The following is a 46410-nucleotide window of genomic DNA, read 5'->3' as shown; positions in this document are numbered from 1 at the left end:
GACAAAGCTGCCTGATCCAATCCATCCGCCCTCCGATAATTTTGGGGCGGTTCATACCGCGTTGGCGGCTACCGCATTATTGCCAGCATAGAGGACAAAATTATGCGCATTCTTGTCGTGCGTATCGGTAACCGGCGTGACGTATATCGCAAATAACCTCGTAAACCTGCCACAAGGAACCCCCATGACCCGACGCCTCCTCACCTACATCTGCATCGACACCTCCGGCTCCATGCGCGGCGAGCCCATCGAAGCCGTCAATACCGGGCTGCAAGCGCTGCTCGCATCATTACGGCAAAACCCCTACGCGCTGGAAAGCGTCCACCTCACCATCACCACTTTCGACTCGCAGATTAAGGACGTACTGCCGCTGACGCCGCTGGAGCAGGTCGTGCTGCCGGAAATCGTCTGCCCGGACAGCGGCGCGACCTTCCTCGGCGCGGCACTCGAACACATCGCCCACGCCGTACAACGCGACCGCATCACCAGCAGCGGCGAACAAAAAGGCGACTGGCGCCCCATCCTCATCATCTTGACCGACGGCAAACCGACCGACCTGCTCGCCTACAGCGAGGCCATCCCGCTCATCAAAAGCCTCGGCTTCGGCAACATCGTCGCCTGCGCTGCCGGGCCGAAGGCGGACGCCTCCTACCTCAAACAACTCACCGACACCGTCGCCTCGCTCGATACCATGGACGCCAGCGCCTTTGCCCAATTCTTCCAGTGGGTCTCGGCCGCGGTTGCCAGCAGCAGCGTCAGCGTTGGCGCACCAACGGCGGGCAACGACCTGCCACCGCCGCCACCGGAAATCAACATCGTGCTGTAACCCCCAAAAAACCGCCGCCGGAAGCGCCCCGCGGCGGTTTTTTCTGCTAGAGGGTGTTTGCAATTTGAAAAATCCCCCTCCCCTGCAGGGCGAAGCCCGCAGCGGAGGTGAGCGATACAGCTCATGAACTGAAATTGCTGTTTTTCAATGGTTTTGCTGCCCTCACCCCAGCCCTCTCTCTTACTTCGCGAGCAATGCTTGTCCCACAGGGAAAGAGGGTTTTCCCAAACTCCAAACAGGTTCTAAAAAGAGTAGGCGGTCATGACGGTCACATTATGAGTTTTTCGTCGCAAATCCTGCCGCGAGACGGGCGATGATTGCCGCAGCGCTGCCGGGGCGGGCAAGCGACGCGTTTTGTCCGGCCCAGAAGGGCGAGTATCCGTAGTTGCCCGCGCTTTCGGCGGCGCTTTTCAGGCGGAAGGCGGCAGCACCGGCGAGCGGGAAGGGCAGGGCGGCGGGGTGTATTGCCCCCAGTTCGCGCATGAGGTCATTGACGATGCCGCGCGCGCAGCCGCCGCTGAAGAGGTTGGTCAGCGCGGTGGTTTCGCCACGCGCGTCTTGCAGGGCGGCGCGGTGTGCCGCGCTGGTAGTGGCTTCGTCAGCGAGGAGGAAGGCGCTGCCAACCTGTACCGCGTCCGCGCCAAGCGCCATCGCCGCGCGCACTGTCGCCGCATCGCTGATGCCGCCCGCCGCGACAAGCGGCAGGGATACGGCGCGGCGGATGTTCGGCAGGAGCGCAAACAGCCCGCTTTGTCCGTCCGGGTCATGGTTGAGAAACCAGCCACGGTGTCCGCCCGCTTCCAGTCCCTGGGCGATGATGCCGTCCGCGCCGTGTTCTGCCAGCCAGCGCGCTTCGGCAACGCTGGTGGCGCTGGAAAGGATTTTTGCACCCGTTGCCTTGACCGCCGCCAATAGTGGCGCTTCCGGCAGGCCAAAATGGAAGCTGACCACCGGCGGGCGGTGTTTCTGCACCACGGCAAGGGCTGTCACATCAAAGGGTTGGCGGCCAGGGTCAGCGGGAATGTCGGCAGGTGTCAGGCCGAATTTGGCGAGATGCGGTGCGAGCAGGTCAAGCCAGGTTTTGCGCTGCGCCTCATTCACGGCAGGCGGCCGATGCGCGAAGAAATTGACGTTATACGGCGCATCGCCGACGGCAGCACGGATGGTGGTGAGCGCCGCATCAAGCTGTTCCGGGCGGTACATCGCGCAGGGGAGTGAACCGAGCGCGCCCGCATTACAGGCGGCAATGGTCAGCGCCTCGTTTTGTACGCCAAGCATCGGTGCCTGGATGAGCGGGTATGTCAGGCGGGAGAGGAGGTGTTGCATGGGGTGGCTCCGGTTGGGAAAACAGCGTTGCGGTGGGCGCTGGTTGCCGTGCAACTATGGGGTCAGGCGGCTGCCGGGCAGCGGCAGGGTGATGGTTGGCGCGGGGGTGTCCGCTTTTTCCGGATGCAGGCTGAAGCTGATGCCGTTGCGGTCGCGGGTATAGCCGGGCGGTAGCGGCGCTTCGGGGTGTTGCAGCAGTTCAAAGGCGCGCAGGTAGCGGTTGGCATTGAGCAGGCGTGCCTGGTAATTCGACCAGTCTGGCCCTTCTACTTTGCACACGGGGTTGAGCGGTGAGCAGTATTTTTTCCGCTGCTCCGGTGCGGGCACACGCACTTCGTCGTGGGCAACGGCAGCGAGGATTTCCGGCAGGCAATAGCGGCTGTTTTTATAGAGCCATTGCGCTTCGGTCTGGCGCATCAGGATGAAATAAAAGTTTTTGTCGGCATCACTGGCCTCCGGGTCAGCGGCAATTTTGGCGTCCTCCGCATGAGTGTTTTCGCTACCACCAAGCCACTCGCCATACATCAGCGGGCAAAGGGCGAGGGTTTCAGCGGGTTGGGGGTGCAGTGCATTGCAGTCGGCGGGCAGCGGCGTATCTGGTGGCAATTCGGCGCGCATTTGTGCAAGCAAGACGATATTGCGCTCCACCAGCGCAATGCCAACCATACTTTGTAGCATCAGCCCGTGGCTTTGGATGAAGCGCAGGCCGAGTTTGGCATCGCGACAGGCTCCATGCTGTGCCGCGTCGCGTTCACCGGCAGCGAAGCGGTAGGCGTGCAGGGTGTTTTCCAGTACCAGCGGGCGAAAGGGAGGCCAGTTGTCGCCGTATTGTCCCGGCTGCGGCCGGAAGTAGTCGTATTGGCGCAGGCGGTTGATGGTGTCGCCTTGCTGCTGCCATTGTGCGCGGGTTTCTGGCGTGGTGTTTTGCCAGGTGGCGAGATGTTCCCGTGCAAGCGCAAGGCAATCGGCGGTCTCGCGCCTGCATTCTGGCAGGTTTTTTGGCCAGTCTTTGCCCACATTCATGGGCAGGTTAAACAGCGCCGCATAGCCGTTTTCGCCGCTAATCACCGGGCGCGCCTGTTCCAGTTGGGCAATGAGTGCCGGGTCGGGCGGGAGGTTGGGATAAGCGAGCACAGCGAGATAGGCCGCGCCAATGGTTTGATAAAGAAGGTCAAAGGTGAGCATAACGGCCTCGCTTTAGCGATTGAGACGGCTGCCCGGTAGCGGCAGGGTGATGGTTTGCGCGGGCGCGTCCGCTTTTTCCGGATGCAGGCTGAAGGTGAGCCCGTTGCCATCGCGGCTATAACCGGGAGGTAGTGGCGCTTCGGGGTGTTGCAGCAGCTCAAAGGCGCGCAAGTAGCGGTTGGCATTGAGCAGGCGGGCTTGGTAGCCGGGATAGGTTTTGAAGTTGGCTTGCGCCATTTTGCAAAGGATATTGAGCGGTGAGCAGTAGCGCGGATTGGCATCTATGTCGGGCATGGCGATTTCATCGCGGGCGACGGCAGCGATGATTTCCGGCGCACAGTATTTGCGGCTTTCATACAGGCGCTGTCTGTCCGTCTGGTTTTTCATGATGGCGAACATTTTCTCGAGCAGGGCTTTTCCTTGGAGTTTTTCTGAATCGGGGGTGTGCAACCGGTTTGTCACATCGCTCATGGTTAGCCATTCGCTGTACATCAGCGGGCAGAGGGCGATGGTTTCCGCAGGTTGTGACCGCAGTGCATCGCAATCGGCGGGCAGCGGGTGATTCGGCGGCAATTCGGCGCGCATCCGCGCCAGCAGGTCAATATCACGTCTGAGTAGCCGGGCAGCAACTATGCTTTCCAGCAGTGAGCCGTGACTGTCGAGCATACGCAAGGCAAGGTTGGCATCGCGGCAGGTGCTTGGCAGCGCCTGCTCCCGCTCGCCCGCTGCAAAGCGGTAGGCGTGCAGGTCTTGTTGCATGAAAAGTAACTGATAAGGCGGTGTGGGGCTGTCTATCGCCAGTTGTTCCGCCGACGGACGGAAGTAGCTGTAACGCCGCAGGTTTTCCACCGCCTGTTCTTGCGCCTGCCACGTTTGCTGTATTTGCAGCGCGACTTCACGGTAAGTGGCGAGGTGTTCGCGGGCGAAGGCGAGGCAATCACGCGGTGTATCGGGTTTGCACCGCGGCAATTCCTCTGGCCAGTCTTTGTTTGTCAGCGGCAATTTGTGCAACGCTGCATAACCGTTTTCGCCGTCCACCGCAGGACGCACCTGATCCAGCTTGGTGATTTGCGTCGGGTCGGGTTCAGTCGTGCCGGGGTAAGACAAGACGGTGATGTATAGCCATCCACCGAAAGCCTCATACGGTGTTGCGTCGCCTCGCCGTACAAATGCGTACTGTCTTCGGCGACGCGCCTTGTCTGAAACTTTCGGTGGATGGCTATAAACCGCTGTAAAGAGGTTTTTCAGCGCGGTGTAGGGGAGCATCGTGGATTCCTGTAATAGCGGATAAAAATTATCGCCATGGGCATTGCTGCGCATGGCGATGGTTGTGGGTGCGGGCGGCGGGGTTAGTGTTTCGCGCGGCGGATGGCGGCGAGCTGCGCCATCGTTTGCGCCAGCTCTGCCTGCGCGCGCGCCAGTTCCAGTTTGGTGCTGGATTTGTCGCGCATTTTTTCTTCGGCGCGGCGGCGTGCTTCGCGTACCCGTTCTTCATCGAGGTGTTCGGCACGTTCGGCATCGTCGGCGAGGATGATGGTCTGTTCGTGCTGGACTTCGATGAAGCCGCCAGAGATGTAGATGACTTCTTCTTTGCCGCCTTCTTGTGTCAGGCGCACTTGTCCTGCCTTGAGAACGGCCAAGAGCGGCGCGTGTCCCGCGAGGATGCCCAGTTCGCCGTGGTCGGCGGTAGCGACGATGCGCTCCGCCTCGCCGCTAAAGAGTTGGCGGTCGGCGCTGACCATGTTGACGTGAAAGGTGTTCGCCATCGTGTTCCCCCTGCGGGTTTATTTGACGGTTTCGGCTTTCGCCAGCACTTCGTCAATGGTGCCAACCATGTAGAAGGCCTGTTCCGGGATGTGGTCGTATTCACCGTCAACGATGCCCTTGAAGCCACGGATGGTTTCTTTGAGCGGCACGTATTTGCCCGCTGAGCCGGTGAAGACTTCGGCAACGAAGAAGGGTTGCGAGAGGAAACGCTGGATTTTACGCGCGCGGTACACGACCTGTTTGTCTTCTTCGGAGAGTTCGTCCATCCCCAAAATGGCGATGATGTCGCGCAGCTCCTTGTAGCGTTGCAGCACGCCCTGTACGCGGCGGGCGGTGTCGTAGTGTTCGTCGCCGATAACAAGCGGGTCAAGCTGGCGCGAGGTGGAGTCGAGCGGATCCACTGCCGGATAGATACCGAGTTCGGCAATCTGGCGCGACAATACGACGGTCGCATCCAAGTGAGCGAAGGTGGTTGCCGGTGAGGGGTCGGTCAAGTCGTCCGCCGGAACGTACACCGCCTGGATAGAGGTGATGGAACCGGTTTTGGTCGAGGTGATGCGTTCTTGCAATTTGCCCATTTCTTCGGCAAGGGTCGGCTGGTAGCCTACCGCCGACGGCATACGTCCCAAGAGCGCCGATACTTCGGTACCGGCCAGGGTGTAGCGGTAGATGTTATCGACGAAGAAGAGGACATCGCGACCTTCGTCACGGAAGTATTCGGCCATGGTGAGTCCGGTCAGGGCGACGCGGAAACGGTTGCCCGCCGGTTCGTTCATTTGTCCATAGACCAGCGATACTTTGTCGAGGACGTTGGACTCTTTCATTTCGTAGTAGAAGTCGTTGCCTTCGCGCGTCCGTTCACCGACCCCGGCGAAGACGGAGTAACCGCTGTGCTCAATGGCGATATTACGGATGAGTTCCATCATGTTGACGGTTTTGCCGACACCGGCACCGCCGAAGAGTCCGACTTTACCGCCTTTGGCAAAGGGGCAGAGCAGGTCAATCACTTTGATGCCGGTTTCAAGCAGTTCGGTGGAGTTGGCAAGGTCATCGTAGGCGGGCGCCTGGCGGTGGATGCCCCAGTAGGCTTCCGCATCAATTTTCGGGCCGTGGTCAATTTCTTCACCCAGCACGTTCATGATGCGTCCCAGTGTCGCCTTGCCAACTGGTACGGTAATCGGCTTGCCGGTGTTTTTGACGTCCATGCCGCGCACCAAGCCTTCGGAGGAACCCATGGTGATGGTGCGCACGACGCCGTCGCCAAGTTGTTGCTGGACTTCAAAGACGGTGCCGCCTTGTTCGGCTACCAGTGCGTCGTTGATTTTCGGCACTGCGTCTTCGGGGAATTCGATATCGACGACCGCGCCGATGACCTGAACTATTTTACCGGTACTCATCTTTACCTCTTTTCAATTCAATCCGTTCTCGTCAGACGGCGGCTGCGCCGCTGACGATTTCCGTCAATTCTTGCGTAATTGCTGCCTGACGGGCTTTGTTGTATTGCAATTCAAGCTCGCCAATCAGGTTGGCGGCGTTGTCCGATGCGTTTTTCATCGCAATCATCCGTGCTGACATTTCGCAGGCGATGTTTTCTGCGACCGACTGTTTGACCAGCGATTCGAGATAGCGTACCGCCAGTTTGTCGAGTATCTGCTCGGCATCGGGTTCGTATTCGTATGTCCAGGCGTGGTCGGGCGCGTAATGGTCGTCGCTGATAATGGTGGCAGGCAGAAACTGCATGATCATCGGTTCTTGCGTCATAGTGTTGACGAAACGGTTGCCGACGAGATAGACCCGGTCAAGTTCGCCATTGCGGTAGGCATCTATCATTGCACCAATGCCGCCGATGAGGTCGCGCAGGGCGGGGTTGTCGCCGTAAGCATCAACGGTAGTGATGATGTTGCCGTTGATGCGGTTGACGAAGGCGATGCCTTTGCGTCCAAAGACGCTGAATTGCAGTTCGCGACCCTGTTTGCTTTGTTCTTCAACGTGCGCCAGCAGTTTTTTGAACAGGTTGATGTTTAGGCCACCGCAAAGACCACGATCGGTACTGACGACGATATAGCCGACTTTTTTTACCGGTTTGTCGCTTTCGCTGAAGAAGGGATGGGCGACTTCGGCACGGGTTTTCAGCAGGTGGGCGATGACGCGCAGGATGTTATCAACATAGGGCCGTCCTTCCAGCATGGCATCTTGTGAGCGCCGCATTTTTGAGGCCGCCACCATTTGCATGGCTTTGGTGATTTTCTGCGTGCTTTTGATGCTTTTGATTTGTGAGCGGATGTCCTTGGCATTAGACATGGCGGTTTCCTCACCAGGCGCCTTTGTCTTTGAAGGCGTTCAGGGCTGAGGCCAAACCTTGCTGGATTTCGTCGTCGTAAATGCCACGGCTGTTGATGGTATCCATCAGCGGCTGGTGGTCGCTGTGCATATATTGCAGCAGCGCCTGTTCGTAAGCCTGGATTTTTTCAACCGGGATTTCGTCAAGATAGCCGTTTTCTGCGGCGAAGAGCGAGACTACCATTTCGGCAACGCTCATCGGGTTGAACTGGCGCTGTTTCATCAGTTCGGTCACGCGCTGTCCGCGTTCAAGCTGTTTGCGCGTAGCTTCGTCAAGGTCGGAGGCAAACTGGGCAAATGCCGCCAGTTCGCGGTATTGCGCCAGTGCCAAACGCACGCCGCCGCCGAGTTTTTTGATGACTTTGGTTTGTGCCGCACCGCCGACGCGCGAGACGGAGAGACCGGAGTTGATGGCTGGACGGATACCTGCGTTGAACAGGTCGGTTTCGAGGAAGATTTGTCCGTCAGTAATGGAAATGACGTTGGTCGGAACGAAGGCGGAGACGTCCCCTGCCTGGGTTTCGATAATCGGCAGGGCGGTGAGCGAGCCGGTGGTGCCTTTTACGGCGCCGTTAGTGAGACGCTCGACTTCTTCTGCATTGATACGGGCGGCGCGTTCCAGCAGGCGGGAATGGAGGTAGAAGACGTCGCCCGGATAGGCTTCGCGTCCCGGCGGGCGTTTCAGCAGCAGCGAGATTTGACGGTATGCCCACGCCTGTTTGGTGAGATCGTCATAAACGATGAGTGCGTCTTCACCGCGGTCGCGGAAGTATTCGCCCATGGCGCAACCTGCGTAAGGAGCGATGTATTGCATCGCGGCAGAATCGGAGGCGGTCGCAGCGACGATAATGGTGTGTTTGAGAGCGTCGTGTTCTTCCAGTTTGCGCACCACGGCGGCAATGGAAGAGGCTTTTTGGCCGATGGCGACGTAGATACACTTCACCCCGGTGTCGCGCTGGTTGATGATGGCATCTACGGCGATGGCGGTTTTTCCGGTTTGGCGGTCGCCGATGATCAGTTCGCGTTGGCCGCGACCAATCGGCACCATTGAGTCAATGGATTTGAGGCCGGTTTGCAGCGGCTGGTCAACGGATTGGCGTTCGATAATGCCGGGAGCAATTTTTTCGATGGGCGAGGTTTCGCTGGTTTTGATGTCGCCCTTGCCGTCAATTGGCTGGCCGAGGGCATTGACGACACGACCAAGCAGTTCGCGTCCAATCGGGACTTCAAGGATACGTCCGGTACAGGTGACTTTGTCGCCTTCAGAGAGGTGGTCGTATTCACCGAGGATAACGACGCCGACGCTATCGCGTTCGAGGTTGAGCGCAAGGCCGTAAACGCCGCCGGGGAAGGCGATCATTTCTCCAAGCATCGCCTGCCGCAATCCCTGGATGCGGGCGACACCGTCGTAAAGACTGATAATCGTGCCTTCGGCTTTGCTTTCGACCTTGTTGTCGTAATCGGCTATTTTTTCCTGGATAAAGCCGCTGATTTCAGCAGGATTGAGTTGCATGATTCGTTTCCCTTAGTCATCGAGTTTCTGGGCGAATTCGGCGATTCTGCCCTTCAGCGTCTGGTCAATTACCAGTCCGTCGTATTCCAGCACTACCCCGGCGAGCAGGGCGGGGTCTTCATGGATTTCCAGCACGACTTCGCGCCCCGTCTTTTTCTGCATCAGGCGACGCAGGTTGTTTTCGTCAGCAGACGAGAGCGGCTTGGCGCTAGTGATACGCACCATGCAGGTGTCGCTTTGTGCGTAGAGCAGTTCGTCATAGACGTCAGCGATGTCTGGCAACACCGCGATGCGGTCGTGTTCTTCCAGGAGGCGCAACAGGTTGTGCTCTTCGTTGTTGATGCCCTGTTTGCGTTGTTTTTTTAGCAGTTGTTCCAGCCAGCCTTGCATTTGCGTGAGGAATCCGGGCAGTGCGAGGTGTTCTGGGACTTCCGGCGCCTGCATGATGGCTTTGGCGGTGTGCAGGAACTGTTGCCAGTATTGCTGCGCCTTGCCATCTTTCGCGTTGGCGAGGATGGCTTTGGCGTAGGGACGGGCGATGGTTTTTGACTCGGCCATGATTTACAGTTTCTCGCTCAGTTCGTTCAGCAGGCGCTTGTGGTCATCGGCTTTGACTTCGCGGCCAATGACTTTTTCTGCTCCCTGAACGACCAGATCGGCGATCTGGCTGCGCAGGGTTTCGCGCGCCTTGCGTTTTTCCTGTTCGAAGTTGTCGCGTACTGCCGCAATTTCGCGTTCACCGGCAGTTTTGGCTTCCACGCGGGCATCCACAACGAGTTGTTCGGCCTGTTTTTGTGCGCGCCCGACGATTTCAGTTGCCTGGGTTTTGGCCTGGGCGATGATGCGGGCGGTTTCTTCTTGTGCATCCGCGATGCTGTGCTTGGCCTTGTCTGCCATGCTCAGCCCTTCGGCGATTTTCTGGCGGCGTGCTTCTGCCACTTGCGAGAACAGCGGCCAGATGTATTTGTGGGTGAACCACCACAATACGAGGAATGTTCCGATCTGGCCAATCAGCGTCAGATTGAGATTCATAGTGACACCTTCGGCGGGTTCGCCGTGATTAGCCGTTCAGTGCGTTCAGCATCGGGTTGCCAAATACCATGATCAGGGCGATAACCACGCCAATCATGGCGACGGCATCAAGCAGACCGACGATAATGAAGAATTTGCCGAGGAGCGGGTTCATCATTTCCGGCTGACGGGCGCTGCTTTCGATGTATTTGCCACCGAGCAGGCCGAAACCGAGCGCCGTACCCAGCGCGGCAAGGCCGAGGATGATTGCGGCGGCAATCGCGGTGGAGCCTTGCAGTTGGGCAATGGCAGCTAATTTTTCCATGGGAACCTCCAGATTAAGTTAAAGGAAAAAGCGGGTATTTAGTGGTGCGGCTCGGTAGTCGAGAGGTAGACAACAGACAGCACCATGATGATATAGGCCTGAAGCGAGACGATCAGGATGTGGAAGATGGCCCATGCGCCGCCCGGTATGAACTGGAAGAACCACGGCAGGAAGGCAATCAGGATGAAGACGAGTTCCCCGGCAAAGAGGTTGCCGAAAAGACGCAGCGAGAGCGAGATCATTTTGGCGAAGTCTTCGATGAGTTTCAGCGCCAGGTTGATGGGGTAGAACAGGATTTTGCCGATGAGGGATTCGGATTCAAACGGATGGTTGCCCATGGCCTTGATGAAGCCGAACGGGCTGTTGTTTTTCAGCAGATAGATGTAGGTGAGGGCAATGATGGTGATGGAGATGGCAAAGGTGGCATTGGCATCGGTTGAGGGGACGATTTTCAGGTGATGAATGCCAAACTGGGCGGCAACGCCGGGCATGAAATCAACCGGGATCATGTCCATCACGTTCCAGAAAAATACCCAACAGAAGATGGTGAGCGCCAGCGAGCCGATGTCGGCGCGTGATTTGCCGAAGAAGTCCTTGACGACGCCATCCACGAAGTCAAAAGCCATTTCGGCGACGTTGACGGCGAAGGAAGGCGGTTCGTTGTTTTCGAGGTGTTGCAGGGCGCGCAGTCCCATTTTGCGCATCCACCAGCAGAACAGGCTGCCGAGCAGGATGGAAAAGAAGAGGGTGTCAATATGCAAAGACCAGAAACCTTCACCAATGCTGAGATTGGTCATGTGGTGGTTAATGATTTCTGCCGCATTTTGTTCTGCCATACGTTCCTCTTAGCGTTTCAGTAGTGCCCAGAAATAGGCGGTGCAGGTTACTGCGAAGCCGATCAGGATGCCCAGCGGGTTGCCGTGCCGGATGAACCAGGCGCCCAAAATCAGCACGCTGAGCCATTTCAGGATTTCTGCAAGACGGACGGCGCGGACAAATTGTCTTGCCGGTAATACTTGCGGTAATCGTCTGAATATCAGCATGGCCAGTACGGTGGGCAACAGGCAAAGCAATCCGCCCATGAGGACGGAGATACTGGTGTCGTGCCACGGACTTGCCCATGTGCAAAGTGTTATAACAGTCAGGATAACACTTTGTGTTTTCAGCAGATATTGCAGGGTTTCCTTCATTTGTGGTGCGCGGGATTATAAGAGCTTGACCGGGAGGGGTCAATAAAAATCCATATTCCGTTAATTTATCCAAAATTTTTATTTCGGCAAATGCGGCGGTTCAGGTTTCGGGTTTGAAGCCCCATTTGGCGAGGATGCCGTCCAGTTCGTCAAGGTTGTTGTATTTGAGGACGACGCGGCCACGGCCTTTGCCGTTGTCGCGGATGGCGACGGGGTAGCCAAGGTAGCTGCCGAGGCGTTCTTCCAGCGCGTCAATGTTGATGTCGCGCGGCGGCGGGGGAACACTCTGGTCAGGCGATTGCTGGATTTGTTTGACCCGTGCTTCTATCTGGCGCACGCTGTATTTGCGCGCCAGCGTCTCGGCGAGCAGGGTTTTCTGCTGGCTTTCGCTCAGGGTGAGCATGGCGCGCGCGTGTCCCATTTCGATGTCGTTGTTGTAGAGCGCGTCTTTGACCGGCTGGCTCAGTTCAAGCAGGCGCAGGATGTTGGTCACGGACGAGCGCGAGCGGCCGACGATTTGTGCCGCTTTTTCGTGGGTGAGGTTGAAGTCTTGTACCAATTGTTGCAGGGCGCTGGCGACTTCGAGGATGTTGAGGTCGCTGCGTTGCAGGTTTTCGATGAGGGCGACGGCGAGCGCCTGCTGGTCGTTGTAGTTTTTGACGACGCAGGGGATTTTCGTCAGCCCCGCAATCTGGCTGGCGCGGAAGCGGCGTTCACCAGCGATGATTTCGTACTGGCCGTCGGCGATAGGGCGGACGACCAGCGGTTGCAGGATGCCGTGTTCGGCGATGGATTGCGCCAGCTCTTGCAGGGTGTCGTCGTGGAAGATTTTGCGCGGTTGGTAGATGCCGGGGCGGATTTTGGCGGCGTCGATTTGTTTGAGCGCTTCAAATTCGGGCTGGGCGATGACGTCGCGCGCCGCTTCGCCGAGCAGTGATTCAAAGCCGCGTCCGAGGCCGCCGCGTTTGGTTTTCAGCATTTTGGTCTCTCCTTGTTATTGCCCCAGGCGCTGTTTCAGCTCTGCGGCGATTTCGCGGTAGGCGACAGCGCCTTTGGCGGTGCTGTCGTACTGGACGATGGGCAGGCCGTAGCTGGGCGCTTCGGCGAGGCGGACGTTGCGCGGTACGACGGTGGTGAACATCAGTCCTTTCAGATAGGCTTCGAGGCTGTCCGATACTTCGCGGGTGAGACGCGAGCGCGCATCGAACATGGTGCGGATGAATCCGGCGACGCGCAGGTCGGGATTGACGGTCTGGCGCAACTGGCCGACGGTATCAAGCAGGGCGCTGACGCCTTCGAGGGCGAAGTATTCGCACTGGATGGGGACGAGAACGTAGTTGGCGGCAACGAGCGCGTTGACGGTGAGCAGGTTGAGCGTCGGCGGGCAGTCAATCAGTACCCAGTCGAAGCGCTCCGCCCAGCCGTGGATGTGTTTTTTCAACAGCGCGTGGCGCATATTTTCCTGAAAGAGCGCTTCGTCCGAGCCGGTGAGGTCGGCATTGGCGGGCATCAGCCAGATGTGCGAGTTTTCGCAATAGATACAGGTGTCTTCGACGCTGCGCGTGCCGAGCATGACGTCCATCACGCCGTGCTCAACGCTGCGCCGCTCCACCCCGCAGGCGACGGTCGCATTTGCTTGCGGGTCCATGTCTATCAGCAGCACGTCGGCACCGCTTTCGGCGAGGACGGCGGCGAGGCTGACGGCGGTCGTCGTTTTGCCGACGCCGCCTTTCTGGTTGGTGATGGCGATGATGTGGCTCATGCGCGCTCCCGGCGGATGTCCAGCAGGATGCGTTCGCCATCCAGCAGCGGCACGGTGAGCGGGTACAGCGCGTGAATGGCGAAACCGGGGACGGTCAGCGTCTCCGCTTCGCGTCCTTTCATCAGCAGCCAGCGGCTGTTGTCGTCGCCCAAATGGGCGGTCAAGGCGATGAAGCGGTCGGCGGCGGCGAGTGCGCGGCTGATAATCACCGCTTGCGGCGGCGCCTGCCAGTCTTCGACCCGTTGCGCCACCACTTGTACATTGGCGAGCGCCAGCACGCGCACCGCTTCGCGGATGAACGCCGCTTTTTTGCCGTTGCTTTCCAGTGCGGTCACGGCCAGCGCGGGCTGCATGATGGCGAGCATCAGCGCGGGCAAACCCGCCCCGCTGCCGATATCGGCCAGCGTCGCCGCGTCCTTTATATAAGGCAGCACGGCGAGGCAATCGAGGATGTGGCGCGGGATTTGTTCTTCCACGTCGCGCACGGCGGTGAGGTTATGCACCTGGTTCCATTTGTTGAGCAGGTTCAGATAGGTGGCGAACTGCGCCCGCTGCGCCGCATGGACGGCGAACGGCAGTGCGTCCAGCCCGCGCTCCAGTTTTTCCTGCGCCCCGGCTGGCAGCATCAAGCCACCTGCGCGCGGAAGTATTCAAGCAACAGACCGACCGGCCGCCCGGTGCCGCCTTTCGGCGCGCTGCTCTTGAAGGCGCTGCCGGCGATGTCCAGATGCGCCCAGGGGTAATCGACAAATTCGGAGAGATAGGCGGCAGCCGTCACCGCGCCCGCATCGCGCACGCCGGAAATATTGGGAATGTCGGCGAACGGACTGCGCAACATCTCGCGGTATTCCGGGTCAAGCGGCATGCGCCAGGCGGGGTCGCGTGCCGCTTCCCCGGCGCGCAGCAGGGCGTCGGCAAGCGCGTCGTCATTACTAAAGAGACCGCTGCGCACGCCGCCGAGGGCGACGACAATCGCGCCGGTCAGCGTCGCCATATCAATCACCGCCTGCGGCTGGTAGCGCGTCGCATAGGTAAGCGCGTCGCAGAGGATGAGGCGGCCTTCGGCGTCGGTGTTCAGCACCTCAACCGTCTTGCCCGACATCGTTTTCAGAATGTCGCCGGGGCGAATGGCGTTGCCGTCCGGCATATTTTCGACCGAGGCGACGAGACCGACCAGATACAGCGGCAGTTGCGCTTCACACACCGCTTTCACTGCGCCGAACACCGCCGCCGCGCCGCCCATGTCGCCCTTCATCTCGTCCATCGCTCCGGCGGGTTTGATGGAAATGCCGCCGGTGTCAAACGTCACGCCCTTGCCGACCAGCACCTGCGGTTTCGCATTCACCGCGTTTTCCGGGTGATACTCAAAAATAATGAAGCGTGGCTCATTGACGCTACCCTGCGCTACGCCGAGCAGCGCGCCCATGCCGAGCGCCTCGATGTCCTTTTTCTTCAATACTTTGACGGTGAGCGCCTCATAATCCTTGGCCATCGCCTTTGCCTGCTCGCCGAGCCAGGCGGGGACGCAGACATTCGGTGGCGTATTGACCAAATCGCGGGTGAAATAACTGCCCGCCGCCCAGGCACGCGCCAAATCGAGTGCCGCCTGCGCCGCCTTCTTCTCCGCCTTGTCGCAGACGAAAACCCACTCATGCTTGCGCGCCTTGCCCGCATTGCTCTTGAAGGCATCGAAGCAGTAGGCATCGTGCGCGGCGGCGCGTGCCATCAGCGCAATCGCCTCCACGCCGCTGCCGAGCAACAGTGCGACCTTCGCCCAGCCGGACTCGTCCGCCAACTGCTGCACCGTCGCCGTCGCCCGTTGCAGCGCGCGGTCGTCGTCATCGCGGCATAACACCGCCACGCGCGGCGCGGCCAGCCCCGGCACATCAACAAACAAACGCAGCGCGCCTTTCGGCGGCAAATTCCCTTTCTCCGCCTGCGCCGTGAAAAAACCGCCGGACGCCGCATCCAGCACAGCCAGCGCGGGCGAAAAACTGCCATCGGATGCCAGCGACACCGCGACCACTTCGGCGGCGACTTCAGCCGGCGAACACGCCTTCAAAGAAAATTTCATAAAGCACACTCCAATCAGTTAAGCTGCGCAGCCAATAAAAAAACAGGCAATGCGCCCGTAAAAAACGGCGCTAGCATAGCACAAACTCACCCCGCCCATGCCCATCCTCTACCGCTACATCATCCGCGAAACGCTCGCCGTTTTCCTCGCTACCAACCTGATATTGCTGACAATCCTCTTGAGCTTCCGCCTCTCCTCGCTGCTCGCGGCGGCGGCGGCGGGCAACATGGCACTCTCGGCGGTGTGGATGCTCATCGGCCTGCAAGCGGTGCGCTTCCTCGTGATATTGATGCCGCTCGCCTTCGTCCTCGCCGCCGTGATGACCCTCGGCCGCCTCTACCGCGACCACGAAATCAGCGCCGCGCTCGCCTGCGGCATCGCCCCGCGCCACCAAACCCGCGCCCTGCTCACCTGCGCCGTCCCCGTCGTCCTGCTGCTGCTGGCGCTCAGCATGAGCATCCTGCCGCGCGTTTACCGCAGCCAGGACACCCTGCGCCAACAGGCGCAACAAGAAGCGGGCATGATCCTCTTTACCCCCAACACCTTCCGCCGCCTCGATGACGGCACCGTCGTCCACACCGGCGCCATCGAAGGCGGCCAACTGCGCGACTTCCTCATCGCCCGCGACGAGCCCGACGGCGGCCACAGCCTCATCCTTGCCGACTACGGCGAAATGCAGGGCGACGAACAACAGCGCCACCTGCTGCTGCACCACGGCCGCCGCCTCGCCTGGAACGCCAACCACGACCCGGCACACACCACCCTCTTCACCTACCAAAACGCCGACCTGCGCCTGCCCGGCGCCAACACCCTCGCCGCGAATGACAACCGCCTGCGCAACCTCGCCACCAGCGAACTCGGCACCAGCCCCGAACACCTTAGCGAATGGCAAAGCCGCAGCAACCCGGCGATAGCGCTACTCATCTACGCCCTCGCCCTGCCGCTGCTCGCGCGCAGCCAGCCGCGCCAGGGGCGCTACCAAAAAATCGTCCCCGCCTTCATCGCCTTCGCCCTCTACATCAACCTGCTTGACCTCATCACCATCGCCATCCGCAAACAACAAATCCCGCCGCTGCCCGGCAGCTACTGGCTGCACGGCGCCGTCCTCGCCACCATCCTCGCCCTGTGGCACAGAAGCCGGAGCCGCGCATGACCCGCTTCGACCGCTACCTGCTGCGCACCATCACCGCCACCAGCCTGATTGCACTTGCCTTCCTCCTCGCCGTCGATTACATCGTACAAATCTCGGTCGATGCCGACGACCTCGGCCAGGGCAGTTACACCCTCGCTGTGCTGCTGCTGCAACTGCTGCTCGTCCTGCCGCAAAAACTGCTGCTCTACGCCCCCGCCGCCATCCTCGTCGGCACCATCATGGGGCTCGGCCAACTCTCCGCGCAGAACGAAATCGCCGTCGTCCGCGCCGCCGGCATCTCGCGCCTGCGCCTCGCCCGCGCCGGTATCGCCTTCGCCCTCATCGTCGGCGTGCTGAACATTGTGAACGGCGAAACCATAGCGCCCCAACTCGCCGACCGCAGCCGCCTGCTGCGTAGCCAGGCGCTGGGCGAACCCGCCGACACCGGCCCGGCACAAGGCATCTGGCTCAAACAACAAAACACCATCATCCACATCGGCGCGCTCAACGCCGACGGCAGCCTCGCCCGGCTGCGCAGCTACCAGAGCGACGCCGACCACATCACCATCCAGGAAGCCGACCGCGCCACCTGGAACGCGCCCGACTGGCAACTGGAAAACCCGCGCGGCTGGCGCACCAGCGCGGAGAAAACCGAAAACACCGCCGCGCCCGCGCGCTGGCAAAACGGCGCGACCCCGCAGGCACTGCACGCACTCGCCGCCATCAACAGCGCCGAAACCCTGCGCGAACTCTACACCCTGACCCGCTTCATGGCGGCGAACGGCCTCAACCACGAACACGAAAGCCTCAAACTGTGGCAACGGCTGCTGACCCCGCTCACCACCGCTGCGATGGTACTGCTGGCGCTGCCGTTTGCCTTTGGCAACAACCGCAGCGGCCAACAGGGTACCCGCCTCGTCACCGGCATCCTGCTCGGCGTCGCTTATTACGTCGCAAGCGGCGTCATCGCCAACCTCGCCCTGCTGCTGCACTGGCCGCCGCTGCTCGGCGCGGCACTGCCCATCCTCATCTTCACCATTCCGCCGCTCATCCTGCTGGTGCGGCAGTAGCGCCGTAAACGCAGCCCCAATCGCCGTATTTCCCTACCGTGGGTCAAGCGCTCCGTATGGCACGGGCATTGCTTGCGCAGAGAACAAATATAGCCATCCACCGAAAGCCTCATACTGTGTTGCGCCGCTTCGCCGTACAACCGCGTACTGTCTTCAGCGGCGCGCCTTGTCTGAAACTTTCGGTGGATGGCTATATATCCATACACCAAACGAGGTTGCCATGCTCGCCTTTACCCTCTTCTATCAACTGTCCGCCATAGTCTTCTTCTCCGTCCTTACCTACCCCAATCTCCCGCCCGACCCGGCACTCATCGCCCAACTGGAGCAGTCGCGCCCGGCGGTCAGCGGCCAAAATGGCTATGCGGCGTTACGCGCCCTGCCCCTGCAAGCAAGCGATAATTTGCCCAAAGACCTGCCCCGGTGCGGGCGTGATACCCCCGATTGTCTCGCCCAGGCGCGTGAACACCTCGCCGGGTGGCGGGCGATTGCACCGGCATGGCGCGAAACCTGGCAGATGCAGGACGCCATGCTGGACGCGCTGCGGCAATACGATTACTTCCGTCCGCTGCCGGAGCAGTACAACGGCAAGACATGGCCGACATTTGTGCTGCCCCTGCTAGGCACCAGCCTGAACGCCTACCGCTTCGCCGCTGGTGAGCACGACGCGGCACTGCATGGCGCCTGTCGCGATGCCAAACTCGGCCTGCGCTTCATCCAGAGCCACGGGCTGGTGCTGCAAAGTCTGGTTGGCATTGCGCTGGTGGAGCGCAATATCGCCTTGCTCGCGCAAATGCGGGCGGAACTGCCGCCGGATGCGCCATTGCCCGCCGACTGCGACGCCTTGCAAGCGCAGCCCGCCGAAATCATCGCCCTTTGCCCGCTGATGTATGCCGACTGGCTGGGCTATAGCGAGGCGATGCGCGAGGCAGATGCTGAAGTCGCTACCAGCATGAAGGATGATGCAGAAAAATCCTTCTATTTCATTACAGCGCGTCAGATGCGCGCGCAAACCCTCTACGAAAACAGCCGCTATTGCGCGCCGGAAATCCTCGCTGCCATCGCCCGCGACGAAGTGCGCATACCCGCGCCGGAGCGCTGGCCGAAATACTGTTCGCCCATCAATACGCTTTGCCGTTTCGCCTGGCATGACCGTAGCAGAGACCAGGCAGGCCTGCTCAATGCCAATCGCTATCTGCGTGCCTTTGCGCTGTTGCGCCACCCGAACGCGCCGCTGCCGCCCGGCTATAGCCGCGATGGCGACACGCTCACCTTTACCCTGCACCCGGAACAACGCGACAAAAATATCGCCCGCACCGTCACCCTGCCGCTACCCGGCAGCCGCGTGCCGCAATGACAAGCGGCGGGCGGCTTATTCGCCCTAAGGGCTGTTTACAATTGAAAAATCCCCCTCCTCCGCAGGGCGAAACCCGCAGCGGGCGGGTTCCGTGCGTAGGGTGTGTGGCGGCGTAGCCGACACGCACGCGGGAATTTGACATCGGCAAACGCGTGCGTGCCTGCGGCACACACCCTACAAACCAATGGTGTAGCTCACAAAATCGTCGCCACGCAACCACATTGGTTTGGGCGCGTTTACGGCTGAATGATAAACAGGCCTTAACCAAACCGGCGAATGAAATCATCATGTTATGGCTAATTGTAAACAGCCTCTAGGGCAATGCGCTGTTGCCGCCGCTGCCGGGGTGTACCTGTAGCTGTTCCCAGGGGATGACGGTGCCGGCAGGATGGGCGTGGACGGCGGCGCGGGCGGGCAGCAGCGGGCCGATGTACGCGCCTTGCGGGGTCAGATAAAAATAGGGATAGAGGTAGTGGCGCGGCTGGTAGGGGTAATCGCGCATCGCCTCCGGGGCGAGCCGCTTCAGGGTGTCCAGCAGCCATTGCGCGCGCCGCTCGCGCGCTGTCTGGTCGGCGGGGTTGTCATCGTCCAGCGGGTGCGGCGGGCTGTCGCCGAGCCAAAGCAGGTCTTCCAGTTCGAGGCCGCGTCCGGCGGCGAGGCTGTAAGTGATGCCGCTGTCGGTGGCGTAGGGCGCGCCGCAGCTGTTTTCTTCGTGCAGGTGGAAGCTGGCGTAATGGTCGTCAAGCAGGGTCGGGGTGATGGTGACGCGGTATTGCAACGCGGCGCGTTTGTCGGCGGGCAGGGCGGCGAGACATTCGCGGCGCGCGGCGAGGGTGTTGAGCGCCTGCGCGCGCAGGTACTGGTTCAGCGCATCGCGTTCGGCATCGGGATAGCCGCTGGCAATAAGCGGGTGTTCGAGGCCGCTGTCGGGGTCGCGGTACCATTGCAGGGTTTTGCCGTGGTCGGTGCTGGTCGCGGTTTTTTGGAAGGCGACGTCGGCGAGCAGCGCGGCGGCAAAGGGCAGTTCGGCGGCGTAAAGGCGGTTTTCCGGGGCGGTCACAGGAGCAGGGTAGGGCGCAAGCGCGGTGCCGTTCCACCAGGCGTTGCCGTCGTGCAGGCGCAGGGTGTCGCCGTGGGCGTTGCGGTAGCAGGTGGCGCCGTCGTCGCAGGCGGGCGATGGCGTGAGCGGCTGCGGCAGGCGTTCGGCTTCGTCGTAGTATGCCAGCGTGTCATCGCTGGCGACGAGGGTATGGCCGCCCATGTCGCCGCGGTAAAGGGCGGCGTGGGCGGGGAGGAAGGCGGGGAGGAGAAAAAGGTATGGGCGCATGGCGGGTTCGGGGCGGCAAGGGGATTCACATAACAGGGGAGCGGTAATAGTTTGCGCTGGGACAAGTCCTGTCCTACGGCATCCCCGCCAAGGGCGGAGGAAACAGCACGGTTGTAGGTCGGGCATTTGTGCCCGTCATGAAGGTGTCGGCCATAAATGGCCGACCTACGGGTTTGTACTTTCTCCATCCCAAATTTTATTTCGGATGCATCATGTAGGCGGGCACGAACAGCGATGTAAGTTGGGCTGGCGCGCAAGCTAACCTCCTATTCTTTGTATCAGAATGATGGAGGTGGCGTTCGCCAGCGCCCATCTTCTTTATAGAAGAGCATTTCCTCTATCACGGCGGTTTCTTCTTTGCCATTATCGACAATCGTGACTTCAATATCGCAATAGGCAACTCTTTTATCCTCGTATTTTTCTTCTTTACATTTTTGCAGTGTCATTTTTTTTAACTCAATATTGGGTCTGGGCATTTTCATCGCATCAGCCATTGCTGCACCACCCAAAATAGCCTGGAACATAAATTCTTTCATTACCTGCTCCGCTTCCGCCTGTGTTGGCTCAAATTTTCCGCCGGTATTTTGGCATCCGGCAATGAGCAGAATGAGCGCGAGGGATAGTATTTTCATTGTTTACTCCTTAAATAAAAGCGCCGCATCGCGGCGCTTTCAGCATTCAAAAAATTATTTCGGATGCACCATGTCGGCAGGCACCACCAGCGCGTCAAATTCTTCGCCGGAAAGCAGGCCGAGTTCTATCGCCGTTTCGCGCAGCGATTTGTCGTTTTTGTAGGCGGTTTTGGCGACTTTCGCCGCGTTTTCGTAGCCGATTTTGCGGTTGAGCGCCGTTACCAGCATCAGCGAGTGATGGAGGAAGTAGTCGATTTTTTCCGGCACGGGCTCAATGCCGACGGCGCAGTGGTCGTTGAAGCTGTTGCAGGCGTCGCCCAAGAGGCGGATGGATTGCAGCAGGTTGTAGGCAATCACCGGCATGTAAACGTTCAGCTCGAAGTTGCCGGCAGCGCCCGCCATGTTGATGGTGACGTCGTTGCCGAAAACCTGGCAGCAGACCATGGACAGCGCTTCGCATTGGGTCGGGTTCACTTTGCCGGGCATGATGGAGGAGCCGGGCTCGTTTTCCGGGATTTTGATTTCGCCCAGACCGCAACGCGGGCCGGAGGCGAGCCAGCGCACGTCGTTGGCGATTTTGTTGAGGCTGGCGGCGAGGGTTTTCAGCGCGCCGGAGGCGAAGACGGCGGCGTCGCGTCCGCCGAGCGCTTCAAATTTGTTCGGCGCGGTGACAAACGGCAGGCCGGAGAGTTGCGCCAGTTCGGCGGCGGATTTGGCGGCAAAGTCGGGGTGGCTGTTGAGGCCGGTGCCGACGGCGGTACCGCCGAGCGGCAGTTCGTAGAGGTATTTGAGCGCGTCTTGCAGGCGGGCAAGGCCGTGGTCAAGCTGGGAAACGTAACCGGAAAATTCCTGACCGAGGGTAAGCGGGGTGGCGTCTTGCAGGTGGGTGCGGCCGATTTTGACGATGCCCGCGAAGGCTTTGGCCTTGGCGTCGAGGGTGTCGCGCAGTTTTTGTACCGCCGGAATGAGCAGGTGGTTGATTTGTTGCGCGGCGGCGACGTGGATGGCGGTGGGGAAGCTGTCGTTGGTGGACTGGGCGTGATTGACGTGGTCGTTCGGATGCACCGGCTTGTAGGCGGCGAGCCCGGTTCCGGCCAGCTCGTTGGCGCGGTTGGCGAGCACTTCGTTCATGTTCATGTTGGACTGCGTGCCGGAGCCGGTCTGCCAGACGACCAGCGGGAATTGTCCGTCCAGTTTGCCCGCCAGCACGTCATCGGCGGCGCGGACGATGAGGTCGGCCTGTTCCTGCTGGATGCGGCCCAGCCCGGCGTTGGTCAGCGCGGCAGCTTTTTTCACCAGCGCCATCGCGTAGATGAGCGGCTGCGGCAGGGTTTCGCCGCCGATTTTGAAGTTCTGGTAGCTGCGCTGCGTTTGCGCGCCCCAGTAGGCGTCAGACGGAACCTGGACTTCACCCATGGTGTCGTGTTCGGTGCGTGTGGTCATCGTGTTTACCTCGTGTTGAAATGTGTGGTGATTATACACCGCCGCCCCGTGCAAACCCGGCGGGATGCGCCTAAAATGCGGGCATCATCATTATTAAGGACAACCACCATGCTCATCATCACCGGCCTGGCCGGCGCGGGCAAAACCATCGCGCTGGATACCCTCGAAGACCTCGGCTACTACTGCATCGACAACCTGCCGAGCGCCCTGCTCGACAGCCTCGTGCGCGATTTCGCCAGCGAGCAGGCGCAACCGGTGGCGGTGGCGATGGATTCGCGCAATGCCGCCGACCTCGCCGCCCTGCCCGACAAAATCCGCGCACTGCGCCAATACGCCGACATCCAAATCCTGTTTCTCACCGCCGACACCGACGTCCTCGTGCGCCGCTACAGCGAAACACGCCGCCCGCACCCGCTGCACATCCGCGCCGAAAGCGCGCGCGCGCTGCCGGAAGCGATTGAATACGAACGCCATTTGCTGAACCCCTTGATGAATCTCGCCGACATCATCCTCGACACCAGCGGCTACAGCGTTTACCAACTGAAAGACCGTCTGCGCACCGTCCTCGGTGACGCCGCCCCGGCGCTCATCATCACCCTGCAATCCTTCGGCTTCAAACACGGCACGCCGGTCAATGCCGATTTCCTTTTCGACGTGCGCTTTTTGCCCAACCCCTACTGGGACCCGGCCATCCGCGCCTACAGCGGCAGCGATGCACCGGTCATCGCCTTTCTCGAACAATACGACGAACCGCGCCGCTTCGTTGCCGATACCGCCGCCTACCTCAAAACCTGGCTGCCCGCCTTCGTCCAGGGCAGCAACCGCGCCTACCTCACCATCGGCATCGGCTGCACCGGTGGCCAGCACCGCAGCGTGTACGTCACCGAACAACTCGCCGCCCGGCTCAAGCCGGATTTTCCGGGGCTGCACGTTGAGCACCGCGACCGCAAGAGCCATACCCCATAACCCCATTTACATACACCTTGAGCGCTCAAGTGTATGTAAATTCCCCACCCAACCGGAGACACCCATGAAACTCTACTACTACGACCACTGCCCCTTCTGCACCCGCGCCCGCATGATAATCGGCCTGCGCGGCCTTGACGTTGAACAGGTTGCGCTTGCGAACGACGACGAAGCGACCCCGATCGGCCTCGTCGGCAAAAAAATGGTGCCAATCCTCATCAAGGCAGACGGCACGGCGATGGGCGAAAGCCTCGACATCGTCCGCTATCTTGACGAATACGCGGGCGGCGAACGCCTCGACGACACCATCCGCCCCGCGCTGCAAGCGTGGCTGGACACGGTAAACGCCTACAGCAACCAACTGCTCTCGCCGCGCAGCACCCGCATCGGCCTGCCCGAATTTGCGACCGAATCGGCGCGCGCCTACTACACCGCGAAAAAAAGCGCGGCCTACGGCGACTTTGCCGAAAACCTTGCGCGCAGCGACGAACTGCTCGCCCGCCTGCACGCCGACCTACCCGCGCTGCTGCCGCTCATCACCGCGCCTGACCACCTCGGCGCGCGCCTGGGTTACGAAGACATCATCACCTTCCCGCTGCTGCGCAACCTCACCATGGTCAAGGGCGTGCAGTACCCGCCGGAAATCCACCGCTATGTGGAGACGATGAGCGCGAAGTGTCGCGTGCCGCTGTTTGACGACCGCGCTATTTGAGGGACCGTTTATATAGCCATCCACCGAAAGTTTCAGACAAGGCGCACCGCTGACCGTATGAGGCTTTCGGTGGATGGCCATGAAAAAAGCCGGAGCAAATCCGGCTTTTTTCATGGCTGTTGCTGCGCCGCTTCTTCTGTCGCGTGTGCGCGCAGCCAGTCGCGGTACGGCTGCCCGTCCAGCCACAGGCTTTCGGCAACGATGGTGCCATCCTTGACCCGCACGCCGAGACTCGCCGCCACTTGCGGGCGGCTGCCATCGCCACGCCAGCGCAGGGCGTCGTCAATGCTGGTGGCATCGTCTTCCGGCAGGTAGAAGCGGGTGAGCGGGATGTCAATGCGGATTTTTTCGCCCGGTTTGGCGCTCGCCGGGATTTTCCAGGCGAAGGCGCTTTCCTGCGGTTCACGGCTCAGGCGGGTAATGTGGGCGAGGCCGGTCGGGTCGGCACCGAGAACGGCGTAGAGGGTGTCGCCCGCGCCGAGGCCTTCCGGCAGGTTGTGTTCGCGTGCGCTTTCCGGGAAGGAGAGGGCGAGGTAGCGGCCACGCATGACGTCGTAGGGGTCAACGGGTTGCAGCGCGAGCCGCAGCGCCGTGCCGTCACGGAGGATGGTTTCGCCGCGCATGATTTGGCTGATGGGTACCGCCCATTGCAGCGCAAAGAGCGGGAGCAGCAGCAGAAGGAGGGCAAGGCGTTTCATGATTTTTCTCCCGGCGTGGTTGCGACCGCCTGCGGGCGGCGCGCCAGACGCAGGTTGAGGATAAAGAAGGCGGCACCGGCGCCGATAAAGACCGTGCCTTTCAGCCACAGCGGCAGTTCGTCGGCGACGAAGCGGGCAAAGAGCGCCATTAGTACCCAAATCAGCGCGGCATTGACGACAAACAGGCTGTGGTCCAGCGCCACCCGCGCCCGCCACAGACCGAGGACGACGACAAACAGCGTCGGCAGCCACGGCCACGCCTGGCCGAGCGTCTCGCGCTGTTCACCGAGGAAATAGAGCAGCACGCCACTCGTGGCAAAGGCGGCATCCCACCAGGTGAGCTGCTTCCAGCGGCACAGGGCGAAGATGAGCAGCGCGGCGTTGACGGCGGTAAGCGGCGTCAGGGCGAGAACAAGGCGTAGGCTGTCGTCGGTATGACCGTCGCTCAACCACTCCGGAAAGAGCAGGATAACGGCGGGAACCAGCTGAAAAATAATGGCCATCGCGTTGCGCCAGCCAAGCGTGCGCGCCGCCAGATACCATGAGGCAAGACAAATCCAGACCGGCAGAAAATAACCGTGCGCCGCGCCCTCCATACAGAGCGCCAGGGCAAACGCCAGCCCGTTCCCGGCAGCAAACGTGCGCCAGGCCAGGGACTGGCAGCGGTACGGCTCGCCGCGCTGGCGTTGCCACAACAACAGCGCCAGCAGTACCAGCATCGCGGCGGGATACTCCCACGGCGAAAAGCCGTCGTGGAAAAACAGTCCGCCGTCAAGCGTGGCAAAACCAAACACGTGCACAAGAAAGGCAACAAAAAACGCCGCCGCCCAACTGCGCGTCAAAAACGGCAGTGGCAGCGCCAGCAAAATCCAGGTGCGCCAAAAAACAGGCGGATTGGCTTCAATATGATACGTCTGCGCCACCAGCGCAATCGCCGCGCCCACCGCCAGCGCCAACACCAGCGCGCTACATTCACGCCAGGCAGCATTTAGCGGTCGCGCAAAAATCGCATACAGCAACGCCAACTGCGCCAGCGCCAGCGGCGTCAGCGACAGCACCACCCGCACCTCGCGCGACAACACCGCCCAGTTGGCGGCAAACAGCGCAATCACCCCGGCGCTGACGCAAAGCATGGCAAACAGCGACAGCACCAACTGCCACCACGCGCCCGACTGCGGCGTCGTCAGCGCATACTGCCCGCGCAACAGCGTCGCCTGCTCCGCTGAAACCCAGCCTTTCTGCTCCCATAGGGGCAATTCTGCCAACAAATCGCGGGAAAACGCCGCGCGACGGTTCATACAAACTCTCCGGTAACACTTTGCCGTGCATGATACGCAAAACCCGGCAGGCACAAAATAAAATTCCCGTAGCAACAGGCAAATCGCTTACAATTTGCCGCGTTCTCCGGCTGCGGAGAATGTTCCGTTTACACATAGCAAAAGGTGTCTCACATGAAAAAACTGATGCAAACCTCACTAGCTGCCCTGCTCCTCGCAGGCGTTACCCTCGCTGCAAGTGCACAAGACGTCGGCATGGGCAAAAAATCCCAGGAGCTTGGCCAAAAAATCGGACTGGAAGTCATGCAGGAAGTGATGAAAGACGGTGGCAAACCGACCCCGGAATCCGTTGGTAAAAAACTGGTCGAAAAACTGCGTGCCAACCAGGACGAAATGAAAAAAGCCGGTACCGAAGATTGCACCACCCTTTACGGTGCAGACAAAGCCAGCAATTGTCAGTGTGTTACCGACAAAACCGACTATGAAGCCGTATTCAACCTGATGGAAAAACAAATGGCTGACCCGCAAAACCAGCAAACCGAAGCCGTCAAGGCGCTGGAAGCCAAAGCCGAAGAAAATTACAAGGCTTGCGACCTTGACATCAAAGTCGCCAAAGAAGCCGCCGAAAAAGCCATGAAAGAAATGACTGGCAAAAAAGGTTGATTGCCCGCCGACAAAACCCCGCCCTGCGGGGTTTTGTTGTCTCTGCCGTCCTGCCATAACCCCTTCCCCTGATTGCCTTTTACCGGAGTACACATGAAAACCATCCTGAAACCCGCCCTTGCTGCCCTGATGCTCAGCAGTATCAACCTCACCGCTGCAGCAGCAAACAGCAACCCCAGTGCAGTTGATGCGCTGATTGAAAAAGTCGGTAACGAAATATTGCCGGAAGTCATTGCCGAAGCACAGGCCAGCGGCAAAAAACCGACCAAAGAAGCATTGGCCAAAAAATTCATGGCCAAACTGCGCCAACATCCGGAAGAATTAAAAACAGCCTTTATCGACGAATGCACCAGCAAAGAAGGCAAGGATAAAAAAGAAGCCTGCAAATGTGCCGTCGAAAAAATGGATATGGAAGCCAATCTTGCACTGATGGAAAAAGAAATTGGCAACCCGAATGCGGACCTCTCGGCAGAAAAAGCCAAATTGGACGAAAAGAACAATCAGGTAGAAATTGCTTGCGGATTGAGCAAAGCGCCGGAAAAAAACAAATAACCCGCTTTGCCGCAGTATCGCCTTGTACGGTGTTGCGAAACCATTGCCGAAACAGCGCAACCATGGAAACAGCTGCACGCAGTATGGGCAAAGAAAATTGAATCAAACATTGCCGTAGCAAAGGCCATTGAAAAAAGCCTGAAGCAACGGTCATTGCCCCGCCTCGCTCCGGCGGGGTTTTTTGTCGCTCGCAAAGCCGCCGCTGCGCTGGAGTGCGGCCGCGTTAGCGGTTAATATCGCGCCATCATCCATTGAAACTGTAAGGAGACTTTATGACAGCCGTAAAAAAATCCCCCGCCCGCAAGCCGCGCCAGGCCACCGCGCCCGTCATGGAAAAAATCATCGACGTCGAGCCGATTGGCAAACCCGGCTCGCCGCAGGTGGAAGCCCATGAAATCAGCACGAAAACCCAGCGCGCCGAAGACAGCCAGGCGGAAGCACTGCGCGACATCATCAGCCGCGACATCGCCGATGGCCGCATGGGCGAGCCGGGCAGCTATCTCGATACCGTCCTCGCCAGCTTCTCGCCCGACGATCTGGAAAAACTGCACCGGATGTTCCTCCGCCACAGCACGCCGGTGGCGGAAGACGGCGTGTTGCGCCCGGATGACGAACTGGTCGAAGGCTGGCGCGAAGGCGTTTACCCCTACAAAAACCGGATGAGCCGCAAAAACTACGAAAAGCAGAAATACCACCTGCAAGTCGAGCTGCTCAAGCTGCAAAAATGGGTGAAAGAAACCGGGCAGCGCATCGTCATCCTCTTTGAAGGGCGCGACGCGGCGGGCAAGGGCGGCACCATCAAGCGCTTCATGGAGCATCTGAACCCGCGTGGCGCGCGGGTGGTCGCGCTGGAAAAACCGACCGAATCGGAAGCGGGGCAATGGTATTTCCAGCGCTACATCAAACATTTGCCGACCCGTGGCGAAATCGTGCTGTTTGACCGCAGCTGGTACAACCGCGCCGGGGTCGAGCGCGTCATGGGCTTCTGCACCCCGGCTGAATACGACGAATTCATGCGCGAAGTGCCGGATTTCGAGCGCAACCTCGTCCGCAGCGGCATCATCCTCATCAAATTCTGGTTTTCCGTCAGCCAGGACGAACAGCGCCGCCGCTTCAAGGAGCGCGAGGCGCACCCGCTGAAACAATGGAAATTAAGCCCGATGGACAAGGCCTCGGTGGACAAATGGGACGACTACACCGCCGCCAAGGAAGCGATGTTCTTCCACACCGACACCGCCGAAAGCCCGTGGATTGTGGTCAAGTCCAACTGCAAAAAACGCGCGCGGCTGAACGCGATGCGCTACGTCCTGAGCCGCATCCCCTATCAGGAAAAAGACAACGCGCAAATTGGCGCAATTGACCCGCTGCTGGTGGTGCGCGCCGGGGCGCTGTACGAAACGGACAACGCCAAACTGCGCACGGCGATTGACCACGGCTGATGCGGCGAATCTTGCCATTTATAGCCATCCACCGAAAGCCTCATACGGTGTTGCGTTGCCTGACCGGGCACCCTAAAAAATGGCTCCGCCATTTTTTAGGGAAACTCGCGCCGTACAACCGCGTACTGTCTTCAGCGGCACGCCTTGTCTGAAACTTTCGGTGGATGGCTATACATACACCTTCCCCGCTATAGTGTATGTAAACGGGCAGGACGCGTCGCCAACCGGCGATTTTTGCTGAAAAAATCCCGTCGCCTATGGCAGGCGGACGGAAAAAGGATGATAATTTCTCGCGAGGGGCGACTGCCCCGCTTTCCTGTCCATCCAACAAAAAAAGGATTTATTAAATGAAGATATTACCCCAAACTCTTGCACTGGCACTGCTTCCCTGCCTGCTCGCCGCCTGTGGTGGTGGTGGCGGCGATGACAATAGTGTAAACAGCGCTGTAAACAGCCCGCGCGATGAGCTTTCCGCCCAGGAAAAACAGGCATTTGAGGCCAGTCAAGTGTCCTCTGATACGATGAATTGGTCAGGCGACCCTGAACCTTTCCGCCTTACCGTCGCGGGTAAAACGATCCAGGATGCAACTGCTGACGCCATGCGCATTGACGGACGCAGTCTGCCCGCCGGCTTTGCTTCTCTCCCCGGCAATTTCTATTTCGCGAATACTAATGACAACGACGCTGCGACAGTACGCAGCTATCGGGGCTTCCGTAGCGGTATTTTTACCGCCCGCACCCATGAAGAAGGCGTTTGGGCTTCCGCTGGACATTATGGTGTAGCGACCCGGGCGGAGCAGATACCGGCCTCCGGCAAGGCTACCTATAACGGTGTCGCCTTTGACATCAGTGACCGTGGCACGCTCACCTATCACGTTGATTTCGGTGCTAAACAGGGCGAAGGACAAATTCAAGGGTTGAGCCGCTACGGCAACATCACCTTGCATCCGGCCAAGATTGGCAATGGCAATAGTAATGGCGCCAAAATAGAAGGTAAAGCCAGTACGGTAGGAAAATCAATGGAATACGATGCCAGATTCTTTGGGTACGGCGCGGAAGAAATTCTTGGCACTGTCACTAATGATGACACCGTTGAATATATCGGCTTCCACGGCACGCGCGGCGACATTCAGTAACCGCTTAGTCAACAAAAAACGCCGGGTAACCGGCGTTTTTTACGAGCGGCATTTATAGCCATCCACCGAAAGCCTCATACGGTGTTGCGTCGCCTGGCCGGGCACCCTAAAAAATGGCAAAGCCATTTTTTAGGGAAACCCGCGCCGTACAACCGCGTACTGTCTTCGGCGACGCGCCTTGTCTGAAACTTTCGGTGGATGGCTATATGCAGATTGCACCACGGCTTGCCGTGGCTTTTTTATGGGCGCTATTTGCCGATGCAGAAAGAAGAAAAGATGTGGCCGAGCAGGTCGTCGCTGCTGACCGCGCCGGTGATGCTGCCCAATGCTTCGTGGGCAAGGCGCAGCTCTTCGGCGATGAGTTCGCCGTTTTGTGTGCTGCGCAGTTGGGCGAGGGCGTCGCGGTAGTGTGCTTCTGCCTGTTGCAGCGCGCGCAGGTGGCGTTCGCGGGCGATGTACGGGCTTTCTTCGCGTTCGTCACGTCCCACCCTGCGCGCGATTTCGTCGCGCAGGGCGTCGATGCCCGCGCCGGTTTTTGCCGAGAGCCAGAGGCCGTCCGTGTGTTGTGCCTGTACGGCGGGCGGGGTTTGGTCGGCCTTGTTGTAGGCGAGCAGCAGCGGGACGCTTGCGGGCAGGGCTTCGTCGCCGCTGGTGTCATCGAGCGCGCTGCCGTCGCGCAGCAGTAGGATGAGGTCGGCCTGGCTCAGCGCGTGGCGGGTGCGGCGGATGCCTTCTTGTTCGATGAGGTCGTCCGCTTCGCGCAGGCCGGCGGTGTCGAGGATGTTGACCGGCATCCCGTGTATCAGCACGGTTTCGCGCACGATGTCGCGCGTGGTGCCTGCTTGTGCGGTGACGATGGCGCGTTCTTCGCCGACGAGCGCGTTCAGCAGGCTGGATTTGCCCGCGTTCGGTTTGCCGGCGATGACGAGGTTGATGCCGTCGTTCATCAGCCGCCCTTGCCGGCTGCGCGCCAAGAGGGCGTGCAGACGCCCGCCCCACGCTTGCAGGCGGGCGGTGATGTCGCCTTCTTGTAGGTAGTCGATTTCTTCTTCGGGGAAGTCCAGCGCCGCTTCGATGTAGGTGCGCAGCGCGAGCAGCTCGGCGGCAAGAGCGTCGGTTTCGCGCGAGAAGTCGCCTTGCAGCGAGCGGTTCGCCGCTTTGACAGCCGCTTGTGAGCGGGCGTTGATGAGGTCGGCGATGGCTTCTGCCTGGGCAAGGTCGATTTTGCCGTTGTGGTAGGCGCGGCGGGTGTATTCGCCGGGTTCGGCGAGGCGCGCACCTGCATCGAGCACGGCGGCAAGCACCGCCTGGGTGACGGCGATGCCGCCGTGTCCCTGGATTTCGAGGGTGTCTTCGCCGGTGTAGGAGTGCGGCGCGGGGTAGTAGAGCAGTAGCGCCTGGTCGAGGGTGTCGCCGTGCGTGTCGCGGATGTGGGCGAGGGTGGCGCGGCGTGGCGCGGGGGTGATGCCGCTGAGGCATCCCGCGATGGCAAGCGCGTCGCGCCCGCTGATGCGGATTATGGAAACGCCGCCCGTTCCGGGCGGCGTTGCGATGGCGGCAATAGTGTCGCGGGCGTTCATCAGGCTTTGTTTCCTTTGGCGTGATGGTGGTGTTGTCCCGGTTGCCGTTCGCCGTAGCGTTTGTTCATGATGTATTGCTGGACGATGCCGAAGGCGTTGCTCACCGTCCAGTAGAGGACGAGGCCGGAGGGGAACCACATGAACATCACGCCGAAGACGAGCGGCAGCATCATCATCACTTTGGCCTGGGTTGGGTCCGGCGGCGGCGGGTTGAGTTTTTGCTGGAGGAACATCAGCGCGGCGTTGATGATCGGCAGGATGTAGTAGGGGTCCATCGCCGAGAGGTCTTGTATCCAGCCGAGCCACGGCGCGTGGCGCAGTTCGACGGATTCGACCAGCACCCAGTAGAAGGCGATGAAGAAGGGGATTTGCAGCAGCATCGGCAGGCAGCCGCTGGCCGGGTTCACTTTTTCGTCTTTGTAGAGTTTCATCATCGCCATGCTGGCGGCCTGGCGGTCGTCGCCGTAGCGCTCTTTGATGCGCTGCATTTCCGGGCCGAGGCGGCGCATTTTCGCCATGGATTTGTAGGCCCAGGCGGACGGGGCGAAGAAGAGCAGCTTGATGAGCAGGGTGGTGATGATGATGGCCCAGCCCCAGTTGTGGACGATGCCGTGGATGAAGTTGATGACGTAGAACATCGGCTGGCCGATCATGAAGAGGAAGCCGTAATCGACGGTTTTGTCGAGGTTCGGGGCGACGGCTTTCAGGTCGTGCTGGATTTTCGGGCCGATGTAGATTTTGCTGGTGAAGCTGGTGCTGGCGCCGGGGGCGACTTCGCTCGCGGCGCCGATGATACCGGCGTAGTGGTCGCTGCTGTTGTTGTAGTTTTTGCTGAAGAAAGTCTGCGGCTGGCCTTGCGGCGGCACGATGGCGCCGAGGAAGTAGTGCTGGATCATCGCCACCCAGCCGGTCTGGCTTTGGGTTTCAAAGGCGGTGCCGAGTTTGATTTTTTCGTAGGGGTCGTCGTCGTAGGACATCACCGCGCCGGTGAAGGTGGCGACTTGGCCGAGGCCTTTGGACGGTGCGGGCTGGCCGAAGACCCATTGTTGGTAGGCGTTGCCGCGCCAGGCTTTGTCGCTGTCGTTCTGGATTTTTTGTTCGAGGGCGAAGTCGTAGGCACCGCGCTTGAAGGTGTAGGTTTTGTTGACGGTGATGCCGTTTTCTTGCCAGCTGAGCGGTACGGCGAGGGTGTCCTCTCCGTCGGCGAGGGTGTAGCTGTTGGTGGTGCTGCTGAAGGTGTCAAGGTGGCTCGGCGCTTTGCTGTCGCTGGAGGTCAGCCCGCTTTGCAGAAGGAAGCGACCAGGGTTTTCGGTGTGCAGCAGGGCGAGCGGTTTGCCGCCGTTTTTGGTTTCAGGGTAGGCGGGCAGGTCGGCGCGGATGATGGTGCCGCCCTTGCTGGCGATGTCGAGTTCAAGGACGTCGGTTTTGACGTGGATGATGGCGCCGTTATCAGCGGCTTGCGGGTTGTCGCCGGGGACGTCGCTGCCACTACTGCTACTGGCTGCGGGTACGTCGGCACCGTTGTTGTTGCTGGCAGGAACGTCGGTCGCAGCGGGAACGCTGGCGCTGGCTGGAGGCGGTGCGGGTGGCAGGTGGGCAATTTGCCATTTCTGCCAGAGCAGGAAGGCGATGAAGGCGGCCGCGATGTACAAAAGCAGTTTAGGGTTGTTTTTCATGCTTCACCAGGAAGGTTTCGGGAACGGGATCGTAGCCGCCCTTGCACCAGGGGCCACATCGTAATATGCGCCACACGGTCAGGATGGAACCGCGCAGCGCGCCGTGTTTTTCGATGGCTTCTTCGCCGTAGTGTGAGCAGGTCGGCTCGAAGCGGCATTGTTGCCCGATAAATGGGCTCAAGGTTTTGCGGTAAAGGCGGATGGCGCCAATCAGCAGTTTTTTCATGGGAAAAGACGCTGCCAGTGGCGGGCGAGGAGGCGGGCAATGGCAGCGTTGTCGTGTGTTTCGGCGGCGTGGCGGGCGATGACGATGATGTCCAGCGCCTCTTTTTCACGGGCGGGCAGGTGGCGGAAACTTTCGCGGATGAGCCGCTTGATGCGGTTGCGCTCGTGCGCGCGGCGGATTTGCTTTTTCGCGATGACCAGCCCCAGCCGCGCCGCCCCGCCTTGCAGACGACAACGCCCCAGAACGGTAAAACAGCGGTCGCTGCTTTTGCGTTCAGGGGCTTGAAATACGTGGTCGAAGTCAGCGCGCTGCGTCAGTCTCGCCGTGCGGGGAAATGACGTGTTCACGCTGCACTGGCCGCGATTACACGGTCAGGCGGTGGCGTCCCTTGGCGCGGCGGCGCTTCAGAACCTGGCGGCCATTTTTGGTTGCCATGCGGGCGCGGAAGCCGTGGGTACGCTTGCGGGAGAGGTTGCTCGGCTGGAAAGTTCTTTTCGACATTTTTAATGCTCCTGGGGAAAATTCAAAGCGCGCAATCATACGGATAGCCCCCGGAAATGTCAATTTGCCGCTACCGCGCGGCGGCGGATTCGGTTAGAGTGTGCCGCTCATTCACCGGAGACCATGATGCGTTCCATCCTGTTGATTTTACTGATAACCGGCGTTGCGCACGCTGAGCCCGTCAACCATTGGCGCCAACTCTTCCCGCCCAAAGACGGCAAAAGCGCCGACGTCGTCTTGCAAACGCCGGAAGTGACCGTGGAAAAACCGCGCGAGCCCATCGTGGACGAACTGCCCGATCACATTCTGCGCAGCAACGAGCGTTTCTTCACCCTCAATATCGAAAACGACAAGTTCGGCAGCGGCTACGACCGCGACTACACCAACGGTCTGCGTCTCACCTGGTTCAACGTCGGTGCCGACCAGCCCTTTTATGTGGACTGGATTGACCGCCTCGTTCCCACCTTCGAGCGCAACAAAACCACCAGCACCTACTACAGCTTCGGCCACAATCTCTACACGCCAAGCGACATCGACCGCGACACCCTTGACCCGCGCGACCGCCCCTACGCCGCCTTCGTCTATGGCTCGGCGGGGCTGAGCACCATCACCGGGCGGCGCATGGACGACGTTGAGCTCACCCTCGGCTGGATTGGCCCGTCGGCGCAGGGCGAGTTTATTCAGGACAAATTTCACCGCCTCATCCACGCCGACTACCAGCCGCACGGCTGGAAATACCAACTGCGCGACGAACCGGCCGTCATGCTCTCGTGGGAGCGCTCCTGGCCGGGGCGCTACACCGCCGACTTCGGCAAAAGCCTGCACGCGCGCTTCGCGCCGCACGTCGGCGTCACCCTCGGCAACGTTTACACCTACGCCAACGCGGGCTTCACCATCGACCTCACCCCCGCCAACCTGCGCTGGCAGACGCAGCCAGTGCGCGTCCGCCCCGCCATTCCCGGCAGCGGCTACTTTGAATATACCGACGGCCACGGCTGGATGGCGTTTCTCGGCTACGACGCGCGGCTGATGGTGCGCAACATTTTCCTTGACGGCAACACCTGGAAAGACAGCCACCGCGTGGACAAACGCCCCTTTGTCCACGACATCGCCCTCGGCGCGGCCTACAACCACAAAAACTTTCGCATCAGCTACACCGTGAACTGGCGCAGCCGCGAATTTGAAGGCCCGCTGGCGAACAGCTCCAGCTTTGGTGCCATCGGCGTCAGTTACCGCTTCTGACAATATATAGCAATTCCTACAAAGCCCTGTCCGGTGTTGCGTCGCGCCTTGTACAGAACTTTGTCCGTATTGCTATAAAACCGCATCGCTGCGTTTCCCTCACTGCCGAATCAGCATTAACCATAACAGCATGAAAACCCTCTACCTCATCCGCCACGCCGAAAGCGAAGCCAACGCTGGCGGCATCAGCAAACCGGAGCGCGATATTGCCCTCTCGCCATGGGGACAAAAACAGGCTCAAGCGCTCGTTGCCCGGCTGCCGTCCAGCCACCACGTTTACGTCTCCGAGCTGCACCGTACCCAGCAAACCGCCGCGCCTTGGTGCAGTGCGCACGGCATCACCCCGCAGGTCTTGCCGCTGCTCAACGAATTTTCCTGCCTCGCGTTTGAGCGGATTCTCGGCATGAACGGCGCTGCGCGTCGTCCGCTGGCGGATGCCTACTGGCAGCGTGCCGACCCGCAGGAATGTACTGGCGCGGGCGCGGACAGCTTCGCCGCTTTCAACCGCCGCATCAGCGCTTTCCTCGCTCATTACCCGCAGCTTGAGGACGGCAGTCTGCTTTTTGGTCACGGCATCTGGATTGGTCTGCTCGCTTGGCGGCTGCTCGGTTTTGCTGCGGAAACGCCGGCGGACATGACCGCTTTCCGCCGTTTTCAAAGCGGCCTGCCGCTGGCAAATACTTCCGTCTGGATGCTACAAGGCGACACCGCCGACGACTTGCGCTTGCGTTTTCAGTCGTCGTGAGGGCGCCATACGCCGTAAACAGGGCAGGCGCGTCGCCCGGTTGCCGCCGTTTTCGACAAAATTTTTCCGCCTTTTCCGCCGCCTTCCGGCGGATTTTTTATGCCCGGCAAACATTAACGCCATTCGCCAGACTATTCCGAAAATCACCGCCGTTATTTTTATAGCCATCCACCGAAAGCCTCATACGGTGTTGCGCCGCTTCGCCGTACAACCGCGTACTGCCTTCAGCGGCGCGCCTTGTCTGAAACTTTCGGTGGATGGCTATAATTCCAATTAAGCCAAACACGATTCCCAAATAAGACTGACCTAGTCTTATTTCCAGTGATAACCGTAGGTTACGAAAAAAAATCTGTGCGTTGATGATTGTTAAGGCGATGGCGGAATGCTATCCTGATAACCCTTTCCGGGGATTAACCGGTATTTCCTTTTATATAAATGAATCCATGATGAGGTAATTCTGATGACTACGGATACTCCCTATAACTACCGCGTCGTCAAACAGTTCACCTGGGCAGCGATTGTCTTCGGCATCGTCGGGATGCTGGTCGGCGTCATTATCGCCGCGCAACTGCGCTGGCCGACGCTGTTCGGCGGCATTGATTTCCTGTCCTATGGTCGCTTGCGCCCGGTGCATACCAGCGGCGTCATCTTCGCCTTTGGCGGCAACGCGCTCTTTGCCACGTCTTATTACGTCGTGCAGCGCGTCTGTAGCGTCCGCCTCGTCTCCGACAAAATCGCCGCCTTCACCTTCTACGGCTACCAGACCGTGCTGGTACTCGGCGTGCTGAGTTACGTCCTCGGCTATTCGCAAAGCAAGGAATACGCGGAACTGCCGTGGCTGCTGGACGTCGCCCTCGCCGTGGTCTGGGTCGCCTATGGCTACGTCTTCTTCTTCACCATCGGCAAGCGCCGCGAAAAACACATTTACGTCGGCCTCTGGTTCTACGGCGCCTACATCATCGCCGTCGCCGTGCTGCACATTTTCAACAACCTCGCCCTGCCGATTGACTGGCTGCATTCCTACCCGGTGTACGCCGGGGCGGTCGATGCGATGGCGCAGTGGTGGTACGGCCACAACGCCGTCGGCTTCTTCCTCACCGCCGCCTTCCTCGGCATGATGTATTACTTCGTGCCGAAACAGGCCGGTCGCCCGATTTACTCCTACCGCCTTTCCATCGTCCACTTCTGGGCGCTGATTTCCATCTATATGTGGGCGGGGCCGCACCACCTGCACTACACCGCGCTGCCGGACTGGACGCAGTCGCTCGGCATGGCGTTTTCCGTCATCCTCTGGGTACCGTCCTGGGGCGGGATGATTAACGGCATGATGACCCTCTCCGGTGCCTGGAACAAACTCGTCACCGACCCCATCATCCGCTTCCTCTTCGTCGCACTCGCCTTCTACGGCATGAGTACCTTTGAAGGACCGATGATGGCCATCAAGGAAGTGAACGCGCTGTCGCACTACACCGAATGGACGGTCGGTCACGTCCACTCCGGCGCGCTCGGCTGGGTGGCGATGATAACGATGGGCTCGCTCTACCATATGCTGCCGCGCCTCTACGGCAAGACGGAAATGTACTCCACACGCCTGATTTTCGTGCATTTCTGGCTGGCGACCATCGGCATCGTCCTCTACGTCACCTCCATGTGGGTCGCTGGCATCATGGAAGGCCTCTTGTGGCGCGAAACCACCGCCGACGGCAGCCTCACCTACACCTTCATCGAAATCCTCGGCAAAAAATACATCTTCTACTTCGTCCGCTTCCTCGGTGGCTGCTTCTTCCTGAGCGGTATGTGCCTGATGGCGTACAACTGCTGGCGTACCGTCGCCAGCGGCAAACAGCCCGCTGCCCAACTGCAAGCGCAACCCGCCTGAGAACAAGGAGAACCGCATGAACCTCATGAGCCACGAACGCATCGAAAAAAGCGTCGTCATCCTCGGCATCCTCACCTTCTTCGCCGTCATCTGGGGCGGCCTCGTACAAATCGTGCCGCTGTTTTTCGACCAAAAACTGCGCCCGGAAGACGGCTACGTCAAACCCTACGACCCGCTGCGCCTCGCCGGATTCAACATCTACGTGCGCGAAGGTTGCTACGGCTGCCACTCGCAAATGATCCGCCCCTTCCGCTGGGAAACCGAGCGCTACGGTCACTACTCCGTCGCCGAAGAATCCATGTACGACCGCCCCTTCATGTGGGGCTCCAAACGCACCGGCCCGGACCTCGCCCGCGTCGGCGGCCGATACGGCGACGACTGGCACCACAAACACCTCACCGACCCGCGCAGCGTCGTTCCCGAATCCAATATGCCCGCCTACCCCTGGCTGAACAAAACCCCGGCAGACATCACCCTCACCGAAAACAGCATCCGTACCAAAATAAAACTGGGTGAACCCTACACCGAGGCGGACGTTGAAAGCGTCAAGGAAAAACTCAAAGACAAAACCGAAATGGACGCACTCGTCGCCTACCTGCAAGGCCTGGGCGTCGCCTTCAAAGAACAGAACCGGTAACAGAACATGACAGCCGCCGGCATCGCCTGGGTCAAATACACCACCGTCGTCCTCTTCGCATCCTTCATCCTGATGGTAGTCATCCTCTACCTGCCGCAACGGCGCAAGCCCTACGAAGATGCCGAAAAACTCGCCCTCAAGGACGAAAACGACGCCCCCATCCACCCGCGGCACCCGGCAGACACAGCACAAAACAAGAGGCAAAACAAATGACCGCAGTCAGCATCTTCATCGCAGCCGTCACCGTGCTGCACATCCTCGGCTACATCGGCCTGGTGTACTGGACGACCCACATCAAGGCGGGCGGCGACGCCAAAGAAGGCGAAATCATCGACCACACCTGGGACGGCGACCTCAAAGAAATGAACAACCCGATGCCGGGCTGGTGGCTGTCGCTGTTTTACCTGATGATCGCCTTCGCCATCGCCTACCTCTTCCTTTACCCCGGCGTGTACAAAGGCAGCAAAGGCTGGACACAACTTGGCCAATACCAGCAGGAAAGCCGCAAAATCGACTCCCGCTCCGCCGAATACTTCCGCCACTACGCTGGCAAAAGCGTCGAAGAACTCGCCAAAGACCCGGACGCGCTCGCAACAGGCCGCCGCATCTTCCTGCAAAACTGCGCCGTCTGCCACGCCTCGGACGCGGGCGGCAGCCCCGGCAGCTACCCCAACCTCACCGACAAAGACTGGATCTGGGGCGGCACACCGGAAAACATCATCAACACCATCACCAACGGCCACACCGGCGCGATGCCACCCGGTGGCGCGCTGATAGCCGTCACCCCCGGCCAGCCGCCCAGCGCCGAAGACCAGGAAAAACTCGACGACGTCAGCAACTACGTCCTCTCGCTTGGCGGCTACCCGCACGACCAGGCGCGCGCCGACAAAGGCAAAGCACTCTACGGCACCAGCTGCATCGCCTGCCACGGCCCGGACGGCAAAGGCAACCCGGTCATCGGCGGCATCAACCTCGCCGACCAGACCTGGCTCTACGCCGACGACCCGGAAGACCCGGCGGCGCTCAAAGCCTTCATCGAACACCAAATCCAGCAACCGCGCAACAACGTCATGCCCGCGTGGAAAGACACCCTGGGCGACGCCAAAATCAAAGTCGTCGCTGCCTACGTCTATTCGCTGAGCCAGGACGAAGAAGAAGCGGCGGAAGAAAAAGCGGCAGAACCTGCTACCGAAGCGACTGCTCCTGCGAGTGAAACCGCCGCACCGGCGACCGCCGAAGCCGCGACAACCAGCGAAGCAGAAAAACCCGCCGCTGAAGCGACCGCGCCCGCAGCCGAAACCGCCGCCGCTGAATCTGCTGCTACCAACGAAGCAGAAAAACCCGCCGCCGAAGCGACTGCGCCCGCCGCCGAAGCGGCCGCGCCCGCAGCCGAAACCGCTGCCGCCGAAACCGCTGCCAGCGAAGCGGCAAAACCCACCGCCGAAGCGACCACTCCCGCGAGCGAAACCGCCGCACCGGCGACCGCCGAACCTGCTGCCACCAGCGAAGCGGCAAAACCCGCCGCTGAAGCGACCGCGCCCGCAGCCGAAGCCGCGACAACCAGCGAAGCAGAAAAACCCGCCGCCGAAGCAACCGCTCCTGCAACAGAAACCGCCGCCCCGAAACCCGCCGAAGCTGCTGCGGCCAGCGACGCAGAAAAAGCTGCTACCGAAGCGACCACTCCGGCAAGCGAGGCCCCGGCGACAAGCGACAGCAAATCCGCACAACCCTGACCTACTTCGCCAGCCTGATCAAATATAGCCACCCACCGAAAGCCTCATACTGTGTTGCATCGCCTCGCCGTACAACCGCGTACTGTCTTCGGCGATACGCCTTGTCTGAAACTTTCGGTGGATGGCTATAATCCGGCATCCGCGAAAAAAACCGCCCTCCGGGGTGGTTTTTTATGAACGGCACACATACCAAAACCGTCCCCACTGCACATGGATGAACGACCAAATCCACATAACCTCACAATACAAACAACGATGATTCACCTTACTAGCGATTAATTTGAGGATTTCCACATAAGATACACACAAAAATCCACACAACTGCCTCCGACCCTATATAATGTCGCCGTTCTCAACGGGGTGTCGGCGAGCCGGCTGAGAAATACCCGCAGAACCTGATCCGGATCATGCTGGCGTAGGGATTGAGACGCTCAATCCCGTTGCGGCTGGTCTTTTTCCCAAAAACGAGGTGCAACGTGTTCAAAAAATCCCTGATTTTCCTCTCTCTCATCGCCGCCGCGGCGTCTGCCAAGCCGGTACTCACCGTCTATACCTACGGTGGTTTCAATACGGAATGGGGTGCGGGTCCCGGTCTCAAGGCCGAATTTGAAAAAGTCTGCGACTGCGAAGTCAAATACGCGGCGCTTGACCACGGCGTGATGATTTTGAACCGCCTGCGCATGGAAGGCGAGCAGAACAGCGCCGATGTCGTCCTCGGCATCGACAATACGCTGATGCAGGCGGCGCTGGATACCGGCCTGCTCGCGCCGAGCGGGGTCGATACCAGCAAGCTGAAACTGCCTGTCGCCTGGGATGACAAGGTCTTCGTGCCGTATGACTATGGCTGGTTCGGCTTCGTTTACGACAAAACCCGCCTGAAAAACCCGCCGCACAGCCTGCATGAACTGGTCGAGAGCAACGAGCCGTGGACGGTGATTTATTCCGACCCGCGCGTGAGCACGCCGGGGCAGGGTTTCATGTTGTGGATGCAGAAGGTGTTTGGCGATGGCGCTCCCGCCGCCTGGGAAAAACTGGCGAAGAAAACGGTGACTGTCGCCAAAGGTTCGGGCGAGGCCTATGGCCTGTTCCGCAAGGGCGAGAGCGACATGGCCTTGTACTACACCACTTCGCCCGCCTATCAAATCATGAAGGAAAACAACGATAATTACGCCGCCGCCCTGTTTGATGAAGGCCACTACCTGCAAGTGGAAGTGGCGGCGCGTACCCGCACCAGCAAGAATCCCGAACTGGCGCAGAAATTCCTCGAATTTCTCATTTCCCCCGCCTTCCAGGACAAGCTCGCCACCACCAACTGGGTTTATCCCGCCGCTGACGTGACGTTGCCGGAAGCGTTTGCCAAACTGCCGCGCCCGGAAAAGACGCTGCAATTCACCCCGGACGAAGTGGAGAAAAACCGGCCGCAGTGGATTGAGCAATGGCAACAGGCGGTGAGCAAGTAAAAGCAGGCATCCCGTTTGCCGCTTATATAGCCATCCTCACAAAACCGCAAACGCAGGTCGGCCATTCATGGCCGACCTGCCATAGCAAAAACGACATCGGCGGCAGCAATACTTAACCCCACCCCCGTCCCCTCCCCCGCAGGGGGAGGGGAGTGTTCTTTTACATACACCTGAGCGCTCAAGGTGTATGTAAACATAAACCCGCAAGACAATGACCTCATGCAAAAAATCATCCTGACCGCGCTGCTTTTGGCAGCGCCCCATGCCCACGCCATCGAATGCCCCGCCCCGCTCGAAGTGCCGCAAGGCGAGGGCATCGAAATCCATCGCAACGTCTGCGGCGCGTTGGGCGTCTTCAGCCAACACGGCAAAAAAGGCTTCTTTGACCCGGGCAGCGGCGAAATCACCGTCCCCGCGCAGTTTGATGCCGTGTACAACGATTACGTCGCCGACACGCTGACGCCGGTGATGAAAGACGGGCGCTGGGCTTACGTCGATACCCGGGGCAAGGCGCACACCGCCTGGGAATTTGAGCAAGTGAGCCTGTTTCCCTACGACGACGCACTCGCCATCGTCGGCAAGGCCGGGCGCTACGGCATGATTGACCGTCACGGCAAAACCGTCGTGCCGCTGCAATATGAGCGAATGGACGGCTTCATGCGCCGCGAAGACAACCGGGGCTACACCACCGTTGCCTGCAAAGCGGGCAAATGCGGCTATCTCGATGAAAAGGGCAACACCCTCATCGCGCTCGCCTACGACGACGCGGGCGGCTTCGGCGCTGACGTCGCCCCGGTGAAAAAGGGCGACCGCTGGGGCTACATCAACCTCAAAGGCGAAACCGTGCAACCCTTTGCATACGAAGAAGCGGAAGGCTTCAGCCACAACTGGGCGGGCAGCCGCGACCGTGTCTGCGTCGAAGCGGTGAAAGACGGCAAGCAGGTGGCGATTGACCCGCAGGGCAATACCTTGCCGGAAGGCACATTCTGCCACCCGCTGCCGCTGCCGGAGGCTTGAGGCGTATTTGTGTAGTCGCGGCAACGGTTGCCGAATCTGCCGCCGAATTGCTTCCTCCCACCAACCCGACAAAATCCAAACATGAAAAGACTGCTGGACAAATTGCAATTCCTGGCTGATTACGGTTTTACCGCCACCGCAGACGGCAATATCGAAAAAATGGATTTCTATACTTTGCATGAAAACCTCTATGGCTATCTGGAAGACTACAGACCATCGGGATTTTGCTTTATCCGTTATCCCGACCAGAAAATAACCATTAAAGCCAACGGGAAAACATTTTATGCTTTCGGCGTCTGTGATTTTGGCGCTTTGGTGCTTAATGAAACGGGGCAGGTATATCTGCTTAACAGCGACCGGATGAATCTCAACGGCATTTTTATTTATGCGAACCATTCATTGGAACACTTTCTGCAAAGCTACTGCCAATGGATGGTGAGCATTTATACGCTAAAAGGCAATCTGAAGCCCGATAACAGTCTGGAAGTAGAAGCGGCGGATTTATTACGCCGCCTGAAAACCACAGACGCACCCGCGATGGAAGCAGGCTGTTTCTGGCCGCATATGGCGTATGTGCTGGAAGAAGGCGGCATTACCCTTGGCATTCCCCCATCGCAATACATGGCAGACGGCAGATTGCCATAAAACCGTATTCAGACATCACCCGTAAAAACCATGCCCCGCATCCCCCCCTGGCTCCGCCCCGGCCTCATCGCCGCCGCCCTGCTCCTCGCCACCGGTGCCGCCGCGCTCACCGCCCTCATCCTGCAAGGCGGCATCGCGCAGGCGCAGTACCTCGGCGATGCCTACCTCTGGCGCGTGTTGCGCTTCACCTTCTGGCAGGCGACGCTGGCGACCGCACTCGCCGTTGTCCCCGCCGTCTTCCTCGCCCGCGCGCTGGCGCGCCGCCGATTCCCCGGCCGCACCCTGCTGCTGCGCTTCGCCACCCTGACCCTGGCGCTGCCGACGCTGGTCGCCATCTCCGGCATCATCGGCGTGTACGGCAAACAGGGCTGGCTGGCGCACCTCTGGCAGGCGTTTGGCGGACAATGGACATTCAAACCCTATGGCCTGACCGGCATCCTCCTCGTCCACCAATTCTTCGCGCTGCCGCTCGCCACCCGCCTCCTGCTCAACACCCTCGAACACATCCCCGGCGAACAGCGCCAGCTCGCCGCCCAACTCGGCGTGCGCGGCTGGGCGTTCTTCCGCCACGTCGAATGGCCGTGGCTGCGTCGCCAACTGCCGCCCACCGCCGCCCTCGTCTATATGCTCTGCTTCACCAGCTTCAGCACCATCCTCATCCTCGGCGGCGGGCCAAAAGCGACCACCATCGAACTCGCCATCTACCAGGCGCTGACCTTCACCTACCAGCCCGACCGCGCCGCGCTGCTCGCCCTCGTGCAAATCACCTGCTGCCTGAGCCTTGTCCTCATCGCGCAAATGCTCGCCAAAAACCTCAATACCGTCCCCGGCCGCCTCCATCCCTGGCACGACACCCCGCGCGGCTGGTGGCCGCGTCTCGCCGACACCGCCCTCATCGGCGCGATGCTGCTCTACCTGCTGCCGCCGCTCGTCGCCGTCATCCTCGGCGGCCTGAACCACCACCTGCCCGAAGTCCTGCGCGACCCCGCCCTCTGGCGTGCCGTGATTACCTCGCTGCGCATCGCCCTGCCCGCCGGGCTGCTCAGCATCACCCTCTGCCTGATGCTCCTCTGGAGCAGCCGCGAACTGCGCCTGCGCGGCCGCCCGCTCGCCGCCAACCTGCTCGAAACCAGCGGCATGATTAACCTCGCCATGCCCGGCATCGTCCTCGCCACCGGCATCTTCCTCCTGCTGCGCCGCACCATTGGCCTGCCACAACACGCCGACGCCATCATCATCGGCTGCAACAGCCTGATGGCCATCCCCTACACCCTGAAAATCCTCGCCGCGCCGATGCAAGACCTCGCCAGCAACTACAGCCGCCTCTGCGCCGGACTCGGCGTGCGCGGACTCACCCGCCTGAAACACATCGAACTGCGCGCGCTGAAACGCCCGCTGGCGCAGGCCTACGCCTTCGCCTGCATCCTCTCGCTTGGCGACCTCGGCATCATCGCCCTCTTTGGCAACGCCGACTTCCTCACCCTGCCCTACCTGCTCTACCAACAATTCGACGCCTACCGCTCCGACGCCAGCGACGTCACCGCGCTCATCCTGCTGCTGCTCAGCCTCGCCCTCTACACCCTGATCGAACGCCCCCATGCTCACCCTCGACAACCTTGAATGGCGCCACCCGCCCTACCAAATGCACTACACCCTGCACGCCGCCGCAGGCGAACGCCTCGCTATCCTCGGCACGAGCGGCGCGGGTAAAAGCACCCTGCTCAACCTCATCGCCGGTTTCCTCCCCGCCCACAGCGGCCGCCTGCTGATAAACGGCGCGGACTACACCGCCGCCGCGCCCGCCGCGCGCCCCATCTCCATGCTCTACCAGGAGCACAACCTGTTCAGCCACCTGAACGTGCGCGACAACATCGCCATCGGCCTCAGCCCCAACCTCAAACTCACGCCCGACCAGCGCGCGCAACTGCAAGCAACTGCTGAAAAAACCGGCCTCGCCGGGCTGCTTGACCGCCTGCCCGAACAACTCTCCGGCGGACAAAAACAGCGCGTTGCACTCGCCCGCTGCCTGCTGCGCGACCGCCCGCTGCTGCTTTTGGACGAACCCTTCTCCGCGCTTGACCCGGCGCTGCGCGTAGAGATGCTGGATTTGCTGGACGACACCTGCCTGCGCTGCCAGCCGCTGCTGTTGATGGTGACGCACAACATCGACGACGCACTGCGCATCGCGCCGCGCAGCATCGTCATCGACGGCGGCACAATCGCCTGGGACGGCGCGACCGCCGACCTCGCCCGTGGCGACAGCCCGGTAGCAACGCTGTTGGGCATCAGCTCACATTAGAGGCTTGACCATTGCGCTGGCGACAAGCAGCGCCCCCCCACCGCTCAGCCCCTCTCCCCGTGGGGGGAAGACTGTGGTGGATAGCGTCAGAAAACCTGCCGCTGCCCCGGCGACCCAACAAAACCCGTCGCAACACACCCAAAAACGTCGCCGACTGGCAAAAAAAGCTCATCAAAACAACCAAACACAACGATAGAGCCACAGCCATCCTCCACATAACCACGCCGCGCGGGGCGCCAATACCGCTACTAACATTACAAAACCCCCAACCCCGCACAATGGCAAGACTGGTGCTATAGCGGTACTCACACAAAGTTCTGTATAGCCGTCCACCGAAAGCCTCATACGGTGTTGCGTCGCCTCGCCGTACAACCGCGTACTGTCTTCGGCGACGCGCCTTGTCTGAAACTTTCGGTGGATGGCTATAAGACGCGCCGCCGAAGACAGTACATTTTTGTACGGCACGAGTTTCCCCATAAACCACAACAACAAACACCACAACAACCATGCCCCACCCCATCACCCTCATTCTCAAGGACCGTCGTGGTAACACCCTCGACCTCTACGAACTCGACCCCGCCGCACCGCTCACCCTCGACGCGGTCGCGGGCGCCTACTACCAGCTCAACGACGAAACGACCGGCTTCGCCCCACAAAACCTGCACGCCCGCCGCAACGGCGACGCGCTGCACATCAGCATCGACGGCCACGACGCACTCACCATCGCCCACTACTACAGCCGTGACGCGGGCGCACTCATCGGCCTGCAAGAAAACGGCGGAATGCAGCGCTACCCGCTCGCCCCAGCGCACACCCTCGCCAGCGAAACCGCGGCCGCCGCACCGGCGGCCATCCTTGGCGGCGTCGCCCTGATTGCGGGCGGCGCGGCGCTGACCGCACACCACCATGACCGCGCGCCGGAAGCACAAAACACCCCTGACCCCGAACCGCCAACCCCGCCTGTGCCAACCCCGCCGACACCAACCCTGCCGGCACCAACACCGCCGACGCCAACACCGCCGACGCCAACACCGCCGACGCCAACACCGC

At 60.3% G+C, this 46410-nt stretch carries 48 protein-coding genes, 2 pseudogenes and 1 riboswitch; of the genes and pseudogenes, 24 read left to right on the top strand and 26 right to left on the bottom strand.

From position 1 onward, the window contains the following. Positions 1–51: 51 nt before the first annotated feature. Both ACO54Z_RS12590 and ACO54Z_RS12585 read left to right on the top strand, forming a co-directional pair. A pseudogene (locus ACO54Z_RS12590) lies at positions 52–156 on the top strand (type II toxin-antitoxin system RelE family toxin); the annotation flags it as partial. Between the two features lie 28 nt (positions 157–184). Then, entirely contained in the window at positions 185–826 is a 642-nt protein-coding gene (locus ACO54Z_RS12585) for a VWA domain-containing protein (protein WP_485997322.1), read from the top strand. Between the two features lie 273 nt (positions 827–1099). On the opposite strand, the gene ACO54Z_RS12580 is transcribed toward ACO54Z_RS12585, so the two are convergent. The 16 genes from ACO54Z_RS12580 to ACO54Z_RS12505 all read right to left on the bottom strand — a co-directional run bounded on the left by ACO54Z_RS12580 (position 1100) and on the right by ACO54Z_RS12505 (position 15319). Next, a complete protein-coding gene (locus tag ACO54Z_RS12580; protein ID WP_485997321.1) occupies positions 1100–2152 on the bottom strand; it encodes an NAD(P)H-dependent flavin oxidoreductase in 1053 nt (350 codons plus the stop codon). Between the two features lie 54 nt (positions 2153–2206). Beyond that, complete coding sequence (locus ACO54Z_RS12575; protein WP_485997320.1) at positions 2207–3337, bottom strand: hypothetical protein; 1131 nt, start codon at positions 3335–3337, stop codon at positions 2207–2209. A gap of 12 nt (positions 3338–3349) precedes the next feature. Next, entirely contained in the window at positions 3350–4603 is a 1254-nt protein-coding gene (locus tag ACO54Z_RS12570) for a hypothetical protein (RefSeq protein WP_485997319.1), read from the bottom strand. A gap of 83 nt (positions 4604–4686) precedes the next feature. Next, entirely contained in the window at positions 4687–5103 is a 417-nt protein-coding gene (locus ACO54Z_RS12565; protein WP_298079315.1) for a F0F1 ATP synthase subunit epsilon, read from the bottom strand. Positions 5104–5121: 18 nt separating this feature from the next. Further along, a complete protein-coding gene (atpD, locus tag ACO54Z_RS12560) occupies positions 5122–6501 on the bottom strand; it encodes a F0F1 ATP synthase subunit beta (protein WP_485997318.1) in 1380 nt (459 codons plus the stop codon). A gap of 31 nt (positions 6502–6532) precedes the next feature. Continuing rightward, entirely contained in the window at positions 6533–7405 is an 873-nt protein-coding gene (gene atpG / locus ACO54Z_RS12555) for a F0F1 ATP synthase subunit gamma (RefSeq protein ID WP_485997317.1), read from the bottom strand. A gap of 10 nt (positions 7406–7415) precedes the next feature. Beyond that, positions 7416–8957 (bottom strand): F0F1 ATP synthase subunit alpha, encoded by a 1542-nt coding sequence (atpA, locus tag ACO54Z_RS12550; protein ID WP_485997316.1) that lies wholly within the window; start codon positions 8955–8957, stop codon positions 7416–7418. A gap of 12 nt (positions 8958–8969) precedes the next feature. Next, positions 8970–9515: a F0F1 ATP synthase subunit delta gene (locus tag ACO54Z_RS12545; RefSeq protein ID WP_485997315.1), complete on the bottom strand. Its 546-nt coding sequence runs from the start codon at positions 9513–9515 to the stop codon at positions 8970–8972. Positions 9516–9518: 3 nt separating this feature from the next. After that, positions 9519–9989: a F0F1 ATP synthase subunit B gene (locus tag ACO54Z_RS12540; protein WP_298079319.1), complete on the bottom strand. Its 471-nt coding sequence runs from the start codon at positions 9987–9989 to the stop codon at positions 9519–9521. A gap of 28 nt (positions 9990–10017) precedes the next feature. Then, on the bottom strand, positions 10018–10293 hold the full coding sequence (gene atpE / locus ACO54Z_RS12535; protein ID WP_366916260.1) for a F0F1 ATP synthase subunit C: 276 nt from the start codon (positions 10291–10293) through the stop codon (positions 10018–10020). Positions 10294–10331: 38 nt separating this feature from the next. Then, a complete protein-coding gene (locus ACO54Z_RS12530; protein WP_298079320.1) occupies positions 10332–11129 on the bottom strand; it encodes a FoF1 ATP synthase subunit A in 798 nt (265 codons plus the stop codon). Positions 11130–11138: 9 nt separating this feature from the next. After that, a complete protein-coding gene (locus tag ACO54Z_RS12525; RefSeq protein ID WP_485997314.1) occupies positions 11139–11483 on the bottom strand; it encodes an ATP synthase subunit I in 345 nt (114 codons plus the stop codon). A gap of 100 nt (positions 11484–11583) precedes the next feature. Continuing rightward, positions 11584–12462 (bottom strand): ParB/RepB/Spo0J family partition protein, encoded by an 879-nt coding sequence (locus ACO54Z_RS12520; RefSeq protein ID WP_485997313.1) that lies wholly within the window; start codon positions 12460–12462, stop codon positions 11584–11586. A 15-nt stretch (positions 12463–12477) separates the two neighbouring features. Then, a complete protein-coding gene (locus tag ACO54Z_RS12515) occupies positions 12478–13245 on the bottom strand; it encodes a ParA family protein (protein WP_298079323.1) in 768 nt (255 codons plus the stop codon). Then, positions 13242–13871, bottom strand: coding sequence for a 16S rRNA (guanine(527)-N(7))-methyltransferase RsmG (gene rsmG, locus ACO54Z_RS12510; RefSeq protein WP_485997312.1), 630 nt, complete (start codon positions 13869–13871; stop codon positions 13242–13244). Before rsmG ends, ACO54Z_RS12515 begins: the two co-directional genes overlap by 4 nt. Beyond that, on the bottom strand, positions 13871–15319 hold the full coding sequence (locus tag ACO54Z_RS12505) for a leucyl aminopeptidase (protein WP_485997311.1): 1449 nt from the start codon (positions 15317–15319) through the stop codon (positions 13871–13873). Before ACO54Z_RS12505 ends, rsmG begins: the two co-directional genes overlap by 1 nt. Before the next feature lie 97 nt (positions 15320–15416). Between ACO54Z_RS12505 and lptF the strand changes: the two genes are divergently transcribed. From lptF to ACO54Z_RS12490, 3 genes are all read left to right on the top strand, one after another. Beyond that, the gene (gene lptF / locus ACO54Z_RS12500) at positions 15417–16472 is read left to right on the top strand and encodes an LPS export ABC transporter permease LptF (RefSeq protein WP_485997310.1); all 1056 of its coding nucleotides are present in this window, start codon (positions 15417–15419) and stop codon (positions 16470–16472) included. Next, entirely contained in the window at positions 16469–17521 is a 1053-nt protein-coding gene (lptG, locus tag ACO54Z_RS12495; RefSeq protein WP_485997309.1) for an LPS export ABC transporter permease LptG, read from the top strand. The genes lptF and lptG overlap by 4 nt, the downstream gene beginning before the upstream one ends. A gap of 220 nt (positions 17522–17741) precedes the next feature. Further along, positions 17742–18875 (top strand): hypothetical protein, encoded by a 1134-nt coding sequence (locus ACO54Z_RS12490; RefSeq protein ID WP_485997308.1) that lies wholly within the window; start codon positions 17742–17744, stop codon positions 18873–18875. Positions 18876–19188: 313 nt separating this feature from the next. Here the strand turns inward: ACO54Z_RS12490 and ACO54Z_RS12485 are convergent, their stop codons facing one another. The 3 genes from ACO54Z_RS12485 to fumC all read right to left on the bottom strand — a co-directional run bounded on the left by ACO54Z_RS12485 (position 19189) and on the right by fumC (position 22277). After that, entirely contained in the window at positions 19189–20202 is a 1014-nt protein-coding gene (locus ACO54Z_RS12485) for a hypothetical protein (protein WP_485997307.1), read from the bottom strand. A 278-nt stretch (positions 20203–20480) separates the two neighbouring features. Beyond that, entirely contained in the window at positions 20481–20834 is a 354-nt protein-coding gene (locus ACO54Z_RS12480; RefSeq protein WP_485997306.1) for a hypothetical protein, read from the bottom strand. Positions 20835–20888: 54 nt separating this feature from the next. Beyond that, entirely contained in the window at positions 20889–22277 is a 1389-nt protein-coding gene (gene fumC / locus ACO54Z_RS12475; protein WP_485997305.1) for a class II fumarate hydratase, read from the bottom strand. Positions 22278–22385: 108 nt separating this feature from the next. On the opposite strand from fumC, the gene rapZ reads away from it, so the two are divergent. Further along, complete coding sequence (rapZ, locus tag ACO54Z_RS12470) at positions 22386–23243, top strand: RNase adapter RapZ (RefSeq protein WP_485997304.1); 858 nt, start codon at positions 22386–22388, stop codon at positions 23241–23243. 64 nt (positions 23244–23307) lie between these two features. Further along, positions 23308–23955 (top strand): glutaredoxin 2, encoded by a 648-nt coding sequence (gene grxB, locus ACO54Z_RS12465; protein ID WP_485997303.1) that lies wholly within the window; start codon positions 23308–23310, stop codon positions 23953–23955. A gap of 110 nt (positions 23956–24065) precedes the next feature. Here grxB and ACO54Z_RS12460 read toward each other — a convergent pair whose 3' ends face one another. Together ACO54Z_RS12460 and ACO54Z_RS12455 are read right to left on the bottom strand one after the other, a co-directional pair. After that, a complete protein-coding gene (locus ACO54Z_RS12460) occupies positions 24066–24653 on the bottom strand; it encodes a GDYXXLXY domain-containing protein (RefSeq protein WP_298079870.1) in 588 nt (195 codons plus the stop codon). Next, positions 24650–25951 (bottom strand): DUF2157 domain-containing protein, encoded by a 1302-nt coding sequence (locus ACO54Z_RS12455; protein ID WP_485997302.1) that lies wholly within the window; start codon positions 25949–25951, stop codon positions 24650–24652. Before ACO54Z_RS12455 ends, ACO54Z_RS12460 begins: the two co-directional genes overlap by 4 nt. A gap of 153 nt (positions 25952–26104) precedes the next feature. Between ACO54Z_RS12455 and ACO54Z_RS12450 the strand changes: the two genes are divergently transcribed. The 4 genes from ACO54Z_RS12450 (at position 26105) to ACO54Z_RS12435 (ending at position 29720) form a co-directional block, all read left to right on the top strand. Then, a complete protein-coding gene (locus tag ACO54Z_RS12450; protein ID WP_485997301.1) occupies positions 26105–26593 on the top strand; it encodes a hypothetical protein in 489 nt (162 codons plus the stop codon). A gap of 93 nt (positions 26594–26686) precedes the next feature. After that, positions 26687–27145: a hypothetical protein gene (locus ACO54Z_RS12445; protein ID WP_485997300.1), complete on the top strand. Its 459-nt coding sequence runs from the start codon at positions 26687–26689 to the stop codon at positions 27143–27145. A gap of 272 nt (positions 27146–27417) precedes the next feature. Beyond that, on the top strand, positions 27418–28584 hold the full coding sequence (gene ppk2, locus ACO54Z_RS12440) for a polyphosphate kinase 2 (RefSeq protein WP_485997299.1): 1167 nt from the start codon (positions 27418–27420) through the stop codon (positions 28582–28584). Positions 28585–28931: 347 nt separating this feature from the next. Then, the gene (locus ACO54Z_RS12435) at positions 28932–29720 is read left to right on the top strand and encodes a factor H binding protein domain-containing protein (RefSeq protein ID WP_485997298.1); all 789 of its coding nucleotides are present in this window, start codon (positions 28932–28934) and stop codon (positions 29718–29720) included. A 248-nt stretch (positions 29721–29968) separates the two neighbouring features. Here the strand turns inward: ACO54Z_RS12435 and mnmE are convergent, their stop codons facing one another. From mnmE to rpmH, 5 genes are read right to left on the bottom strand one after another with little or no spacing between them, the layout of a single operon-like run. Further along, complete coding sequence (gene mnmE, locus ACO54Z_RS12430; RefSeq protein ID WP_485997297.1) at positions 29969–31300, bottom strand: tRNA uridine-5-carboxymethylaminomethyl(34) synthesis GTPase MnmE; 1332 nt, start codon at positions 31298–31300, stop codon at positions 29969–29971. After that, a complete protein-coding gene (gene yidC / locus ACO54Z_RS12425) occupies positions 31300–32976 on the bottom strand; it encodes a membrane protein insertase YidC (protein ID WP_485997296.1) in 1677 nt (558 codons plus the stop codon). Before yidC ends, mnmE begins: the two co-directional genes overlap by 1 nt. Further along, positions 32960–33202, bottom strand: a complete 243-nt coding sequence (yidD, locus tag ACO54Z_RS12420; RefSeq protein ID WP_298079863.1) for a membrane protein insertion efficiency factor YidD — start codon at positions 33200–33202, stop codon at positions 32960–32962. The genes yidC and yidD overlap by 17 nt, the downstream gene beginning before the upstream one ends. Continuing rightward, the gene (gene rnpA / locus ACO54Z_RS12415; RefSeq protein ID WP_298079862.1) at positions 33199–33549 is read right to left on the bottom strand and encodes a ribonuclease P protein component; all 351 of its coding nucleotides are present in this window, start codon (positions 33547–33549) and stop codon (positions 33199–33201) included. Before rnpA ends, yidD begins: the two co-directional genes overlap by 4 nt. Before the next feature lie 16 nt (positions 33550–33565). Then, positions 33566–33703, bottom strand: coding sequence for a 50S ribosomal protein L34 (gene rpmH, locus ACO54Z_RS12410; RefSeq protein ID WP_298079861.1), 138 nt, complete (start codon positions 33701–33703; stop codon positions 33566–33568). 123 nt (positions 33704–33826) lie between these two features. On the opposite strand from rpmH, the gene ACO54Z_RS12405 reads away from it, so the two are divergent. From ACO54Z_RS12405 to ACO54Z_RS12345, 13 genes and pseudogenes are all read left to right on the top strand, one after another. Continuing rightward, positions 33827–34945 carry a lipid A deacylase LpxR family protein gene (locus tag ACO54Z_RS12405; protein WP_485997295.1) on the top strand — a complete coding sequence of 373 codons (1119 nt, stop codon included), beginning with the start codon at positions 33827–33829 and terminating at the stop codon, positions 34943–34945. A gap of 130 nt (positions 34946–35075) precedes the next feature. Further along, positions 35076–35690 carry a histidine phosphatase family protein gene (locus tag ACO54Z_RS12400; protein WP_485997294.1) on the top strand — a complete coding sequence of 205 codons (615 nt, stop codon included), beginning with the start codon at positions 35076–35078 and terminating at the stop codon, positions 35688–35690. Between the two features lie 460 nt (positions 35691–36150). After that, complete coding sequence (gene ccoN, locus ACO54Z_RS12395) at positions 36151–37569, top strand: cytochrome-c oxidase, cbb3-type subunit I (protein WP_298079858.1); 1419 nt, start codon at positions 36151–36153, stop codon at positions 37567–37569. Between the two features lie 25 nt (positions 37570–37594). Then, entirely contained in the window at positions 37595–38206 is a 612-nt protein-coding gene (gene ccoO, locus ACO54Z_RS12390) for a cytochrome-c oxidase, cbb3-type subunit II (protein ID WP_298079877.1), read from the top strand. A 6-nt stretch (positions 38207–38212) separates the two neighbouring features. After that, a complete protein-coding gene (locus ACO54Z_RS12385) occupies positions 38213–38419 on the top strand; it encodes a cbb3-type cytochrome oxidase subunit 3 (protein ID WP_298079857.1) in 207 nt (68 codons plus the stop codon). Then, a complete protein-coding gene (ccoP, locus tag ACO54Z_RS12380; RefSeq protein ID WP_485997293.1) occupies positions 38416–39939 on the top strand; it encodes a cytochrome-c oxidase, cbb3-type subunit III in 1524 nt (507 codons plus the stop codon). Before ACO54Z_RS12385 ends, ccoP begins: the two co-directional genes overlap by 4 nt. A gap of 346 nt (positions 39940–40285) precedes the next feature. After that, positions 40286–40378, top strand: a riboswitch (TPP riboswitch). Between the two features lie 37 nt (positions 40379–40415). Further along, positions 40416–41399, top strand: a complete 984-nt coding sequence (gene thiB / locus ACO54Z_RS12375) for a thiamine ABC transporter substrate binding subunit (protein ID WP_485997292.1) — start codon at positions 40416–40418, stop codon at positions 41397–41399. Continuing rightward, positions 41375–41515 (top strand): hypothetical protein, encoded by a 141-nt coding sequence (locus ACO54Z_RS12370; protein ID WP_485997291.1) that lies wholly within the window; start codon positions 41375–41377, stop codon positions 41513–41515. The genes thiB and ACO54Z_RS12370 overlap by 25 nt, the downstream gene beginning before the upstream one ends. A 103-nt stretch (positions 41516–41618) precedes the next feature. After that, positions 41619–42416, top strand: a complete 798-nt coding sequence (locus ACO54Z_RS12365; RefSeq protein ID WP_485997290.1) for a WG repeat-containing protein — start codon at positions 41619–41621, stop codon at positions 42414–42416. Positions 42417–42497: 81 nt separating this feature from the next. Continuing rightward, positions 42498–43061 carry a hypothetical protein gene (locus ACO54Z_RS12360; protein WP_485997289.1) on the top strand — a complete coding sequence of 188 codons (564 nt, stop codon included), beginning with the start codon at positions 42498–42500 and terminating at the stop codon, positions 43059–43061. A 30-nt stretch (positions 43062–43091) separates the two neighbouring features. After that, complete coding sequence (gene thiP / locus ACO54Z_RS12355) at positions 43092–44681, top strand: thiamine/thiamine pyrophosphate ABC transporter permease (RefSeq protein ID WP_485997288.1); 1590 nt, start codon at positions 43092–43094, stop codon at positions 44679–44681. Then, a complete protein-coding gene (gene thiQ, locus ACO54Z_RS12350; protein ID WP_485997287.1) occupies positions 44659–45360 on the top strand; it encodes a thiamine ABC transporter ATP-binding protein ThiQ in 702 nt (233 codons plus the stop codon). The genes thiP and thiQ overlap by 23 nt, the downstream gene beginning before the upstream one ends. Before the next feature lie 506 nt (positions 45361–45866). Next, positions 45867–46410: pseudogene (locus tag ACO54Z_RS12345) on the top strand (hypothetical protein); the annotation flags it as partial.

The sequence above is a fragment of the Cardiobacterium sp. genome, assembly GCF_057314735.1.
Note: the sequence above shows the minus strand (reverse complement) of the source record. Positions and strands in the feature narration are given on the sequence as shown.

Coding starts and splice junctions, on each gene's coding strand:
- ACO54Z_RS12585 (WP_485997322.1), top strand. CDS start 185: ATGACCCGACGCCTCCTCACCTACATCTGCATCGACACCTCCGGCTCC.
- ACO54Z_RS12580 (WP_485997321.1), bottom strand. CDS start 2,152: ATGCAACACCTCCTCTCCCGCCTGACATACCCGCTCATCCAGGCACCG.
- ACO54Z_RS12575 (WP_485997320.1), bottom strand. CDS start 3,337: ATGCTCACCTTTGACCTTCTTTATCAAACCATTGGCGCGGCCTATCTC.
- ACO54Z_RS12570 (WP_485997319.1), bottom strand. CDS start 4,603: ATGCTCCCCTACACCGCGCTGAAAAACCTCTTTACAGCGGTTTATAGC.
- ACO54Z_RS12565 (WP_298079315.1), bottom strand. CDS start 5,103: ATGGCGAACACCTTTCACGTCAACATGGTCAGCGCCGACCGCCAACTC.
- atpD (WP_485997318.1), bottom strand. CDS start 6,501: ATGAGTACCGGTAAAATAGTTCAGGTCATCGGCGCGGTCGTCGATATC.
- atpG (WP_485997317.1), bottom strand. CDS start 7,405: ATGTCTAATGCCAAGGACATCCGCTCACAAATCAAAAGCATCAAAAGC.
- atpA (WP_485997316.1), bottom strand. CDS start 8,957: ATGCAACTCAATCCTGCTGAAATCAGCGGCTTTATCCAGGAAAAAATA.
- ACO54Z_RS12545 (WP_485997315.1), bottom strand. CDS start 9,515: ATGGCCGAGTCAAAAACCATCGCCCGTCCCTACGCCAAAGCCATCCTC.
- ACO54Z_RS12540 (WP_298079319.1), bottom strand. CDS start 9,989: ATGAATCTCAATCTGACGCTGATTGGCCAGATCGGAACATTCCTCGTA.
- atpE (WP_366916260.1), bottom strand. CDS start 10,293: ATGGAAAAATTAGCTGCCATTGCCCAACTGCAAGGCTCCACCGCGATT.
- ACO54Z_RS12530 (WP_298079320.1), bottom strand. CDS start 11,129: ATGGCAGAACAAAATGCGGCAGAAATCATTAACCACCACATGACCAAT.
- ACO54Z_RS12525 (WP_485997314.1), bottom strand. CDS start 11,483: ATGAAGGAAACCCTGCAATATCTGCTGAAAACACAAAGTGTTATCCTG.
- ACO54Z_RS12520 (WP_485997313.1), bottom strand. CDS start 12,462: ATGCTGAAAACCAAACGCGGCGGCCTCGGACGCGGCTTTGAATCACTG.
- ACO54Z_RS12515 (WP_298079323.1), bottom strand. CDS start 13,245: ATGAGCCACATCATCGCCATCACCAACCAGAAAGGCGGCGTCGGCAAA.
- rsmG (WP_485997312.1), bottom strand. CDS start 13,871: ATGCTGCCAGCCGGGGCGCAGGAAAAACTGGAGCGCGGGCTGGACGCA.
- ACO54Z_RS12505 (WP_485997311.1), bottom strand. CDS start 15,319: ATGAAATTTTCTTTGAAGGCGTGTTCGCCGGCTGAAGTCGCCGCCGAA.
- lptF (WP_485997310.1), top strand. CDS start 15,417: ATGCCCATCCTCTACCGCTACATCATCCGCGAAACGCTCGCCGTTTTC.
- lptG (WP_485997309.1), top strand. CDS start 16,469: ATGACCCGCTTCGACCGCTACCTGCTGCGCACCATCACCGCCACCAGC.
- ACO54Z_RS12490 (WP_485997308.1), top strand. CDS start 17,742: ATGCTCGCCTTTACCCTCTTCTATCAACTGTCCGCCATAGTCTTCTTC.
- ACO54Z_RS12485 (WP_485997307.1), bottom strand. CDS start 20,202: ATGCGCCCATACCTTTTTCTCCTCCCCGCCTTCCTCCCCGCCCACGCC.
- ACO54Z_RS12480 (WP_485997306.1), bottom strand. CDS start 20,834: ATGAAAATACTATCCCTCGCGCTCATTCTGCTCATTGCCGGATGCCAA.
- fumC (WP_485997305.1), bottom strand. CDS start 22,277: ATGACCACACGCACCGAACACGACACCATGGGTGAAGTCCAGGTTCCG.
- rapZ (WP_485997304.1), top strand. CDS start 22,386: ATGCTCATCATCACCGGCCTGGCCGGCGCGGGCAAAACCATCGCGCTG.
- grxB (WP_485997303.1), top strand. CDS start 23,308: ATGAAACTCTACTACTACGACCACTGCCCCTTCTGCACCCGCGCCCGC.
- ACO54Z_RS12460 (WP_298079870.1), bottom strand. CDS start 24,653: ATGAAACGCCTTGCCCTCCTTCTGCTGCTGCTCCCGCTCTTTGCGCTG.
- ACO54Z_RS12455 (WP_485997302.1), bottom strand. CDS start 25,951: ATGAACCGTCGCGCGGCGTTTTCCCGCGATTTGTTGGCAGAATTGCCC.
- ACO54Z_RS12450 (WP_485997301.1), top strand. CDS start 26,105: ATGAAAAAACTGATGCAAACCTCACTAGCTGCCCTGCTCCTCGCAGGC.
- ACO54Z_RS12445 (WP_485997300.1), top strand. CDS start 26,687: ATGAAAACCATCCTGAAACCCGCCCTTGCTGCCCTGATGCTCAGCAGT.
- ppk2 (WP_485997299.1), top strand. CDS start 27,418: ATGACAGCCGTAAAAAAATCCCCCGCCCGCAAGCCGCGCCAGGCCACC.
- ACO54Z_RS12435 (WP_485997298.1), top strand. CDS start 28,932: ATGAAGATATTACCCCAAACTCTTGCACTGGCACTGCTTCCCTGCCTG.
- mnmE (WP_485997297.1), bottom strand. CDS start 31,300: ATGAACGCCCGCGACACTATTGCCGCCATCGCAACGCCGCCCGGAACG.
- yidC (WP_485997296.1), bottom strand. CDS start 32,976: ATGAAAAACAACCCTAAACTGCTTTTGTACATCGCGGCCGCCTTCATC.
- yidD (WP_298079863.1), bottom strand. CDS start 33,202: ATGAAAAAACTGCTGATTGGCGCCATCCGCCTTTACCGCAAAACCTTG.
- rpmH (WP_298079861.1), bottom strand. CDS start 33,703: ATGTCGAAAAGAACTTTCCAGCCGAGCAACCTCTCCCGCAAGCGTACC.
- ACO54Z_RS12405 (WP_485997295.1), top strand. CDS start 33,827: ATGATGCGTTCCATCCTGTTGATTTTACTGATAACCGGCGTTGCGCAC.
- ACO54Z_RS12400 (WP_485997294.1), top strand. CDS start 35,076: ATGAAAACCCTCTACCTCATCCGCCACGCCGAAAGCGAAGCCAACGCT.
- ccoN (WP_298079858.1), top strand. CDS start 36,151: ATGACTACGGATACTCCCTATAACTACCGCGTCGTCAAACAGTTCACC.
- ccoO (WP_298079877.1), top strand. CDS start 37,595: ATGAGCCACGAACGCATCGAAAAAAGCGTCGTCATCCTCGGCATCCTC.
- ACO54Z_RS12385 (WP_298079857.1), top strand. CDS start 38,213: ATGACAGCCGCCGGCATCGCCTGGGTCAAATACACCACCGTCGTCCTC.
- ccoP (WP_485997293.1), top strand. CDS start 38,416: ATGACCGCAGTCAGCATCTTCATCGCAGCCGTCACCGTGCTGCACATC.
- ACO54Z_RS12370 (WP_485997291.1), top strand. CDS start 41,375: ATGGCAACAGGCGGTGAGCAAGTAAAAGCAGGCATCCCGTTTGCCGCT.
- ACO54Z_RS12365 (WP_485997290.1), top strand. CDS start 41,619: ATGCAAAAAATCATCCTGACCGCGCTGCTTTTGGCAGCGCCCCATGCC.
- ACO54Z_RS12360 (WP_485997289.1), top strand. CDS start 42,498: ATGAAAAGACTGCTGGACAAATTGCAATTCCTGGCTGATTACGGTTTT.
- thiP (WP_485997288.1), top strand. CDS start 43,092: ATGCCCCGCATCCCCCCCTGGCTCCGCCCCGGCCTCATCGCCGCCGCC.
- thiQ (WP_485997287.1), top strand. CDS start 44,659: ATGCTCACCCTCGACAACCTTGAATGGCGCCACCCGCCCTACCAAATG.